Source organism: Minwuia thermotolerans (genome assembly GCF_002924445.1).
GTDB lineage: Bacteria > Pseudomonadota > Alphaproteobacteria > Minwuiales > Minwuiaceae > Minwuia > Minwuia thermotolerans.
The window spans coordinates 1-56,923 of the sequence record NZ_PIGG01000061.1 but is presented as its reverse complement, the minus strand read 5'-3'; the positions used below and the strand labels follow the sequence as shown (position 1 = coordinate 56,923).

Here is a 56,923-nt window from a genome sequence, read left to right as displayed (position 1 = left end):
CCCGGGATGACCGCCGACGACCTCCGCGCGGCCTTCGCCGCGCTGCGACGCCACGAGGCCGTCTTCGGTCCGGCGGCCGATGGCGGATTCTGGCTCGTGGGACTGAAAAGGGGCTTCCGCCCGGCGCGTCTGTTCCGCGGGGTGCGCTGGTCTTCGCCGGAGACCCTGGCCGACAGCCTCGCCGCGCTGCCCGCCCATGCGCGGGTGGCGCGCCTGCGCACCTTGAACGATGTCGACGATGTGGACGATTATGCTGCGCTCGGGTCCGGGAGCGGGGGTACATCATGAAGTTCGGCATCGGACAGGCGGTCACGCGCGTCGAGGACCGGCGGTTCACCACCGGCCTGGGCAATTATCTGGACGACGCGGCGCCCGAAGGCTGCCTGCACGGCTTCGTGGTGCGCGCGCCGGTCGCGCACGCCCGTCTCCGCTCGATCGACGTCGGGGCCGCCCGCGCGGCGCCCGGCGTCCGGGCCGTCTACGTGGGGCAGGACTGGCCCGACGCCGGGCTGAAGCCGATCCCGATCCGCGCCGCGCTGGAGAACGTGGACGGAACGCCGCTTGCCGTGCCGCCGCGCTGGCCGCTGGCGATCGGCCGCGTGCGCCACGCCGGCGAGGGCGTCGCCTTCATCGTCGCCGAGAGCCGGCGCGCCGCCGAGGACGCGACCGACCTGGTCGAGGCCGACTATGACGAACTCGACGTGGTGACGGATTCGGTCGCCGCGCTGGGCGACGGTGCGCCGCTGCTGCACGAGGAAGCGCGCGGCAACCGCGCCTTCCACTGGTCGAAGGGCGAGCGGGCGCCGGTGGAGAAGGCGCTGGCGGAGGCCGCCCACGTCGCCGAGCTCCGGCTGGTCAACAACCGCATCGTCATCAACCCGATGGAGCCGCGCGGCGCGCTCTGCCTCTATGACGCCGACAGCGGCGCGTTCACGCTCTCGGGCTCGATCCAGAACGTCTTCATGTTCCGCACCCTGCTCGCCGAGCAGATCTTCGGCATCGATCCGGCGAAGCTCAGGGTCGTCGCCTATGACGTTGGCGGCGGCTTCGGCGGCAAGAACCAGATCCAGCCCGAGCACGCCCTGGTGATGCACGCCGCCCGTGATCTCGCCGCGCCGGTGAAATGGGTCTCCGACCGGGCCGAAGGGTTCCTGACCGACGGGCAGGGCCGCGACCAGCAGACCCGTGTCCGCCTGGCGCTCGACAAGGATCACCGCTTTACCGGTCTTTACGTCGAGACCACGGCCAATCTGGGCGCCTATCTGTCCACCAACGGCCCCGTCGTGCCGACGGGCGCCACGGCCTCGGTGCTGGGCGGGGCCTATGACATACCTTCCGTCTATACCGAGGTGCGCGGCGCCTTCACCAACACGGTGCCCACGGATGCCTATCGCGGCGCCGGGCGGCCCGAGGCCTGCTACCTGCTGGAGCGCGTGGTGGAGATTGCCGCGGCCGATCTGGGCGTCGACTCGATCGAGCTCCGGCGCCGCAACCTGATCCGGCCGGAGAAGCTGCCCTACAGGGCGTCGCTGGGCCATCTGATCGATTCCGGCGGCTTCGAGGACCTGATGGATCGCGCCATCGCCAACGCGGACTGGGACGGGTTCGAGGCGCGCAAGGCGCAGTCCGCCGCCCGGGGCCGCATCCGGGGGCGGGGGCTGGCCTGTTACCTGGAGGCGACGCTGGGTGTGCCCAACGAATACGCCCGGATCGACTTCGACGCCGATGGCGGGGTTACGCTCTCGGTCGGCACCCAGTCCAATGGCCAGAGCCACGAAACCACCTTTGCGCAGATCGTCCACGAGAAGCTGGGTGTGGATTTTCACAGGATCCGCTTTCGCCAGTCGGACACGGCGGCGACGCCGCTCGGAAACGGTCATGGCGGCTCGCGTTCGCTGCAGCTCGCCGGCAGCGCCATTCTCGGCGCCTCGGACAAGGTAATCGAAAAGGCGAAGGCGCTGGCCGGCGAACTGCTGGAGGCGGCGGCCGCCGACATCGAACTGCGTGACGGCGCGTTCCGGGTCGTCGGCACCGACCGCAGCGTCGGCTGGGACGCGGTAGCGGAGGCTGCCTTCGCGGCGGGCCGCTCGGAATCCGACCGGGGCCTTTCCGGCGACGACGAGTACACCCGCGCCGGCAATGCGTATCCGAACGGCTGCCACATTGCCGAGGTGGAGATCGACCCGGAGACCGGCCTGATCGATGTCGTCGACTACACGGCGGTCGACGATTTCGGCCGCATCGTCAATCCGCTGGTGGTCCGCGGCCAGGTGATGGGCGGCATCGTTCAGGGGCTCGGCCAGGCGGTGCTGGAGCACACGGTCTACGATACGGAAACGGCGCAGCTCGTCTCCGGCACGTTCATGGACTACGCCATGCCGCGGGCCGATCATCTGCCCGCGACCCGGATCGACTTCTACGAAGACGCGCCGACCGAGACCTCGCCGATGGGTGTCAAGGGCTGCGGCGAGGCGGGCACCATCGCGGGCTCGCCCGCGATCGTCTCGGCGGTCTGCAACGCGCTGGGTCTGCGCCATATCGACATGCCGCTGACCCCGGAGAAGGTGTGGGCGGCGGCGCGCGGCCGCTGACCCCGAGACAATGTGTCGGCGGCGACAGTATTTGACGTAGCAACCGGCTACTTATTTCAGACAGAAGGCGAATTTCAGCGCCGAACGCCCTGAACGGGCGGAGGATGGGGTAGCCAATGTCCTTCGAAGGGGCGCCTATCGAGCCCGATGTCTGGCATGAATATGAGGAAGGCGGCGGCTTCATCCTCGACGAAACGCTGGCGTTCAGGCGCAGCCTGACGCGGCGCGGCTACGACTACTGGCGCGACCTTCGCGGTGACGCCGCCGGTCCGCGCAAGTCCGATCTCGATCCCGCCAGCATCGTGCCTCTGCTGCCCTATGTCGTGCTGATCGACATTATCCGGGACGCGAACGGCGCGCGCGACTACCGGGTCCGGCTGATGGGCACGGTGGCGGCCGCGAACCACGGCGACGGCACCGGGATGCTGGTTTCGAGGCACTTGAGCGGCAAGCCTCTCTACCGCATCCGCGGCGCGATAGACCACGTCGCCCGAAATGGCCGGCCCGTGCGGCTGGCGTCGGTTTCGGGCTACGAGAACCGGGAGTGGCTCCACGGCGAGGGCTTCTATGCGCCGCTGCTATCGGAGGCAGGCGGTCTGGATCACGTCTTCATCGTGGCCGACATCTGGTCCTCGGCGGCGCCGGTCAACGCCGCCCCGGACGAGGGCTGAACACCGTCCCCGCGCTCAGCCCTTCGGCGCGATCACCGCGTCGAGGGCGACCGCGCCATCGGGCCCGGCCAGGATCGGGTTGACGTCGATCGACTCGAAGCGGTCGGCATTGGCCGCGGCGAACACCGACAGCCGGGAGAGTATTTTCGCCAGCGCGTCCAGGTCGGCCGGCGCCGCGCCGCGCGCACCCTGCAGCAGGGGCAGGCCCTTCAGTTCCCCGATCATCCGCCGCGCCTCGGCCCGCCCGAACGGGGCGACGCGGAAGGTGACATCCTTCAGCACCTCGACGAAGACGCCGCCCAGGCCGAACATCACCGTCGGTCCGAAAACGGGGTCGTTCTGCACGCCGATGATGCATTCGACGCCGCCCTTCGCCATGGGCGCGACCAGAACGCCGTCGATAACGGCCTTCGGCGCATGCTCCCGCGCGCCGGCCATGATCGCCTCGAAGGCGGCTTCGGCCTCCTCCGGGCCGATGTTGAGCTTCACGCCGCCGATGTCGGACTTGTGCTGGATGTCGGCCGAGAGAATCTTCATCACCGTCCGCGTACCGAGCGCCTCGACCGCGGCCCTTGCCTCGACGGCGGAGGTCGCGACCTTCATTTCCGGATAGGGCACGCCGGCGGCGGCCAGAAGCTGAGCCGCCTCGTACTCGTTCGGCGTCGTTGCCGGGATCGCCCCGGTGACGGGCGCATCGGGCAGGGGGTCGTCGTCGCCGCCGCGGTCGAAGCCCTCCCGGATGCGCGCCAGCGCCTCGAGGATGCGCAGGCCGCGGTTCATGTCCTCCATGACCAGGTACTGGTTGGCCTCGAACTTCCGGCGGTTTTCGTCGTTGCAGAGCATGGAGACCGCCATGATCGCGTCCGGATACTTCTTCCGGATCGCGGGGAAGATCTCGTTCATGCCCACCATGATCCGGTCAGAGAAACCGACCGCGGACAGGAAGATCATGGTCATGTCGACCTTGCCGTGCTCCAGCATCGCCTCCAGTCCCTTGCCCAGCAGGTCGAACTGGTTCGTGGCCATGGCGGTGACGTCGACCGGGTTGCGTGCCGAGGCGTAGGGCATGGCCGCCTTGACCCCGTCCTGCGCAATGGCCGGCAGTTCCGGCACTTCCAGGCCGATCTTCTCGGCCTCGTCGGAGGCCATGACGCCTGCGCCGCCGGAGACGGTGACGATGCCCAGCCGCCGGCCCTTCGGCAGCGGGCTGGTCAGCGCCGCCGCGGCGACGTCCATCATCTCCTCCAGGCTGTGGGCGCGGTAGACGCCGTACTGGCGGAAGACGGCGTCGAAGACCGCATCCGCGCCGGCCAGCGAAGCCGTGTGGGTCGCGGCCGCCGCCGCGCCGACCTCGGATGCGCCGACCTTCATGGCGATCACGGGCTTGCGCGCCGCCCGCGCCAGCTTCAGCGCCGCGATCAGCCTGTCGGCGTTCTTGCAGCCCTCCATGTAGGCGGTGATGACCTTCGTCTCCGGGTCGCGCGCGCCGAAGGCGATGCAGTCGGCGACGTCGACGTCGACCTCGTTGCCGGTGGCGACCCAGGTGCGGATGCCGAGACCCAGCTCCCTGGCCTGCACCAGGATATGCGCGCCGACCGCGCCCGACTGGGTCATGATCGTCAGCCCGCCGGGCTTCGGCCAGCCATGGTCGAACATCGACGAGAAGGTGCCGATGGCCCAGGTCGCCGGCGTCAGCGTGCCGAGGCAGTTCGGCCCGCAGATCAGCATGCCCGACTGCGCGCTGATCTCGCGCAGGCGCTCCTGCCAGACCGCGCCTTCGCCGCCGACCTCGGCGAAGGAGGAGGAGAAGATGACGCAGGACTTCACGCCCGCTTCGGCCGCGGCCTCGACGACACTGACGACCGCTGGCGCGGGCACGGTGACGATCGCCATGTCGATCGGCTGCCCCACGTCGCGGATGTCGGCATAGGCCTTCAGGCCCTGGATCTCGCTCTCGCGGGGATTGATCGGGTAGATCGGCCCCTCGAAGGGCGCCTGGAGCATGTAGCGGATCGGCCGGCCGCCGAACTTGTAAGGCTCGTTCGAAGCGCCGATCACCGCAATGGACCGCGGTGTGATCAGCGCCGTGAGGTCACGGGGCTCGTTCATGGCTGTCCTTCCGGCGTCAGGCCGCAAGCTGCATCAGGTCGGCGACGGAGGGCTGATCCTCGATCGCCATCACGGCGGCCTTCAGCGCGCCGGCGCGGTTGCCGCCGATGACGGGCCCGGCAAGCATGTCGAACTTGTGGGCGATGCGGTGGCCCTGCGCAGCCACGTCATCCGCCGGAATGCCGGAATCGTGCTCCGCCGAAAGCCGCCTTCCGTCCCGGGTCTCGATGACGATCTCGGACCAGGTGGACGGGACGCCGGAGACGAGGTCGACGCCGACCTTCTCGCGGATGGCGTTGAGCCGGGCGTCGGTCGCGTTGGCTTCGTTGTAACTGGCCATGCCCGCCGTATCGATGCCGGCCAGCGCGAAGGCCGCGGTCATGCGCAGCGAGAACTTGGTCTCCAGTCCCGTCTTCGGTGCGGGAATGTTGCAGACCCGGTCGGCGCCCTTCTCGACACGGAGCGTCGCGGAGACGATGTCCGCCGGGTCCAGCGTCTCGCCGGTCCTGAGCCTGGTCCCGCACTCGATGCCCGCGTGAGTGAGGTAGCAGGCGGCGTGGTACTTGAAGAGGTTGTTGCGCACGTGGAAACCGCCGCCCGGCGCGGGGCCGGTCGCGGCCTCCGGATTGAAGTGCTTCGAGTGGGTATCGGCGAAGCCCTGGGCGCAGTCCAGGATGTCGCCGCGGGAGGAAAAGCCGCGGCTGGCCATGGTCGCGGCCAGCAGGCCCGCCTCGGTCGCCCGTCCCGCATGGAAGGGCTTGCAGTCGGTGCCGAACTGGCTCTTCAGGCCCGCCGCCATGGTGCCGGCGATGCCGAAGGCGCGGGCCATCCGCTCCTCGTCCAGCCCCAGCAGCCGTCCGCAGGCGGCGGCGGCCCCGAAGGTTCCCGCCGTCGCCGTCGAATGGAAGCCCATGGCGTAGTGCCCGGGCATGACCAGCGCGCCGACCCGGCAGGCGGTCTCATAGCCGGCGACGAAGGCGGTCAGCACCTCGGCGCCCGAGGCCCCGGTCTTCTCCGCCAGGGCCAGCAGGCCGCCGGCGACCGCCACCGTCGCGTGGCCGGAAAGGGTCATGTTGACGTCGTCATAGTCGTGGGCGTGGCTGGCGGTGCCGTTCACCAGCGCCGCCTGGCGGCTGGCCAGCTTGCGGCCCAGACCGACCAGGGTCGCCTGCGGATGGCCGCCCTGGTCCTCGGCCTCCTCGGCGACCAGGCGCGTGCAAGGCTCGGACGCCCCGGCGATGGTGACGCCGAACCAGTCCAGCAGGCACTGGCGGGCGACCGCCCGGGCGTCGTCGTCTATGTCATCGATCGCCAGCCCCGACGCCATCCGCGCCAGGGTGCGGGTCACCTCCGTATCGGCCATGGGCCAGCATCCTCCCTCAGCGCCCCTTGAAACGGGGTTCGCGTTTTTCGGCGAAGGCAAGCATAGCTTCCTTCGAATCCTCCGTCTTCCCCAGCTCCCACGTCATGGTCTGCTCGAAGCGGTAGCCGTCGCGCAGGCTCATTTCCTCGAAGGTGTTGGCCGAGTGCTTGGCGATCTCGACCGCCACGGGACTCTTGGAGGCGATCTCGGCGGCGATGGCGTGGGCCGCGGGGATCAGCTCGTCGCGGGGCACGCAGGCCTCGGCGACACCCAGCCGGTAGCATTCCTCGCCCGAGACGCGCATGCCGGTGAACATCATCCGCCGCGTGCGGCTGTGACCGAACAGCCGCATGCAGTGTCGCCCGCCGCCGGCGAGGCCGACATTGATCTCCGGCAGACCGATCGAGGCGTCGTCGGCGCAGACGATGATGTCGGCGGATGCGACCAGCGCCAGTCCCGCGCCCAGCGCCGCGCCACCGACGGCGGCGACGACCGGAATGCGGCATTCCATGATCGAGTGGAAGCATTCCCGGGCGCGGCGGCTGTGCTGCCAGTGGTCGCCCGGGCCGCGCTTCGACTTCGCCCGGTCCTTGATCTCGGCGCCGGCGGAGAAGTGCTTGAAGGCTGAGCAGAGCAGGATCGCGCGGGCTTCCGGCGCGTCCGAAAGCCGGTCGAAGACCAGCATCATCTGGTCGTGGAAGGGCTGCGACTGCGCGTTGACCGGGCCGGCGGCCATGGTCACGGTGGCTACGTGATCGTCGCCGATCTCGCAGCGGATGAGTTCGGTGCCGTAATCCATGATCAGGCGTAGGACAGGCTGATGAACTCGGCCACCATGGCCGGGCGCTCCTGACCTTCGATCTCCATGGAGACCTCGGCGATGAGCTGTACGCCGTCACCGGCGATGTCGTTCACTTCCTTGATCTTCTGGCGCAAGCGCACCCGGCTGCCCGCCGGCACCATGTTGGTGAAGCGGATCTTGTTGGTGCCGTAGTTGATGCCGCGGCTGCGCTTCCTGATTTCCAGGGTCTGCGCCGAGAGCATCGGTACCAGTGACAGCGTCAGGAAGCCGTGGGCGATGGTCTTGCCACCCGGCATCTCCTTCTTCGCCCGCTCGACATCGACATGGATCCACTGGTGATCGCCGGTGGCGTCGGCGAACTTGTCGATCATCTCCTGGTCCACGGTCACCCATTCGGAGACCCCGCAGTCCTCGCCCACGTGCTTCTTCAGGTCCTGTGGCGTTTCGACGGTCAGCATCTGGTTTCCCCTCCGGTACTTCGTTGTCAGTAGGATCGCGGCAGACCGAGCACGTTCTGCGCGACGTAGTTGAGGATCATGTTGGTGGAGATCGGCGCGGTCTGGAACAGGCGGCATTCGCGCCATTTGCGCTCGATGTGGTACTCGCGGGCGAAGGCGAAGCCGCCATGGGCGGTGAAGCAGGCTTCCGCCGCGTGCCAGGCCGCTTCCGAGGCCAGCATCTTGGCGATGTTCGCCGCCTCGCCGCAGTCGAGGCCCGCCTGGAACAGCGCCGCGCCCTGACGCACCATCATGTCGGCGGCCTGGATTTCCGCATAGGCGCGGGCGATCGGGTGCTGCACCGCCTGGTTGGAGCCGATGGCGCTGCCGAAGACCACGCGCTCATTGGAATAGGCCACGCCCTTCTCGATGAACCACTTGCCGTCGCCGATGGCCTCGGAAGCCACCAGCACGCGCTCGGCGTTCATGCCCGAGAGGATGTACTTGAAGCCGCGGCCCTCGTCGCCGATCAGCGCCGAGGCCGGGATGCGCATGTTGTCGAAGAAGACCTCGTTGGTGTTGTGGTTCACCATGGTCTTGATCGGCCGGATCTCGCAGCCCTTGCCGACGACCTCGCGCAGGTCGACGAGGAAGACTGACAGCCCGTCGGTGCGTTTCTTCACCTCGTCGGGCGATGTGGTGCGCGCCAGCAGCAGCATCAGGTCCGACTGGCGCGCCCGGCTGGTCCAGATCTTCTGGCCGTTGATCACGTACTCTTCGCCCTCGCGCACGGCGCGTGTCTTGAGCTGCGTGGTGTCGGAGCCGGTCGTCGGTTCGGTGACGCCGAAGGCCTGCAGGCGCAGTTCGCCGGTCGCGATCTTCGGCAGGTACTGCTGCTTCTGCGCCTCGGAACCGTGCCGGAGCAGGGTGCCCATGATGTACATCTGCGCATGGCAGGCGGCGGCCGAACAGCCGCTGGCGTGGATGGTTTCCAGGATCACGGAGGCGGCACGGAGCGGCAGGCCGGAGCCGCCATATTCCTCCGGGATCAGCGCGGCGAGATAACCGCTCTCGGTCAGCGCATTGACGAAGGCGTCCGGATATTCGGATTTCTCGTCCAGTTCGTGCCAGTACTCCTGCGGGAACTTCTCGCAGATCCGGCGCACCTGGTCGCGGAGATCAGGCCAGTCCGGGCCCAGCTCCATCCAGGCGCCGTCATTGGTCGTCATCGTCGTGTCGGCGTTCATGATTTCTCCTCCCCCGGATTCCCCGCGCCTACTCGGCCGCCACCGCGTGGGACGCCGGCCTGAAGCCCTTGGGCTGCCCGGCCTTCGCAACCATGCCGTGCAGGGGCTCGTCGGGCAGGTTCTCCGAGAGCAGGCCCCGGATTTCCAGCAGGCGGTCGAGATCGATGCCGGTCTTCACACCCATGGCCTCGAACATGAAGACCAGGTCGTCCATGACCACATTGCCCGTCGCCATCGGCGCGAAGGGGCAGCCGCCCAGCCCCGCCAGCGAGGCGTCGAATGCGCGGCAGCCGGCCTCGTAGGCGGCCAGCGCGTTGGCGAGGCCGAGGCCGCGCGTGTCATGGAAATGGGCGACGATGGTCGTGTCCTTGCCGAACCGGTCGATGGCCTGGCGGAAGACGTTCTTCACCTGCGCCGGGTTGGCGTAGCCGACGGTGTCGGCGATGGCGACCTCGGCGGCGCCGCGCTTGAGATACTCCTCGATCAGCCACATCACGCGGGCCGGCGGGATCTCGCCTTCCATGGTGCAGCCCAGCGCCGTGGAGACGCCGCCGCAGACCGCCGTGTTCGCGTAGTCCGGGTTCGAGCGCTGGACCTCCATCACCTGGTCGAAGCGGGCGAGCGATTCCTCGGTGGAGCACTTCACGTTCTTCTGGTTGTGGGTCTCGGAGGCCGAGAGCACGAAGTTCAGCTTGTGCACGCCGAGCTGGAAGCCGCGTTCCGCCCCCTTGGCGTTGGGGATCAGCGCGGAGACCGTCAGGTCCGGCTGCGCCAGCGCATGTTCGACGATCTCCTGATGATCCTGGAACTGCGGCACGACGTGCGCCGGCACGAAGGAGCAGACCTCGATCTCCGGCATGCCGGCCGAGACCGCGTCGGAGATCCATTTCTTCTTGGCTTCCGTCGGAAAGATCGACTTGACCATCTGCAGGCCGTCGCGAAGTCCGACCTCGCGCAGGATGACGTCACGTTCCATGGCATTTCCTCCCCGGAAAGACCCCACCGCCTGTCATCCCCGCTTTCGCGCGGCGAAACGCGGGGATCCGGTGGATGTCGCATTCTATTCTGGCCGCGGCCCCCGAGTCTCGCCAAGGCTCGATCGGGGATGACAACCATGCGCGGCCGCTACCGGCCCTTGAAATCCGCCTTCCGCTTCTCGTTGAAGGCGCGCACGCCCTCCAGGCGGTCCTCGGTCGGCACCATCCGATTATAGGCCTCGATCTCGTAGAGGTAACCGGTGTGGTAGCCGAGCTGGGTCGACATCGCGATCGACTTCTTGGCCTGGCGGACGGCGATCGGGCCGTTCGAGGCGATGCGCTCGGCGGTGGCGATCGCCTGGTCCATCAGTTCGTCGGCCGGGCAGACCTTGTTGACCAGACCCCATTCCAGGGCTTCCTCGGCGGTGAAGGGCGTGGCGGTCAGGATGATCTCCTTGGCGCGGCGCACACCGACGGCGCGCGGCAGATTCTGCGTGCCCATGGCGCCGGGCATGATTCCCAGCGAGGTCTCGGTCAGCGCGAAGCGGGCGTTGGGCGAGGCGTAGGCGAAGTCGGCGGCGCAGACGAACTCGCAGCCGCCGCCGAAGGCCGCGCCGTTGACCGCGGCGATCACCGGCACGGGGCAGTCCATCATTGCCATCATGCCGCGCTCGAAGAGCGCATGCTGCTGCTGCCACTGCTCGTCGGTCATGTTGTTGCGCTGTTTCAGGTCGCCGCCGGCGCAGAACGCCTTGTCGCCCTCGCCGGTCAGCACGATGCAGCGGGTGTCGCCGGGATCGACGTACATCTGCTCCCAGACCTGCTTGATGTCCGCGCCCATCTGCGTGTTCATCGCGTTGCGGGCTTCGGGGCGGTTGAACTTCACGACCAGGACGTGCTTCGCCGGGTTCTCCAGCTTCAGCGTCTCGAACTCCGCCTCCATCAGGCACTCTCCTTGTTCTCGCCGGGCGGCAGGATCTCGTCGGTGTCGGCGCCGAGGTCGGGGGCCTTCGAGCGCAGGCCCGGCCGCTCCCGGTCGAAGCTGAGCGGCATGCCCACCAGGCCGAAGGGCGCGCCGGCGATCTGCTGCACCATGCCGGCGGCGATGGTCTGGGGATGGTCCAGGACCTCGTCGATGGACTGGGTCGGCGCATTGGGCACGCCGGCCATGTCGAGGATGTTCTGCCAGTGCGCCCGGGGTTTCTGGATCAGCAGGTTGGAAAGCTGACGCTTCAGTTCCACGCGGTTGGCGTCGCGTTGCGGGTTGGTGGAGAAGCGCGGATCCTCCTTCCAGTCCGGGCGCCCCAGGGCATCCGCCAGCTTGAGGAACAGCCGGTCGTTGGAGGCGGCGACGATCAGATAGCCGTCCTCGCACTGGAAGGCCTCGTAGGGCGCGATGCCGCGTACGCCGGAGCCATGGCGCTTCGGCAGGTTGCCGGTGGTCTGGTAGTCGGCCGAATAGAAGGTCATCCACTGCACCGCCGTCTCGAACAGCGCGGCGTCGACCAGTCCGCCCTTGCCGTTGACGCCGCGGCGGAACAGCGCCGCCAGGATACCGATGGCGCACCACATGCCGGTACCCATGTCGATCACCGAGATGCCGCAGCGCACCGGCGCCTGGCCCTCCTCGCCGGTCACCGACATGATGCCGCCGAAGGCCTGCATCAGCGCGTCGTAGCCCGGCCGGTCCTTGAGCGGGCCGTCGGCGCCGAAGGCGTTGAGATTGCAGTAGACCAGCTTCGGGTTCAGCGCGCAGAGCGTGTCGGCATCCAGGCCGAGGCGCTTCATGGCGCCGGGCCGCATGTTCTGCACCACGATATCGGCCTCGGCGGCGATGCGCCGCCTGAGCGCCTCGACGCGTCCCGGGTCCTTCAGGTCGACGGTGACCGACTTCTTGTTGCGGTTCAGCGCATGGAAGATCGTCGCCGTGCCGTCCTCGGCGAAGGGCGGGCCCCAGGCCCGGGCGTCGTCGCCCTCGGGCCGTTCGATCTTGATCAGTGTCGCGCCCAGTTCGGCCAGGATCGAGCCGGCGAACGGCCCGGCCACGTTGGAGCCGAATTCATAGGCGACAAGCCCGTCCAGCGGTAGCGCCACGGCCATTCCTCCCCCGTCTGAAACCGTGGGGGCACACTAGGCGCGCGCGCGCCGTCCGGTCAATCGACCCCGCTCAGAACAGCGCCACGAGCACCATGACCAGCGTCGCCGCGAAGCCGACGAACCAGATCAGCGTCCGCCACGGCGACCAGCCCAGCGCGTAGGCCGGGATGTAGAGCAGCCGCGCGGCCAGGAAGACGCCGGCGCAGTACTGCGTCAGCTCGCTCGAGGCCTGGCCGAGCACGACGAGAACCACGGCGACGGCGAAAAGCAACAGTCCCTCGTTGTAGTTGGCCATCGCGCGCTTCAGCCGCGCGGCCGCGCCGGTGAGTTCCTTCTGCTCGTCGCGCGGGCCCAGCAGATAACCCATGCCGACCTGGCCGCTGGCGGCCATGGACGAAACAAGGAAATGCAGCACCCAGATCAGGGCCGCCCAGCCCAGGGCCTGAAGCTCGTAGGACATCTCGGTCATAGCCGTTCCCTCCCGGTCGTTGACAACCGGTATCCTGACCGAAACGGGAGCGAAAGAATAGCGGTATCGACAGCGTGTTCGGGACGGCGCTTCGTGGGCCTCAGGGCCGGCCCTGAGGCACATGCTCGACGGGGCAACTCGATCCTGTCGCCCTTGGACTCGATCCAAGGGCCCAGCGAACCGATGGACTGGATCCCGGGGTCAAGCCCCGGGACGCCACGTGCTTCTACTGTCCGGGGCTGGTCCAGGTTCCGCCAGACAGAGCCGCGCCGCGTGCCGGCCGATCCATCCCACGCGGCGCGGTTTCCGTTACTCCGCGGCGTTCTGGGCCGTTGGCAGCACGTAGTCCTTGAACTGCTCGCGCAGCGTGACCTTCTGGATCTTGCCGGTGGCCGTGTGCGGGATCTCGTCGACGAAGGCGACGTCGTCGGGCATCCACCACTTGGCGATCTTGCCCTCCAGCGACTGCAGGATGTCCTCCTTCGAAGGATCGCGGCCCTGCTTCTTCACGATGCAGAGCAGCGGGCGCTCGTCCCACTTGGGATGGAAGATGCCGATCACCGCGGCCTCGGCGACGTCCGGATGGGCCATGGCCGCGTTCTCCAGATCGATGGAGCTGATCCACTCGCCGCCCGACTTGATCACGTCCTTGGCCCGGTCGGTGATGGTCATGAAGCCGTCCTCGTCCAGGGTGGCGACGTCGCCGGTGTCGAACCAGTTGTCCTCGTCCAGCACCTGGCCGCCCTCGCCCTTGAAGTAGCCGGCGGTGATCCAGTAGCCGCGGGTCTTGAGATTGCCGTAGGCGACGCCGTCGCGCGGCAGTTCGTTGCCCTCGTCGTCGGTGATCTTCAGTTCGACGCCGTAGATCACTCGCCCCTGCTTCGCCTTGTAGGGCAGCTGTTCCTCGAAGGGCAGCTTCTCGATCTCCTTCGTCATGACGCCGGTGGTGCCCAGCGGGCTCATCTCGGTCATGCCCCAGGCGTGGATCACGGTGACGTCGTACTCTGTCTCGAACTTGCGGATCATGGATGCCGGCGCCGCCGAGCCGCCGATCACCGTGCGGTTCATGTGCGGCAGTTTAAGGCCGTTCTCCTCCATGTGGTTGAGCAGCATCAGCCACACGGTCGGCACGCCGGCCGACATGGTCACTTCCTCCTGGTCCATCAGCTCGTAGACCGACTGGCCGTCCAGATCCTTGCCGGGCAGCACCAGCTTGGCGCCGCACATGGGCGCCGAGTAGGCCAGGCCCCAGGCGTTGGCGTGGAACATCGGCACGACGGGCAGAATGGTGTCCTTCGACGACAGCGCCAGGCAGTCGCCCATGCAGGCGGCGAAGCTGTGCAGCACTGTGGTGCGGTGCTGGTAGAGCACGCCCTTCGGGTTGCCCGTGGTGCCGGAGGTGTAGCAGAGGCTGGAGGCCGTAGTCTCGTCGAACTCCGGCCATTCGAAGTCGCTCGACTCGGCGGCCAGCAGGTCCTCGTAGCACAGCGCGTTCTTCAGGCTGGTCTCGGGCATGTGCGCGGCGTCGGTCATGACGATGATCTTCTCGACCGTCTTCAGCTCGTCCTGCACCTTCTCCAGCAGCGGCACGAAGGTCAGGTCGGTGAAGATGACCCGGTCCTCGGCGTGGTTGGCGATGTAGACGATCTGCTCCGGAAACAGCCGCGGATTGATGGTGTGCAACACCGCGCCCAGGCCGGAAACGCCGTAATAGCATTCGAAGTGGCGGTGGGTGTTCCAGGCCAGCGTGCCGATGCGGTCGCCGAGCTCGACGCCGAGGCGCTTCAGCGCGTTGGCCACCTGCTTGGAGCGGGCCTGCGCGTCGCGGTAGGTATAGCGGTGGATCGGCCCTTCGACCGTGCGCGTCACGATCTCGGTCTTGCCGTGATACTGCGCGGCGTAGTCGATCAGGGTGTGGATCAGAAGCTGCTGGTTCTGCATCAGCCCTTGCATCGGAGGTCTCCCCAGGTCTTGGCGGTGTCTTGATGGGCGCGGACATTATGTTTTCCGCCTCCCGGGGGCAAGCGGGGCGCGCCGCGGCGGCGGCCGGGCGAAGTTTTGATCACGCGTCCCGCCCATGCGGGCTACCCTCGGCGCAGGCGACAGCGAAATGAGGTGACGACCGATGCGCGCGACTGCATTCCTCGGGGCCGCCGACGGCCATGGGGGCCGGATCGAGTTCACGTACTGAGCGCCGCGCCCGGGGAGGAGGCTGAATGAACGGACGGACTGCGGAGCGGCGCATGCTCTGGCCCGCACTGGCGGCGGCGCTGGGGCTGACCGTGCTGGCGGGGCTGTTCATGTACGGCGTCGCCCGCGCGCCCGACGACCACGAAGGCCGTATCCTGGTCTTTTTCAAGGAGCCGCTGACGGACCGGGAGGCCTATGCGCGGCTGGCCGCCAGCGGCGCGGAACCGCTCCGGCTGATGAGCGCCGCCGAAGGCTGGGTGGCCGAGGCCCGCGAACCGGGTGCGGTCGGCCGCCTGCGCCGGGAACTGGGCGCTGACTGGGTCTTCCGCGACGTGGGCGCGGGCCGCACTCTGGCCGGCTGTCTCGCCTTTGCCCGCGGCCCCGCCGAGCCCCGGCGCATGGCGCCATAGATAGCCACGCGAAGGGAGGCCGGTCATCCGGCCTCCCCCGGTCTCAGCGCCGCTTGATCTGCTTGGCCAGCGACCAGCGGTGCACTTCCGAAGGCCCGTCATAGATGCGGAAGCCGCGCAATTCGCGGAAGATGCGTTCGACCTCGGTGTCGCGGGTCATGCCCATGCCGCCCAGCACCTGCAGGCAGCGGTCGGCGACGCGGTAAAGCGCCTCCGAACAGATCACCTTGGCCATGGAGCTTTCCCGGCCGCCACGCTCGCCCTGGTCGAGCACCCAGGCGCAGTGCCAGACGGCCAGCCGCGACATGTGGATGTCCATCTCGTTGTCGGCCAGCATGAAGCCGACGCCCTCATGGTCGATCAGCTTCGTGCCGAAGCTCTCGCGCTCGCGGGCGTAGCCGCAGGCGATGTCGTGGGCGCGCTGCGCCGCGCCCAGCCAGCGCATGCAGTGGGTCAGCCGCGCCGGCGCCAAACGCACCTGGGCGTAGCGGAAGCCCTTGCCGACCTCGCCCAGAACCGCGTCGCCGTCCACCTTCAGGCCATCCAGTTCGACCTCGGCATGGCCGCCGGTGAAGCTGGAATCCATGGTGTCGAGCACCCGGCTGACCCGGAGCCCTTCGGCCGGCAGCGGCGTCATGAACATGGACGCGCCGATGTCCTCGCCCGCCTCGTCGAAGGTGCGCGCCATGACGATGCCGATCTTCGCGCCCTCGGCGCCGGTGATCAGCCACTTGCGGCCCGAGATCGTCCAGCCGTTGCCGTCGGGCCGGGCCTCGGTCAGCATCGCGCCGGGGTCGGAGCCGGCGCCGGGCGAGGGCTCCGTCATCAGGAAGACCGAGCGCGCCTCGCCGGCGGCCAGAGGCTTCAGATAGCGTTCCTTCTGCGCCTCTGTCGCCACTTCGTCGAGCAGGTGCATGTTGCCCTCGTCGGGCGCGGCGATGTTCATGGTGATCGGGCCCAGCATGGAATAGCCCGAGGCCTCGAACATCACCGCCTTGGTCATGTGGCCGGCTCCCATGCCGCCCCAGCCTTCGGAGACGTGCGGGCTCAGCAGCCCTTCCGCCTTCGCCAGCGCGACCAGTTCGTCGCGCAGGTCGTCGGTCGGTCCGTGCGCGGTGCGACGCGGATCGCTTTCGAAGGGAATCACCTTGTCGCGGACGAAGGACTCCACCCGCGCCTTGAGTTCCTGTTGCTCGGCCGTCGGCTCGAAATCGATCATGTGCTTTCCTCCCCCGCGCATATCCGGTCAAATGCGGCGGCCAACATAATCAGGGGGGCCACCATGATCTACGACGTTCGCGTCTATACCTGCAAACCGGGCACCGTGCCGGCGCAGCTCAAGCTCTATGAGGAACACGGCCTCGCGCCGCAGACGAAGCATCTGGGTCAGCCGGTGATGTACGGCTTCTCCGAGGTCGGCGAACTGAACACCTACACCCATGTCTGGGCCTATGAGAGCCAGGCCGACCGGGAGAAGAAGCGGGCCGCCATGCAGGCCGACCCCGACTGGCATGTCTTCCTCAAGAAGTCGCGCGAGGCCGGCAACCTCGTCGCCCAGCGCAATCAGGTGATGGTCGCTGCGCCCTTCATGAAATAGCCGTCCGGGACTCGGCGGGGATCATGGCCGCGTAGGCGTCGGCCGCCAGCACGGCGACGCTGCGAAGCCCGAGCGCTTCGCGGATTCCGGGTTCGGTCGCGAGGGCGTCGTGCAGCGCGGTCCGGAGTGCGGCGACGGTCTCGTCATCAGCCGGCCCGGCGGTGACGAAAGGTGGCGCGGGCCGCGATTCGGTCCAGCCGATGACCTGCAGATGGCCGGCGAGTTCGGGCAGATGGTTCCTTGCCAGGCCGAGGGCGATGGCGTCGATCGCGGCGACGTCCGCCTGTCCCTCGGCGACCGCCTGCATCGACCGGAGATGCCCGCCGCTGACCAGATGCGGCGCCGGCATCGGTGTGCCGCCGGCGGCGAACCAGCGCTTCACGACCTCGTAGCCGGACCAGGAATCCGTGCCGTTGACGGCGAGCCGCAAGCCGCGGAGCGCTTCGGGCGTTCGCCGGTCCGGATCGAAGCCCCGGCGGGTGACGATGGCGCTCGAATAGCGTGCCTCGCGGCAGCCTTCCATCGCGTGGACCGGCGTCGCGACGTAGCGCACGCGGTCCTTCAGCCGGGTATTGAAGGGCAGGCCGCAGGTCTGGGCGAGCAGCAGGTCGTCCCGCCCCCGGAGCGCCGCATGATTGTCGTGCCGGTTCAGTTCCCCGGGCGCGTCGATGCCGGCGTCCCGAAGGCGTTCCACGAGGGTCCGCCAGAAGCGGTCATTGGCCGGCTGCAGCACCGGCCAGTCGTACATGGGCAGCGCGGCGATCACCGGCCTAGCCGCGCCAGCGGGTCCGCCACGGGCTCGCGCACGCGGAAAGCGTAGCGCCGGAATATCTCGCCATAACTGCGGAAACGGTCGCCCGTAATCATGCCCTGATCCTGCATCCGCCGGCAGAGCGCCGGCAAGCGGTACCAGGGCGCAAAGGGAAAGCGGTGATGCGCCGCGTGCAGGTGGTTGTTGAGAAAGATCAGCCCGAGCCAACCGCCGCGTTCAACCACAGCAGTGCGCCCCGCCCGGTCTGCCACCCGGCGGTGCTCGGCGAAGGTGCGCACCGACAGCACCGCCATGCCCGGCCAGGCCGCCAGCAGGGCGTAGAGCCAGAGCGGCACGCCGCTGAACCAGAGCCAGATCAGCACCGGCGCAAGCGCCGGCAGGTGCAGCATCCAGTCGCGGGCGATGTCCCCGCGGCCGGTACGCCAGGCCGCCAGGTCGTCGGCGACGAGCCGCACGAGCGACAGCGGCGGCCCCAGCACGAGCCGGCCTGCGAGGGTGTTGTTGACGGTCAGCAGCACGCGCCGCCAGCGGGGCAGGGCGGCCCATCGGTCCGGCGTCACATAGGGGCTTTCGGGATCGCCCAGCGGTTCGGTCAGGTCCGGCGCGCGATGGTGGCGCAGATGCAGGGCGCGAAACCGCCGATAGGGCAGGAACAGCCCGACGGCGGGAAAGACCAGCGCCTCGTTGATACCGCGGCTCCGTGTCGGGTGGCCGTGAATCGCCTCGTGCTGCAGCGACGAATGCAGCGCGACCGGCAACGCCAGCAAGGGCAGCAGCCACCACGTCTCCCAATGTCCGATGGCCCAGACGCCGGCCGCCCAGGCCGACGTGCACAGAATGATCAGTCCGACCGTGGGCCATTCCGGTCGGAGCGTCGTCCATCTCGATGTCGTCATGGCGCGATGGAACACCAGCGCGTGCGTCGTGAATAGCGCGCCTATGCATCACAAATGTTGATTCTGCGCTGCAAATCTCCTTTTGTTGTGAATTATCACCGAATGGAGGCGTCGAGTGCGCGACAAGCGGGAACTGGGTGCGATCTTCCGCGAACGGCTGGAGCAGGTGCTGAGCCGTTTCCAGGGCTCCAACGCCAGGTTCGCCCAGTCGGTCGGGCTCGACCGCTCGGCGCTCAGCCAGCTGCTGTCGGGCCGTTCGACGCGCCTGCCGCGGGCGGAGACGCTAACCAGCATCGCCCAGCAGCATCATGTCAGTCTCGACTGGCTGCTGGGCCTGAGCCAGGACGACCGGACGGCCGCGGAGGTGGCGCCGACGCTGGAGATCGAGGAACGGGCCGCCAGCGCCGACGACACGCGTCTGGCCGAATGGCACCGGGAGGCCGCCGGCTACAAGATCCGTTATGTGCCCGCTTCCCTGCCGGACCTGTTGCGTACTGACGACGTGATCCGGTTCGAACATGGCCGTGACGGCGGACCGCGGCCCTCGACCCTGATCCGGGAGGCGGGGCGCCGGCTCGCCTACAGCCGCCTTCCCGAGACGGACATGGAAGCGTGCATGCCGCTGCAGCGGCTGGAATCCTTCGCCCTGGGGGAGGGGCGCTGGCGGCAGCTGCCGCCAGCACAGCGTCTGGAGCAGGTGCGGCAGATGGCGGATCTGCTGGCCGAACTCTATCCGACCTTCCGCCTGTTCCTCTATGACGAGCAGCAGGCCTTCTCCGCCCCCTACACGGTATTCGGCCCGCAGCGGGCGGCGGTCTATGTGGGCGACATGTACCTGGTGCTCTACGGCACCGACCAGATTCAGGCCCTGACCCAGCATTTCGACCGCCTGATCCGCCGCGCCACCGTCAATCCGCATGAAGCCGCCGCCTGGGTCGCGGCGCTGGCGCCGCGGGTGGCCTGAGCGCTCTCCGCCGCCTATCATGGGACCAGCCCATGCCCAGGATCGGAGAGAGACCGTGAGCGAGGAAGAGTCCGAAGCCCCCGCCGACACCCTGACCCAGCGCATCGGCGTGCTGACGCGGCGCGAGACCGAGGCCCGCATCGTCGCGCCGCTGATCGAGGCGCTGGCCGAGGAATTCGGCCGCGAACGGGTGCTGGAGGTGGTTCGCGACACGGTGGTGCGACTGGCGAAGGCGCAGGGCGGCGAGCTGGCCGAGGCCATGGGCGGCGACGATCCGGCGACCTTCCTGGAATCGATGAAGTACTGGCGTCAGGACGGCGCGCTGGAGATCGAAGTCCTCGAACAGACGCCGGAGAAGCTCGACTTCAACGTCACGCGCTGCCGCTACGCCGAACTCTACCGCGCCCTGGGCATCCCCGAACTCGGCGCGATCCTGTCTTGCAACCGCGACTTCGCTTTCGCCGAGGGATTCAACGCCGAAGCGAGCCTGACGCGCAGCCAGACGATCCTTTCCGGCGCCGGCCATTGCGATTTCCGCTTTCGCTTTCCGCCGCCAGCCAAGGATTGATTAACCAATTCGCGGTAGTTCGAACGGGCTGGCGGAACGCTTTCCGAGGCACTAGTTTGCGCCGCTGGAATTCGCCAGGGGAGGGAGCCGGATGGCTGAGATCGAGATCAAATCGGAAATCGCGGGCAAGGTCTGGCAGATCGAGGCCGAAGTGGGCCAGTCGGTCGACGAGGACGATCCTGTGGTGATCCTGGAATCCATGAAGATGGAGATCCCGGTGGGTGCGCCGGCGGCCGGCAAGGTCACCGAGATCCTGGTCGCCAAGGACGAAGCCGTCGCCGAAGGACAGACCATCGCCAGGATGGAAACCTGACGAGGAGCCACTTGCATAGCATTCGTCTGACGCTGCGGGCGCTTGCCGCGCTGGCGCTTCTCACTGTCGCTCATGCCTGCGCCGCCGAACAGTCCGCGGCCCAGCAGGACGTCAGCCAGACCCTGGTCTCGCGCGCCAGACCGGCGCTTGCCGATGGCTACCCGCCGACGCTGTCGCTCGGCGTCAAGCGCAAGCTGGCGCGATACCGGGAGGAACCCTGGCCGCTGGCCTTCGTGGTCGCCCCCGATGGGGGCTACGCCACCTACTGGCGCTGCAGCGGACCCGGCTGCGACGGCACGGACCGCGAATACGTCGCCCAGGTGCAGGAGGTCTGCCGCCGCTTCGGCCACAAGGGCGACTGCCTGGTGCACTCGATCCGCGACCGCAAGATCTGGCCGGGGCCGGAGGTCTTCGAGACCGGAGTCCGTTCCCGCCTGATCGTGCCATGGAAGCACGACAACATCGGACCGGAACGCGCCAGAGGCGTGATCGTCCACATCCCCGGGTTCGGCGGCGACCGTTATCCCCCCTCCCTCGACCATGAGCGCGCACCCTTTTTCCTGCGCCAGACGAACAAGGAGGGCTGGGACACCTATCGTCTCAACATCGCGCACTACGACTACGGCATCGACAACGAGGCCGAGATCAACGCCCGGATCGCCGAGACGGTCCGCGAGATGCGCCGCCGCGGCTACGCCCGGGTCTATCTCAACGGTCAGTCCCGAGGCGCCTGGCAGATCCTGGGCGCGGCCCAGGCCAGCGATCTCGCCATCGACGGCGCCTTCATCATGGTGCCGGCCGCCCACGGCCGCGCTGAAACCTGGGACGGCCGAACCAATCCGCGCTACGCGGACAGCGACGCCGACTTCAGGGAACTGATCGCGCCGCTCGGCCGCTACCGCCTGTTCTTCGGCTTCTTCCGGGGCGATCAGTACGATCCCGGCGGCCGTGCCGAGGCGATCGGCGAACTGCATGGCGACCGGGTCGGAGAGAGCATCTTCGTGCTCGACCGGCCGCCCGACCTGGCCGGCCACGGCGCCACCTGGCACCGCGCTTTCGACGGTCTCTATGCGCGCTGCGTGCGGGACTTTCTGGAGGGCATCCCGGTCGCCTTCGAGAGCTGCACCGATCCGCTGTCGCTCGAGAACGATGGCATGGTCGCCACCCGCGAGCACGTCATCGCCCGCGGTGGCGAGCGCATGGAGGACGCCGAACTGCGGCGGTTCTTCGACGGCCGCGCCGCCTTTCCCGCCGCGGGCCCGCGCGGCTGGTGGGGTCTGCTGGCGGAACCCGGCGGTGGCCTGCTGCAATGGTTCCCGGGCAGCTACCTGACCGGCAACACGATCCGCTCCGAATGGCGCGTCGAGGATGACGGCTTCTGCATCATCGGCTCGCCCCGGCTGAACGCCAACCGATACTGCTACGACGTCTACCGGCTGGACGACGGTAGGGTGGCGATGGTTGCGCCGGACGGCCTGGCCTTTGTCGGCGCGACCCAGCCAGCCGACGACGTCGCCGCGCTGGGTTTCACGCCGGGCGACTGGCGCGGCGAGGAAGGTTCCTGAAGGACTCGGCGGCCGTCTCCGCTCAGGCGCCGGCTTCTTCGCTGCCGCCCACGCGGTGAGCCAGGGCGGCCTCCATGAAGCGGTCGAGCTTGCCGTTGAGCACGCCCTGGGTGTCGCCCGTCTCCTCGCCGGTCCGGAGGTCCTTGACCATCTGGTAGGGGTGCAGGACGTAGGACCGGATCTGGTGGCCCCAGCCGATATCCGACTGGGCGTCGCGCATCGCCTGCTCTTCGGCCTCGCGCATCTGCAGTTCCCGCTCGTACAGCCTGGCCTTGAGCATCTTCATCGCCGCTTCGCGGTTCTTGTGCTGGCTGCGGTCGCTCTGGCACTGCACCACGATGCCGGTCGGCTCGTGGGTGATGCGCACCGCCGAGTCCGTGCGGTTGACGTGCTGACCGCCGGCGCCGGAGGCGCGGTAGGTGTCGACCCGCAGGTCCTTGTCCTCGATCTCGATCTCGATCTCGTCGTCGATCACCGGAAAGGCGCCGACGGAGGCGAAGCTGGTATGGCGGCGGCTCTGGCTGTCGAAGGGGGAGATACGCACCAGGCGGTGCACGCCGCTCTCCGATTTCAGCCAGCCATAGGCGTTGTGGCCGGAAACCCGGACCGTGGCCGACTTGATGCCGGCCTCCTCGCCGCCGCTCTCCTCGATCCACTCGACCTTGTAGCCATGCGCCTCGGCCCAGCGGACATACATGCGCAGAAGCATCTCGGCCCAGTCCTGGCTTTCCGTGCCGCCGGCGCCGGCATGGACTTCCAGATAGCTGTCATTGGCGTCGGCCTCGCCCGAGAGAAGAGCCTCCAGCTCGCGCTTGTCGACCTTCTCCTTCAGCCGCTGGAGCGCAGCTTCGCCTTCTTCCACCGTGGCGGCGTCATCTTCTTCCTCACCCAGCAGGATCAGTTCGGAGGTATCCTCCAGTTCCTGCTCCATGCCGCGCTGGGACGTGATGCCCTGTTCCAGCGCCGTGCGTTCGCGCATCAGCTTCTGGGCGCGGTCGGGGTCGTTCCAGAGGTCGGGATCCTCGGAAAGGGCGTTCAGTTCATCCAGTCGGCGAAGGGCGTCTTCCCAGTCAAAGACGCCTCCTCAGCAGTTCCAGCGACTGCTTGATTTCCTGGATGAGATTTTCGGTTTCGGCGCGCATGTTCGTCCCGCGATTCGTTGCCGTTGGATCGGAAGGAGGCGCAAACTAGAGCAAAAGGACGGTGGATGAAAACCACCCGTTTTGCGCGGCAGATTCGCCGGCGTCCGACGGCGCGTCAGTAGACGCCGTCGACCAGGTCCTTGGCCTTGTCGCGCTTGACCGGCAGCTTGTCCGGCGTCGGATCCGCCCCGTTCGGCGCGCGGTCGGCGGCAGGCTGGACCGCGCCATCGGCGCCGATGCCGTCCAGCACGCCCTCGCCGCGGGCCTCCATGCCGGTGTCGGCGCGCACGGTGGCGACCGCGCGCTGTTCCGCCTCCGTCTTGAAGGCTTCCAGGATCACGTCGCTGCCGGAACCGGACACCGGCGTGCCGGAGCGCGCATCGATCCGCACCAGACGGATGTCCGGCGGCACCCGGAATGGCGTCGACGGCTTGTCCTTCAGCCAGGCATCCATGATGTCGCGGAAGATCGGCGCGGCCACGCTGGAGCCGGTTTCGCCGTCACCCAGCGGCGCCGGTTCGTCGAATCCGGCGAAGACGCCGAGGGCCAGATCGGGCGAGAAGCCGACGAACCATGTATCGCGGCTTTCGTTGGTGGTTCCGGTCTTGCCGGCGAGCGGCTTGCCGACGGCCGAAACGCGCACGCCCGTGCCGCGCTTCACGACGCCCTCCAGCAGGGAGACCATCTGATAGGCGGTGCTGCGGCGGATCACCTGTTCGCGCCGGTCGACCAGCTGCGGCTCCGCCTCATCGGTCCAGTTGTCGATGCCGCAATCGCCGCAGTTCAGCGCGTCGTGGCTGTAGACCGTGGCGCCGCGGCGGTCCTGTACGCGGTCGATCAGGGTCGGCTCGATCTGCCGCCCGCCATTGACCAGCATGGCGTAGGCGGTGGTCAGCCTGAGCAGCGTGGTCTCGCCGGCGCCAAGCGCGTAGGACAGGGCCTCCGGCATGTCGTCGTAGATCTCGAAGCGCTCGGCATAGTCCGCCACCGTCGCCATGCCGAGTGTCTGGGCCAGGCGCACGGTCATCAGGTTGCGTGATTTCTCGATGCCCAGCCTGAGGGTCGACGGACCGTAGAAGCGGTTGGAGTAGTTCGACGGCTTCCACTTGCCCTGTCCCGCACCCTGGTCGATGACGAAAGGCGCGTCGAGAATGATACTGGCCGGCGTGAAGCCGCTCTCCAGCGCGGCGGCGTAGACGAAGGGCTTGAAGGCGGAGCCGGGCTGGCGCGCCGCCTGGGTGGCGCGGTTGAACTCGGAGCGTTCGCTGGAAAAGCCGCCGACCAGCGCCAGCACGCGGCCGGTGTGCGGATCCATCGCCACGACCGCGCCGTTGATCTTCGGGATCTGGCGGAGCTGCGGCTTGTCGGGCTCCTCGGTATCCGGGCCGATCAGCACCAGGTCGCCGCGGCCGAAAATGTCGGAGGTCCGCGACGGCGTCGGGCCGGTCTTGCCCTCGGACAGAGGCTCGCGCGCCCATTGCAGCCGCTCCAGCGGCATGACGATGCTTTCGCCGCCCATGAGGCCGAGGCGCGCTTCGTTCGCCCCCGCCTCCAGCACGACCGCGATCTCCCAGTGATCCGGCGCGCCGACCGGCCGTTCCGTGGCGGCCAGCGATCCGGCCCAGTCGGCCATCTCCGTTTCGCTCAGCCGGCCGAAGGGGCCGCGATAGCCATGGCGGCGGTCATAGGCGACCAGGCCTTCGCGCAGGGCGTGCCGGGCGATGCGCTGCAGCGCCGGCTCGACGGTGGCCTGCACCGAAAGGCCGCCGGAGTAGAGCCCGGAATCGCCGTAGCGGTTCTTCAGTTCGCGGCGCACCTCCTCGGCGAACCAGCTCGCCTCCACCAGTTCCACCTCGCGCTGGCGGGTGGCCTGCAGCGGCTGCGCCCTGGCCTCGTCGGCGGTGCGCGGATCGATCATGTTCTCGACCGCCATCCGGTCGATCACCCAGTCGCGCCGGGCCCGCGCCCGCTCGTTGTGGCGGAACGGATTGTAGTTGTTCGGCGCCTTGGGCAGGGCCGCGAGAAAGGCCGCCTCGTCGACCGTCAGCTCGTCCAGCGGCTTGTCGAAATAGGTGAGAGACGCCGAGGCTACGCCATAGGCGCCCTGACCGAGATAGATCTCGTTCAGATAGAGTTCGAGGATATGGTCCTTGGAATAGGCCTGCTCGATGCGCAGCGCCAGGATCGCTTCCTTGATCTTGCGCGTGATCGAGACCTCGTTGGTCAGCAGGAAGTTCTTGGCAACCTGCTGGGTGATCGTGGAAGCGCCGACCGGCCGGCGGTCCTTGCCGTAGTTGCGGATGTTCTGGACCACGGCGCGGGCGATCGCCTTCAGGTCGACGCCGGGGTGTTGATAGAATTCCGCGTCCTCGGCAGCCAGGAAGGCGTGGATGACCCGCGGCGGCACCGCCTCGATCGGCACGAACAGGCGATGTTCGCGCGCGTATTCCGCCATCAGCCGGCCGTCGCCGGCATAGACGCGTGTCGCCACCGGAGGCTCGTAACTGGCGAGTTGGTCGTGCTCGGGCAGGTCGCGGCCGAAATGCCAATAGACGTAGTAGCCGGCCCCCGCCGCCGTGATCAGTCCGATCACCCCGAGGACCGACAGCCAGGCAAGGATCCTGAACAGGATTCTCATGTTCGCGGTCCAACTCCGTTCTTCGGTCCCGACGCTTTCTCGGCTCCCCGGTTCGTCCGCGACCGGTTCGGGTCAGGTTCTAACCCTGAAATGTGGTGCCGGGTAGGCAAGGGCAACACTACTTTTGTCGCAGGCGGAAATACGCGTCGATCGCTTCCGTCAGCGCCCGGGCGACGCGATCCTGCCAGTCGCGGGAGATCAGCTTGCGCTCCTCGTCGGGATTGGAGAGGAAACCCAGCTCCACAAGCACGGAGGGCACGTCAGGCGCCTTCAGCACCCGGAAGCCCGCGAAACGGTGCGGGTTGCTGCGCAGTTCTATGGTGCGGCCGATCTCGTCCACGGCCACCCGGGCGAAGCGCGCCGAGTTGTTCATGGTCTCGCGCTGGACCAGATCGATCAGGATCAGGTTGGTGACCTCGTCCGCGCTGCCGGCGATGTCCATGCCGGCCAGCAGATCGGACTGGTTCTCGCGCCGCGCCAGCGCCTCCGTTTCCTTGTCCGAGGCGGTTTCCGAAAGCGTGTAGACGCCTGCGCCGCCCACCGACCGCCGCGGCGCCGCGTCGGCGTGCAGCGAGACGAACAGGTCGGCCCGCGCGCGCCGGGCGATCTCGACGCGATCGCGCAGTGAAATGAACCGGTCGTCCTCCCGCGTCATCACAACGCGGTAGCGTCCCGTCGCGACCAGGACGTCCCGCAGCCGGCGGCCCACATCCAGTACGACCTGCTTCTCGTGCGTGCCGCGAACGCCCAGCGCTCCGGGATCGACGCCGCCATGGCCCGGGTCGACGACGACGGTCATCCGGGTGGCCGGCCGGGGCGGCGGCAGCGGCGGGACGCCGGCGCCAAGGTCGCGGACGGCGGGTCTCGCCGGCGGCGGGCTGGTGAGGCGGGCGACCGCCTCATTCCGGGCGCTCCGGAACTCGGTGTCGCTGGCGGGACGAAGGTCGATCACCAGCCGGTGCCCCTGGCCGGCCGCGGGCGCCAGCATGAACTGGCGTTCGGCCAGGACCGGCAGCTCCGTCTCCAGCACCAGCCGCCCGGTATTTGCGGCGAAGCGGCCATAGCGCATGTCGCGGATCAGGCCACGCGGCGGATCGGGCCGGGCCTCCAGCTGCCAGGCCGCGTCCTCGATGTCGATCACCACGCGGAAGGGGTCGTCGAGCACGAACAGGTTCCACTCGGCCTCCCCCGAAAGGTCGACGACAACACGCGTCAGACCGACATGCTCACCGGTGCGGACACCCTTGATGAGGCTGGCGGCGCCGGCGGGCGCGGCCGTGAGCACGACGGCGGCGAGGATCGCGAGCAGGCGAATCATCGGGGCCAATATAGCGGCGAATCGCGGCCGCATCGTGGAGGGTGCGGCAATTGTCACAAGGGGCGTCGAGGAGGCTTGCTGAATGGACTCGCAATTTGCTAGTGTCCGATCCGCGAGTTTCAATCGCCCGTACTGCAGCCGCCGGTTTGGCGGGGCGGGACGTTGGTGAAGGATGAACCCCTACGGATAGTCAGCTCGGGTGGCCGGAGAGATTTCCACGATCGAAACGCCTGATTCGGATAGCGTGAATACGGTCGTTCGCTGCCCAAGGTCCAGACGCGGAAGGGCTCTTCCTGTCGAGGCGTTTCTTCGACAGCCACCGGTCGGTGATTGAATCTTAAGTGAAACTGCGAGGCTTCCCGGCCGCCTAGTGGCGGCGGGTCGCACGGCAAGGGACCACGCCCTGGCGCAGCCGATTCATGCGGCGCGACCGTTCGGTGAATGGCGCCCGGCCCTGCAAGCTCCGCGACAACATATGACGGCCGCCGTCCCGTTGCTCGCCCGGACGCGCGCCGCCTAGGAGATTTGGCTTATGGCCACGCGCATGCTGATCGATGCGGCCCATCCTGAGGAAACCCGGGTCGTCATCGTCAAGGGCAACCGACTCGAGGAATTCGATTTCGAGGTCGGCAGCCGCAAGCCCCTGAAGGGCAACATCTATCTCGCCAAGGTTACTCGCGTCGAACCGTCCCTGCAGGCGGCGTTCGTGGAGTTCGGCGGCAACCGCCATGGTTTCCTGGCGTTCAACGAGATCCATCCCGACTACTACCAGATCCCGATCGCCGACCGCGAAGCGTTGCTGGCCGAGCAGCGCAAGGAGGTCGCCCGCGTCGCCGAGCAGGAAGAGGCGGAGATCGCCGAAACCGACGACGACGAGGATGACGGCGGCGATCAGCCGAAGCGCCGCGGCCGTGGCCGCGGCCGGGGCCGCCGCCGTGGCGGCCGCGCCCCTGCATCCGAGAACGGCAATGGCGAGGATGACGCCGAGGGTCCGGTCGAGAGCGTCGGCGGCGACGAGGTCGACGAGGAAGTCTCGCCAAGGCGCATCTCCTCCTCCCGCCCCTACAAGATCCAGGAAGTGATCAAGCGCCGCCAGATCATCCTGGTGCAGGTCGTCAAGGAGGAGCGCGGCAACAAGGGCGCCGCGCTGACCACCTATCTTTCGCTGGCCGGCCGCTACTGCGTCCTGATGCCCAACACCGCCCGCGGCGGCGGCATCAGCCGCAAGATCACCAACGCCCAGGACCGGCGCAAGCTGAAGAGCGTCGTCGGCGAGCTGGAGGTGCCGGAGGGTACGGGCGTCATCGTGCGCACCGCCGGCGCCGCGCGCACGAAATCCGAGATCCGGCGTGACTTCGAGTTCCTGCTCAAGCTTTGGGACGATATCCGGGATCTGACGCTGCAATCGACGGCGCCGGCGCTGGTCTACGAGGAAGCCTCGCTGATCACGCGCGCCATCCGCGACTTCTATTCCAAGGAGATCGAGGAAGTGCTGGTGGCGGGCGAAGAGGGCTACCGCGTCGCCAAGGACTTCATGAAGCGGATCATGCCGTCGCACGCCAAGCGGGTGCAGCCCTATCGCGACCGCATTCCGCTGCTGCACCGCTACCAGGTCGAGCCGCAGCTCGACACCATGTACTCCAAGGAAGTCACCCTGCCGTCTGGCGGCTACATTGTGATCGATTCCGCCGAGGCGCTGGTGGCCGTCGACGTCAACTCCGGCAAGTCGACGCGCGGCCGCTCCGTCGAGGAGACGGCCTACAAGACGAACCTGGAGGCGGCCGAGGAAGTCGCCCGCCAGCTCCGCCTGCGCGATCTGGCCGGGCTGATCGTCATCGACTTCATCGACATGGAGGACCAGCGCAACAACCGCTCGGTCGAGCGCAAGCTCAAGGAATGCCTGAAGGTCGACCGGGCGCGCATCCAGGTCGGACGCATCAGTCATTTCGGCCTGCTCGAGATGTCGCGCCAGCGGCTCCGTCCGGGCGTGCAGGACGTCAACATGGAGACCTGCCCCCATTGCGGCGGCAGCGGGCGCGTGCGCTCGATCGATTCGGCCTCGCTGCACATCCTGCGGGCCATCGAGGAGGAGGGCATCCGCGACCGCTCCGCCGAGATCCTGGTGAACATGCCGACGGCGATCGCGATCTATGTGATCAACAACAAGCGCCACGCCCTGGCGGAGATCGAGCAGCGCTACGGCTTCCGCGTCGAGATCGCTGCCGACGAGGAGCTGCTTGCGCCCGATTTCCGCATCGAGCGGGTGACCGCCAAGGAGCCTGGCGCCGAGGCGCTGGACGAAAGCTGGCGTCAGCCCATCGAGCCCGAGGAGGCCGAAGAAGCGGACGAAGCCGAGGAGGCCGAAGAGGCCGACGAGGCGGAGGAGCGTGACGGGGACGACGCGCAGGACGGCGACGAGGAGCGCGGCGGACGCCGCCGGCGGTCCTCCCGCCGTCGCCGCCGTGGCGGCGGCCAGCAGCCTGAAGAGAGCGGCGACAAGGACGGCGAGAGCAGAGACAAGGACGGCGAGAGCACCCGCGCCGAGGAATCGCAGCCGAAGTCCGGAGCCGACGAAGGCGGCGCCTCCGACGATGACGAGGACGAGGATGGCAAGCGCCGTCGCCGGGGCCGCCGTGGCGGCCGCCGCCGGCGGGGCCGCAGGAGCGATGGCGAGGATTCGCCCTTCGTGATGGCCGCCGCGGTGCCGAATGACGAGGACGCCGAGGAAATCCAGCCCACGGGCGGCGAGGAACCGGCGGCCGACGACAACGAGGCCGAGCCGGCCGCGACTGCCGAGGAGCCGGTGAACGAGGAAGCGCCGGCGGAAGAGGCGGTGAACGAGGAGGTTCCGGCCGCCGCCGAGGCTGCCGAACCGGCGCCGCGTCCGGCCACCGGGTCCGAGCCCGAAGCCGTTCAGACCGACGCTCGGGCGGACGCGGACCAGGAACCCGCCGCGCCGGCGGACGGGACCCCGGCCGAAGCCGGGGAGACAGCCGGTGCCGAGCCCGTTACCGAGGCCGAGCCGGAACCGGCGCAGGCCGCGGAAGAGAAGACCGAAGAAAGCGTCGATGCCGCCCGGCCCGTGGAAGTGGCGCAACCCGCCAACGAGGACGAGCCGGAGCCGGCCGAGGAAGTGGCCGACGCCGGACCGCCCAAGCGCGGCTGGTGGCGGCGGCGCCCGCGGAACTGAACCGCAGAACCAGACCGAAGAAAGGCCCCGGCGTCGCCGCCGGGGCCTTTTTCTTTCCGGGCAGTCGGTCCGCGGCGCGCAGGCCCGTCCCCCACCTCCGGGCAGTCGGTCCGCGGCGCGCAGGCCCGTCCCCCACCCCGGCCCTCCCCCTTCCCGAAGGGGGAAGGTGGCCCGCTTCAGCGGGACGGGCGGGGGATCATTCGGCGCATGACCGTGACCGGCCGGAACGCCGGTTGAAGCAGCTCAACGTGTGAAGTCCTTGAAGCCCTTGCCCTGGGCCACGAGATCCTCGATCAGCTTCGCCGGCTTCCACTCGTCCTCGCCGGAGATCTCGTGGAAATGGCGGATGCGCGCCAGAACCTTGTCCAGGCCGACATGGTCGGCGTAGTGCATCGGCCCGCCGCGATGTTTCGGGAAGGCGTAGCCGTAGACATAGGTGATGTCGATGTCGACCGGCCGGATGGCGATGCCCTCCTCCAGGATCTTCGCGCCCTCGTTGACCAGGGCGTAGATGCAGCGTTCCAGGATTTCCTCGTCGCTGACCGCGCGGCGCTTGAGCCCGGCTTCGGCCGCATGCTTCTCGATCAGTTCCTTGATGACCGGATCCGGCTTCGGCGTGCGGTCGCCCTCTTCGTAGAGGAACCAGCCGGCGCCGGTCTTCTGGCCGTGACGGCCCATCTCGACGATCTTGTCGCCCAGAGAGGAGTAGCGCTTGCCCTGCGGCCAGGTCTTGAGCTGGTGCTGGCGCACGCGGTAGCCGACGTCCAGTCCGGCCAGGTCGCCCATGGCGAACGGGCCCATGGCGAAGCCGAAGTCGTAGATGACGCGGTCGATGTCCTCGGGCTGCGCCCCTTCCTCGACCAGGAACTCGGCCTGGCGGCGATAGGGATGCAGCATGCGGTTGCCGATGAAGCCGTGGCAGTTGCCGGCCAGCACGGCGACCTTGCCGATCTTCTTGCCCATGTCCATGACGGTCTGGATGGTCTCCGGGCTCGACTTCTCGCCGCGGACATTCTCCAGCAGCCGCATGACGTTGGCCGGGCTGAAGAAGTGGGTGCCGATGACGTCCTCCGGCCGCTTCGTGGCGGATGCGATCTCGTCGATGTCCAGCGTCGAGGTGTTGGTGGCCAGCACCGCGCCGGGCTTCATCACCTGGTCCAGCTTCGCGAAGATTTCCTTCTTCAGGCCCATTTCCTCGAAGACGGCCTCGATGACGATGTCGGCGTCGGCGATGTCGTCATAGCTGGTGGTGGGCGTCAGCCGGCCCATGCGCTTCTCGACTTCGTCCATGGGGAAGCGGCCGCGCTTCGCCGAGTTCTCGTAGTTCTTCCGGATGATGCCGAAGCCCCGGTCCAGCGCCGCCTGCTCGTTTTCGACGATGGTCACGGGGATGCCGACATTGGCGAAGTTCATGGCGATGCCGCCACCCATGGTGCCGCAGCCGATGATGGCGACCTTGCCGATCTTCTTTGCCTCGGTGCCTTTGGGCAGATCCGGAATCTTGGCGACCTCGCGCTCGCCGAAGAAGATGTGGATCTGGGCGGCGCGCTGCGGGCTCTCCATCAGCTCGGCGAACAGCTCCCGCTCGCGCTTCAGCCCGTCCTCGAAACTCGAGGCCTTCACCGCGGCCTCGACCGCGGCGATGCAGTTCTGCGGCGCCAGCACGCCGCGCGCCTTCTTCGCCACCTGGGCGCGGTATTCGTCGAAGATGGCCGGGTCGGCCTCGTCCAGCTTGCCGCGGCCGGCGGAAATCACCTTCAGCGGCGCGCCCTCGGCGACCAGCTTCTCGGCGAACGCGACCGCGCCGGGGATCAGGTCGTCGACGATCTCGTCGACGATGCCGGCTTCCCTGGCCTTCGGCGCGGGAACCATGTCGCCGGAGGTGATCATGTCGAGGGCGGTCTTCACACCTGCCACGCGCGGCAGGCGCTGGGTGCCGCCGGCGCCGGGCAGCAGGCCCAGCTTGACCTCGGGCAGGCCGACGAAGGACTTCGCCACCGCGACGCGGTAGTGGGCGGCGAAGGCCGTCTCCAGGCCGCCGCCCAGCGCCGTGCCGTGGATCGCGGCGACGACCGGCTTGGGGCTCTCCTCGTAGGCGCGGATGACGCTGTTGAGATCGGGGGCCTGCATCGGCTTGCCGAACTCGCGGATGTCCGCCCCGGCGATGAAGGTGCGGCCGTCGCCGGCCAGCACCACGCCCTTGATGTCATCGTCGGCGATGGCCTCGGCCAGCCGGTCGGCAAGCCCCTGGCGCACAGCCTGGCTCAGCGCGTTGACCGGCGGATTCTGCACCAGGATGACCCCGATCGATCCGTGTTTCTCCAGCACCACCGGTGACGACATGGCGGCTCCCTCCCTCTCGATCCGATTTGCGGCTGGCGTCCCTGGCGGGACCGCCCTTGCCGCATGGATTAGACGAGGCGGGGGAGGGCGTCAAAGACTAAGCCGCCGCCCGTCCCAGCGCCGGAGCAGGATCAGTGCGGCGACGGTCGAGACTGCCGACAGCGCGGCCATCGCCAGATAGGCCTGGCCGCCGAAGACGCCGTAGAGCTGACCCGCGGCGATGGCGCCGAAGCCCATGAACAGCCCCATGCCGAAGGCGGCGAAGAGGCCCTGCGCTGTGGCCGACATGCCGTCCGGCGCGGCCCGCTGAATGAAGTGCATGGCCCCCAGATGGGCCGCGCCGAAGGTGAAGGCGTGCAGCACCTGCAGCCCGAACAGCGGCCAGAACGTTTCGGCCCAGGCGGTGAGCGTCCAGCGCACCAGGCCCGAGGCGCAGCCGATCAGCAGAAGGGCGAGGGGGCCGATCCGACCGATCACCCGCCGAGACAGGGCGAAGAGCACGATCTCGGCGACCACGCCCACGGCCCAGAGCACGCCGATCTCGGCCTCCGAAAGGCCGATGCTCTTCCAGTGCAGCGAGCCGAAGCCGTAGAGGACTGCGTGGGCGGCCGAGTTGAAACCGGTCGCCAGCAGGAAGATGGCGAACATCGGATGGCCGAGGAGCGCGAAGGGGTTGCGCCGGCGCTGTTCGGGCCGGGAGAAGCGGATGTCGGGCAGGCCCGCGGAAGCCAGGGCGGTCAGCACGAAGCCGCCCACAACCAGCCAGAGGATGACGTCCGCGTCGCGGCCCTCCAGCAGCCAGCCCGCGCCATAGGCTGCGCCGATGAAGGTGATCGAGCCCCATAGACGGACACGCCCGTAGTCGATGCCGCGCTCCGCGGCCGCCGTCATGGTGACGTTGTCGGCGAGCGGCAGCACCGGCGAGTTGAACGCCTGCATCAGCAGGGCGATGGCGAGGAAGAGCGCGAAATGGTCGGCCTGCGAATAGAGCGCAAAGGCGGCGCCGGCGCAGATGACCAGAAGCACGATCGGCCGCCGCCGCTCCCCGCTCAGGTCCGCCCAGCGGCTGCCCAGCGGATTCGCCAGCGGCTTGATCCAGAAGCCGACAGCGAGCAGCAGGCCGATCTGGTCCGCCGTCAGTCCGCGGGCGTCGAGATAGACCGGGAACCAGGGCATCATCACGCCGGCGGTCAGGAAGAAACAGCCGTAGAACAGCGAAAGGCGGACCGACCAGCCCGTCGGCCCGCCGCCGGCGCGCGAAAGGTCGGGGGCGGTCATGGACACAGCCCGCGTGAACCTTGGTCGTGGAGCACGTCAACTCGTCTGGTTCTTCGTCAGCGACTCGTTGGCGATGGCGGCGGCATAGTCGGCCTTGATCGCCTGGTGGCGCATGCCGATCACCGGCTCCATCACCGCGTGGCTGAAGATATAGAGCCGGTTGTCCTGGACGCACTGCGTCACCCAGTCGGCCAGCACCTCCGGCGGCATGCCGTGGGCGATCAGGTCGGTGACGGTCGAGGAGTCGTTGCCGCCCACCGCTTCGGCTCCCGACAGGACGCTCGCACCCGCGGGCGGGCCGGACGGCCGCCGCTTGCCGCTGTCGGTGATCGCCGTCTTCACCCAGCCGGGGCAGAGGACCGAGACGCCGATGCCTTCGGGCGCAAGCGCCTGGCGGAGACATTCGGAATAGCCGACGACGGCGAATTTGGTGGCGCAGTAGGGGCCCATCATCGGATTCGCCCAGTGGCCGGCCATGGAGGCGGTATTGACGATGTGGCCGCCCTCGCCGTGCCCGCGGATCAGGGGCAGGAAGGTCTCGACGCCGTGGACCACGCCCATCAGGTTGATGTCCACGATCCAGCGCCAGTCCTTCAGGCTGACCTCGCCCGGCTTGCCGCCCAGGCCGACGCCGGCGTTGTTGAAGACCATATGCACCTTGCCGAAGGCGTCGATGGTCGCCTGCGCGGCCTCTTCGACGCTCTGCGCGCTGGCCACGTCGCAGACGACGCCCTCCGCCGCCTGGCCGATCTCCGCCTTCGCCAGCGCCAGCGCGTCGGCGTCGATGTCCGCCAGCATGACCCGCGCGCCACGGTTCACCAGGGCCTTCGCCACCGCCAGGCCGATGCCGCTGGCGCCGCCGGTGACGAACGCGATCCTGTCCTCGATCTCCCTCATCCCGATCCGCCTCCTTGTTCGCGTTTGCCGTCAATGACCACAATTGCGGCGGGTTTGGGAAGGCACTAAACCAAAAGCGTCAGCGCAGGGGAGGGAAAGATGATCCTGGCCGAACGGATGAGCCATCTGGGTACCGAGACAGCCTTCGAGGTGCTGGCCCGCGCCAACGCCCTGGCCGCGCAGGGCCGCTCGGTGATCAATCTCGGGATCGGCCAGCCCGACTTCCCGACGCCGGCGAACGTGGTCGAGGCCGGACGCAAGGCGCTGGCCGACGGACATCACGGCTACACGCCGGCCAACGGCATCCCGGCGCTGCGCGAGGCGGTGGCCGCGGACATCCACCGCCGCTACGGCCACGATGTCGACCCGGACCTGATCGTCTGCGTGCCCGGCGGCAAGGTGACCATGGCCTTCGCGATGCTGATCTTCGGTCAGCCGGGGACGGAGATCCTCTATCCCGATCCGGGCTTTCCGATCTACCGCTCCATGATCCAGTTCTCCGGTGCGAAGGCGGTGCCGATACGTCTCTACGAGAAGACCGGGTTTTCCTTCTCCGCCGATGAAGTGCTGGGCCAGATCAACGAGCGCACGCGGCTGATCATCCTGAACTCGCCGGCCAATCCGACGGGCGGCGTCGTTCCGCGCGCCGAGATCGAGAAGCTGGTCACGGGGCTGGAGAAGCATCCCGACGTCGCCATCATGTCGGACGAGATCTATTCCTGCATGACCTATGACGGCCTGGATCACGTCACCCTGATGGACTACCCGTCGATCCGCGACCGGCTGATCGTGCTCGACGGCTGGTCGAAGACCTATGCCATGACGGGCTGGCGGCTGGGCTGGGGACTCTGGCCGAAGCAGCTTGCGCCGCTGGCGGCCAAGCTGGCGGTCAATACCCACTCCTGCGTCAACGCCGCCACCCAGTATGCCGGTATCGAGGCGCTGCAGGGGCCCCAGGACGCCGTGGCGGAGATGGTCGCGGCCTTCGACCGGCGCCGGAAGCGGATCGTCGAACGGCTGAACGAACTGACGGGCGTCTCCTGCGTCACGCCGAAGGGGGCGTTCTACGCCTTCCCCAACATCACCGCGACGGGGCTGGATTCCGGTACGTTGCAGGATCGCCTGCTGCAGGAAACCGGGGTCGCCGCCATCGCCGGCACCAGCTTCGGCGTGCTGGGCGAGGGCTATCTCAGGTTCTCCTACGCCAGCTCGATCGAGAACATCGAGGAAGCCATGGACCGCATCGCCGGCTGGCTGAAGGCGAATCTCTAGGGCCTCTCCGGCATCGGGCCGGCCAGGAGCGCCGGATCGAGGCGCTCTCCGAACCAGTTCACGCGCCAGTCCAGATGCGGCCCCGTGGAGCGGCCGGTAGAGCCGACCTCGGCGATCTTCTCGCCTTGCGCCACGCGCTGACCGACCTCGACGCCGATCGAAGAGAGGTGGGAGTAGACGCTGGTGACGCCGTGGCCATGGTCCAGCATCACCGTGCCGCCGGTGAAATAGAGGTCGGGCGCTGCCAGGCGCACGATGGCGTCGGTGGGCGCGTGAACCGCCGTTCCCGTGTCGGCGGCGATATCGATGCCGAAATGCGGCCGGCGGGGTTCCCCGTTGAGAACCCGCTGGCTGCCGAAGACGCCGGAGACGATACCCACCGTCGGCCAGCGCCAGGCTTGTGCGAAAAAGGTCTCGGGCGTGTCGATCGCGCGGACCTCCGCGATATCTGCAGCCTCGCGGCGGATGCGCTCCAGCGCCTCGGCGTCCGGCGTCACCATCTTCTCCGGCAGGCCATCTATCCGCTGGATGTCGTAATTGCGCTTGCCGACCACCAGCGTGGCCACGCTGTCACCGACCCTGAGCTCGACGGTCCCGCCGTGGTCGCGGCCGAAGCCCAGCACGAACCGCCCGTCGGGCGAGACCCGGATCGGCTCGCCGTTCAACAGCACTTCGGTTCCCGGTTCGGTGCGGCCCGTCAGCATCCCGCCCTGCACGGCGTTGCCGGAAATCTCGTAGGCGGCGGCGGGCAGGGCGAAGCAGAGAACGAGGAACGCGAGAACGCTACGCATCAGAACAGGTCTCCTTGCTCGGGCCTCTTCGCCGCGTCCTTCGCCCGGCGCACGGCGGGTTTGCCGTCGCCCGCGGCGACCGCGTTGCGGCGGCCGTCGGCGAACTCGATCTCGAGCGCGGCACCCGCCTGCACTGCCGCGGCGCGGGTCAGCGGCTGGCCGGCATCGTCGCGAATGACGGCGAAACCACGCTGCAGCGTCGCCTTGTAGGAAAAGACTTCAAGCAGCCGCGCCGTCCCGTCGAGGCGCTGGCGGCGGTCGCGCTGCAGTCGGCCGAAGTCGCGCTCCAGCGCCAGCGCAGCGCGGCCCAGCCCCTCACGGCCATCGCGGATCGGCTGGCGAAGCAGTTGCGGCCGCAAGCCCCCGGCGCTCTCGGTCAGGCGCTGCCGGCCCCGGGCCGTGCCGATGCGGAGCGCGCGGCCCAGCGCGTCGCCCAGGTCGTCGAGGCGCTGGCCATGCTGCTGCAGCAGCCGGCGCGGGTCGACAATGCCGCGCGCCAGGCCGGTGAGCGCGTTGCGTCGCTCCACCTGCAGTCGCCGGAGCGCGCCCAGGCTGCGGCGCGACAGATCGCCGACCTGCATGGCGATCTCGGCGCGGACCGGTACGGCCATCTCGGCGGCGGCGGTGGGCGTCGGCGCGCGCCGGTCGGCGGCATGGTCGATCAGCGTGGTGTCGGTCTCGTGCCCGACCGCCGAGATCACGGGGATTTCGCTCTCCGCGACGGCGCGGACGGCGACTTCCTCGTTGAAGGCCCAGAGGTCCTCGATCGAGCCGCCGCCCCGGGCGACGATGAGCAGATCCGGCCGGTCCGGTGCGGTGAAGCGGTTGAAGCCCTCGACGGCGCGGGCGACCTGCTCGGCAGCGGTCTCGCCTTGCACCAGCACGGGCCAGAGAATGACCCGGCGCGGAAACCGGTCCTGCAGGCGGTGGAGGATGTCGCGGATCACCGCGCCCGTCGGGCTGGTGACCACGCCGATGATTTCGGGCAGCCAGGGCAGGGGACGCTTGCGCTCGGGCGCGAACAGTCCCTCCGCCTGCAGCTTGCGCCGGCGCTGTTCCAGCAGCGCCATCAGCGCGCCCTCGCCGGCGGGCTCCATGCTCTCGACCACGATCTGGTACTTGGACCGCGCCGGATAGCTGGTCACCCGACCCCGGCAGAGCACTTCCAGCCCGTCTTCGGGGCGGAAGTTCAGCTTCGCCGCCTGGCCGCGCCAGACGATCCCGTCGATGACCGCCTTGTCATCCTTAAGGCCGAAATAGAGATGGCCCGAGGCGGCGCGCTTGAAGCCGGAAATCTCGCCGCGCAGGACGACATGGCCGAAGGCGTCCTCCAGCGTCCGCTTCAGCTTCATCGACAGCTCGCTGACGGTGAAGGCGGGGATGTTGGAGCCTGATTCGTTCGGTGCGCCTGACATGGCCCGACCATACACCGACAAGGGGGGCGGCTGTCAGGCCCGTCCGCGCATCAGGTCCGACATGCGCTCGGCGATCATGATGGTCGGCGCGTTGGTGTTGCCGCCGATCAGGCTGGGCATCACCGAGGCGTCGATCACCCTCAGTCTCTCGACGCCGCGGACGCGGCATTCCGGGTCGACCACCGATTCCCGGTCGGAGCCCATGCGGCAGGTGCCGACGGGATGGTAGATCGTCTCCGCCTTGCGGCGGATGAAGGCGTCGATATCCGCCTCCGATTCGACGCCGGGACCGGGATAGATCTCCGCCCCCACATGCTCGCCGAGCGGCGCGGCCGACAGCATCCGCCGGCCGATCGCGACGCCGCGCCTTTGCGCCGCCAGGTCGTCCTCGTGGTCCAGGTAGTTCGGGTCGATCAGCGGCGGCGCCAGCGGATCGGGCGACTGCAGCCCGACCCGCCCGCGGCTCTTCGGGCGCAGGTCGCAGCAGTGCAGGGTGACGCCGTGCGCCTTGATGCGGTTCTGGCCATGGCTGTCGCTGACCACCGGAAGGAAGTGATACTGCAGGTCGGGCAGCTCCTTCTCCGGCGTCGAGCGCACGAAGGCGCCGGCCTCGGCGAAGTTGCTGGTCAGCATGCCGGTACGGCCGCGGCGGTATTCGCGCAGCGCCCGGAGGCCCATCCACAACCCCTTCATGGTGAAGGCGAAGCCCAGCGCGGTCGTGGTGCGGGCGACCACCGAGACGTCGAGATGGTCCTGCAGGTTCTGCCCCACCGATGGCCGGTCGGCCTTCACGGGGATCTCGAAGGCCTTCAGCTCCTCGCCCGGCCCGACGCCCGACAGCATGAGCAGTTGCGGGCTGTGCACCGCGCCGCCGGCCAGCAACACTTCGCGGTTCGCCCTGACCTCGACGACCTCGTTGCCGCGGTTGTAGGCGACGCCGACGGCGCGGCCCTCCTCGATCAGCACCCGGTTGGCATGGGCCAGGTCGACGATCTCCAGATTGGGCCGCGCCACGCCCTCCAGATAGGCGTGAAAGGCGCTGCAGCGGCTGCCGTCCTTCTGGGTGAGCTGGTAGAGGCCGGCGCCCTCCTGGCGGTCGCCGTTGAAGTCCTCGTTCTCGGCGATCTGCTGGGCGGCGCAGCTTTCGACGTACATCCGTGACATCGGATTGGGCGAGCGGGGGTCGGCGACGTTGAGCGGCCCGCCGATGCCATGCAGGTCGTCGGTCAGACGCTCGTTGTGCTCGGAGCGGCGGAAATAGGGCAGCACCGTCCGCCAGTCCCAGCCCGTGCAGCCTTCCTCGTTGGCCCAGCGGTCGTAGTCGTCGCGGTGGCCGCGGATATAGACCATGCCGTTGATGGCGCTGGAGCCGCCCATCACCTTGCCGCGGGGCCAGAACAGTTCGCGGTTGTCCAGGTTTCTCTGTGGCGCGGTCCTGAGCAGCCAGTTGCTGTTCGGATCCTTCATCGTCTTGATGAGCCCGGCGGGCACGCGCACCGACCAGTCCTGCTTCGCCGGCCCCGCCTCCAGCAGGCAGACCGTCACGTCCGGGTCTTCGGAGAGCCGGCTGGCCAGCACGCAGCCGGCGGAACCGCCGCCGACGATCACGTAATCGAATGACGCCACCGCGTCCCCCTCCCTCTGTCTCTTTCGCCGGACTGCAACGCATAAATGACCGGCGGTCAATATTGCGCCGCGCTTGCGCGCCGCGGCGGACCGGATTATTTTAAGCTTAAAGTAATTTCGGTGAAGGCGGCGGAAACATGAGCGAGAGCGGCAAGGCCCATGTCCTGGTGACCGGCGGCGCGCAGGGCGTCGGCCGCGCGGTGGCGGAGCGGTTTATGGCTGCCGGCCACCCGGTCACCATCACCGGCCGCAAGGCCGAGGCGCTGGCGAAGGCGGCCGGCGAAATGGGCGGCGCGGTCCACGCAATCGCGGCGGATGTCTCGGTCGAGGACGATGTGGCCCGCCTGTTTGAGCAGGCGGCGGAAGCGGGCGGCCCCATAGGCGTGCTGGTCAACAATGCCGGCATGTCGGGTTCGGCGCCGCTGTCGCGCATGTCGGTCGATCATTTCGACCGGATGATGGCGGCGAACGCCCGCGGCGTCTTTCTCTGCTGCCGCGCGGCGGCGAAGCCCATGGCCGACATGGGCGGCGGGCGCATCGTCAACATCGCCTCCACCGCCGGCCTGAAGGGCTATGCCTATGTGGCCGGCTATGTCGCCTCCAAGCACGCCGCGGTGGGGCTCACCCGCGCGCTGGCGCTGGAACTTGCGGGGAAGAACATCACCGTCAACGCCATCTGCCCGGGCTTCATCGAGACACCGATGACGGCGCAGACCATCGCCAACATCGTGGAGAAGACCGGCCGCTCCGAGGAGGAGGCCCGCGCGGAGCTGGTGAAATTCAATCCGCAGAAGCGCCTGATCGAGACCGACGAGATCGCCGATCTGGCGCTCTGGCTGGCGGGGCCCGGCGCGCGCTCGGTCAACGGCCAGGTCATCGCCATCGACGGCGGCGAGAGCGCCTGATGTCCGCGGCCGGCCAGCTCCGTCCCGATCCCAAGCTGGAACTCCGGCTCTGGCTGCGCATGCTGGCCTGCACGGGCGAGATCGAGCGGACCATCCGCAGCCGCCTGCGCGAGGAATTCGACACCACCCTGCCGCGCTTCGACGTCCTGGCGCAGCTCGACCGCGCCGCCGACGGGCTGACCATGGGCGCGCTTTCGGGCCGGCTGATGGTTTCGGCCGGAAACGTCACCGGGCTGGTCAACCGCCTGGCCGAGGAGGGGCTGGTGGAGACGGCGCGCCTGCCGGAGGACCGCCGCACCCAGGTCGTCCGCATGACCGAGGCCGGCAAGCGGGCCTTCGACCGCATGACCCCGGCACATGAAAGCTGGATCGATTCGATGCTTTCGACCCTGACGCCGGGTGAGGCGGAGGCGCTCTATGGCCTGCTGGGCAAGGTGCGCGCCGGCCTGCAACAGGAGGCGGCGCCGTGAAACTGCTCGAACCTCTCGACATAAACGGCATGGTCCTGCCCAACCGGATCGCGGTGCCGGCCATGGTCACGCGCCTCTCGGGCGAGGACGGCTTCGTCAATGACGACATCGTCGACCGCTACCGCCGCTATGCCGAGGGCGAGGTCGGCCTGATCGTGGTCGAGGCGATGGCGATCCACCGCTCCAAGTCGGGCCCGCTGCTGCGCATTTCCCATGACGACTTCATCGAGGGGCACCGGCGCCTGGCGGCTGCCGTCCACGAGGCCTCGGATTCGAAGGTGGTGCCGCAGATCATCCACTTCATGAAGGTGGCGCGCTCCGGCTGGCGGCAGCGGATCGAGGATCTGAGCGCCGGGGACATCGAGAGCATCATCGAGGACTTCGGCCTCGCCGCGCTGCGCGCCCGGGAGGCGGGCTATGACGGCGTCGAGCTGCACTCGGCCCACGCCTACACGCTGTCGTCGTTCCTCAGCCGCCGCAACCGCCGCAAGGACGCCTATTCGGGCCGCACCCTGGAGGGCCGGCTGGCCATGTTCGGTCGGGTGATGGCGGAGGTGCGCCGCCGCGTCGGCGACGACTTCCCTGTCGGCATCCGCTTTCTGGCCGAGGAAGCGATCAAGGACGGCTACACGGTCGACGAGGCGAAGCGCATCGCGCTGCGCATGGCCCAGGCGGGCGTCGACTACATCTCGCTGTCGGTGGGCGGCAAGTTCGAGGATGCGGTCCACCGCGAGGGCCAGCCGCTCTATCCCTATACCGGCTATTCGGGCGACCGCTGCATGCCGGGGAACTGGTATCCCGGCCTGCCGCACGCCCATCTGGCCGCCGAGATCAAGGGCTTCATCAACGCAAAGGGTTACCATCCCCCGGTCATCTCGGTGGGCAAGATCGCCGACCCGGTGGACGCCGAGCGCCTGCTGGCCGAGGGCAAGGCCGACATCATCGGCATGGCGCGCCAGCTGCTGGCCGACCCGGACTGGCCGAAGAAGGTGCGCCAGGACCGCGCCGACCGGATCGTGCGCTGCATCTACTGCAATGTCTGCAAGCAGCTCGACGAGAACTTCAGGGAGGTGCACTGCTTCCTCTGGCCGAAGGGCGCGCGACAGGCGCCGGCTGACGATCCGGATGGCGCCGCGCCGCAATGGCCGGAAGACGGCGCGGCGCTGGCCGCCGCGGTCGACGGCGGCCAGGTTCGGCTCGCCTGGAAGGCGGCCGACGGCGTGATCGGCTATGACGTCTACCGCTCCGAGGACGGCGGGCCGGCGACGGTCGCCGAGGCGGTGAAGTCCACCAGGCACGTCGACCGCACGGTCCTGGGCGGTCTGACCTACACCTATTACGTCCGCGCCTTCGACGCCCACGGCAATGCCGGGCCGCCGTCGGAAGCCGTGACCGTGGAGATGCCCCTGCCGGAGGGGCTGCCGTTCCGGGAGGCGGCCGATGTCCGCTGAGCCCTTCCAGCCGACGGGCCGCTCGGCCCATGTCGACAGCTTTGCGCGCGACCGGCTGCCGCCGAGGGACCAGTGGCCGACGGTGTCCTTCGATGGCCTGCCCGAACTCCGCGCCTATCCCGGTCAGATCAACTGCGGGGCCGCCCTGCTCGACCGCGCGGCGGAACGGTTTCCCGACCGGCCGGCCTATCTCTATCGCGACCGTGTCTGGAGCTATGCCGAACTGAAGGCCCGCGCGGACCGCATCGCCCATGTCCTGGTCGACGATTGCGGCATCCGGCCCGGCAACCGGGTGCTGATCCGTGGCGCCAACACGCCAATGTTCGTGGCCATCTGGTTCGCGGTCATGAAGGCCGGCGCCATCGCGGTGGCGACCATGCCGCTGCTGCGCGCCAGGGAACTGGTCTACATCGCCGGGAAGGCGGAGGTGGCGCTGGCGCTCTGCGACCGGCGGCTGGAGGAGGACATGGCGAAGGCGGTGGCGGCCAGCGATCACCTGCAGCGCGTGGTTCACTTCGCCGGGGATCTCGCTTCCGAGGACGAACTGGAGCGGGCCATGGCCGGGAAGCCGGAGAGCTTCGCCGCGGCCGACACCGCGGCCGACGACGTCTGCCTGATCGCCTTCACCTCCGGCACCACGGGCCAGCCCAAGGGCTGCATGCACTTCCACCGCGACGTCATGGCGATCAACGACACCTTCTGCCGCCATGTGCTCCGGCCCGACGAGACCGACGTCTTCACCGGCAGCCCGCCGATCGCCTTCACCTTCGGTCTCGGCGCCCTGGTGACCTTTCCCGTTTCGGTCGGCGCGGCGACCCTTCTGAGCGAACAGTTCACCCCGGAGACCACGCTACAGGCGATCCAGGATCACCGCGTGACGACACTGTTCAGCGCACCCACCGCCTTCCGCGCCATGACCGCCCTGGCCGCGGACTATGACCTTTCCTCGCTGACCAGGTGCGTCAGCGCCGGCGAGACGCTGCCCGGCCCGGTCTGGGAGGGCTGGCGCAAGGCCACCGGGGTGCGAATCATCGACGGCCTCGGCTCGACGGAGATGCTTCACATCTTCATCGCCGAGCGGCCCGAGAACATGCGCGCCGGGCTGACGGGCCGCGCCATTCCCGGCTACGAGGCGCGGGTGGTGGGCGAAGACGGCCGCGACTGTGCGCCCGGCGAGATCGGCCTCCTGGCGGTGCGGGGCCCGACGGGCGTGCGCTATCTGGACAACCCGGAGCGGCAGGCGGACTACGCCCGGGGGGGCTGGAACTTCACCGGCGACAGCTACGCCATGGAGGCCGACGGCTGGTTCCGCTACGCCGCGCGCTCCGACGACATGATCATCTCCTCGGGCTACAACATCGCCGGCCCGGAGGTGGAGGCGGCGCTGCTGACCCATCCGGACGTCGCCGAGTGCGCCGTGGTCGGCGCGCCCGACGAGGAGCGCGGGCAGGTGGTGAAAGCGTTCGTGGTGCTGCGCCGGGGCGTGGCGAACGGGCCGGCGACCGCGAAGGCGTTGCAGGATCACGTCAAGGCGGAGATCGCCCCCTACAAGTATCCGCGGCAGGTCGCGTTCGTCGACGAACTGCCGAAGACGCAGACCGGCAAGGTGCAGCGCTTCGTGCTGCGCGAAGGAGAGGAAGGCTGATGGTCGAGAAGGTCGATATCAGGGCGGCGCTGGCGGACCGGCCGTTCTTCAGGGGCCGGGCGCCGGACAACGAGGCGGAAGCCGGCGCGGCCTTCGCCAGGCTGGGCCGGATCAACAACGGCGAGATCTTCGCCGGCAGCTACTCGGGAGACACGCCCTGGGAGCGTCACCGCAAAGGCGACGAATTGGTGCAGGTGCTGGATGGCGCCACCACCATCACGATCCTGACGGCCGAAGGCGCGGAGCGCCATGAACTGAGGGGCGGACAGTTCGTCGTCGTGCCGGCCGGGTGCTGGCACCGCTTCGAGACGCCGGACGGGGTCACCGTGATGACGGCGACACCCCTTCCGACGGACCACTCCAGCGCCGCCGATCCGAGAATGGAGGAGAACTAGACGGAATTATTCTGCAGCCGCTGGCATTCCGGGCGCATCGGATGCATCATAATGCAGTTATCCGGGTCCGCTGCGCGGGTCGGGCAAGAGACGAGAGGGGCAGGCCGCCGTCGCATTCGTTTGCGATCCGGTCTAATCTCCCCCGTGACAGGTTGAGGCGAAAGCAATCAGGGAGGCTTCGCAAATGCTGAAGAAGACACTGACCATGGCGGCCGGGCTCGCCATGCTGGGATCGGCCGTGCAGGCCGACGACCAGACGGTCGACATCGGCTTCGTCACCACGCTGACCGTGGGGCCGGCGGTCATCGGCCGCGACATGCAGGACGCAGTCGATCTCGCCGTCGAACATCTCGGCGGCGCCATGGCCGGCAAGAAGATCAACGTCATCTACGAGGATGACGGCTTCAAGCCGGAGATCGGCAAGCAGAAGACCGAGAAGCTGGTCAACTCCGACAATGTCGATTTCGTTGCCGGCTACATCTGGTCGAACGTGCTGCTGGCGTCCTACAAGTCGGTGGTCGGCAACGGCCCGTTCCTGATCTCGTCGAACGCCGGCCCGTCCCAGATCGCCGGCAAGCTCTGCCACGAGGACTTCTTCTCGACGTCCTGGCAGAACGACCAGACGCCGATGGCCATGGGCGAGGTGCTGAATCAGCGGGGCGTGAAGTCGCTCTACATCATGGCGCCGAACTACGCCGCCGGCAAGAACATGGTCGAGGGCGTGGAGCGGACCTACAAGGGCGAGATCGTCGGCAAGGACATGACCAAATGGCCGGGCCAGCTCGACTTCTCGGCCGAGCTCGCCAAGGCCCGCGCGTCGGGCGCCGAGGCCGTGTTCGTCTTCTATCCGGGCAAGGCGGGCGTGCAGTTCTTCAAGCAGTACGAACAGGCGGGCCTGAAGAGCGAAATCCCGCTCTACTCGGTGTTCACCGTGGATTCCATCAGCCTGCCGCTGCTCAAGGATCTGGCGGTCGGCAGCCTGAACACCCAGACCTGGAGTCCGGATCTGGACAACGCGACGAACAAGAAGTTCGTCGCCGACTACAAGGCGAAGACGGGCCGCTACCCCTCGTTCTACGCCGCGCAGTCCTACGACACGATCCTGCTGATCAATTCGGCGGTCGAGGCGGTGAACGGCGACCTCTCCGACAAGGCGGGCATGCGCGCGGCGATGAAGAAGGCCGACTTCGAATCCACCCGCGGCCGCTACAGCTACGGCAACAACCACTTCCCGATCCAGAATTTCTATCTGCGGGAGGCCTACAAGAACGAGGCCGGCGAATACACCGTGAAGACGGTGCAGACCGTCTTCGAGAACCACCAGGACTCCTACGCGTCCGAGTGCGGCATGTAGCATTCCGGTCCTGAACACGACACGCGCGGCTCCGGGCGCCTGCCCGGGGCCGTCTGTGTTCACAGGCGAAATCGGACAATGAACTGGATCCTACTCGTCGAGCAGGTGCTGAACGGCGTGCAGCTCGGGCTGCTGCTGTTCCTGCTCGCCGCCGGCCTGACCCTGGTCTTCGGAATCATGGACCTGGTCAATCTGGCCCATGGCTCGCTGTACATGATCGGCGCCTTCATCGCGGCGTCGCTGACCCAGCTCACGGGCTCCTTCGTGATCGCGGCGATCCTGACCCTGCCGGCGACCATGCTGGTCGGCATGGCGGTGGAGGTGCTCTGCCTGCGCACGCTCTATGACCGCGACCACCTGGACCAGGTGCTGGCCACCTTCGGACTGATCCTGTTCGCCGACGACTTCGTCCAGCTCGTCTGGGGCCCGGCGGGCATGGACATTCGCCTGCCGGAGTTCCTGCGCACCAGCTTCGAGATCCTGCCCGGGGTGGTCTATCCGACCTACCGCGTGGCGATCATCGTCGTCGGCCTCGCCGTGGCCGCATTCCTCTACTTCCTCGTCGCCAGGACCCGCATCGGCATGCTGATCCGGGCCGGCGCCTCGAATCGCGAGATGGTCGGCGCGCTGGGCGTCAACATCCGCCTGCTGTTCACCCTGATCTTCGGTCTCGGCGCAATGATGGCGGGCCTGGCCGGACTGATGGCCGGCCCGATCCTGACGGTGCAGATCGGCATGGGGAACGACATCCTGATCCTGGCCTTCGTCGTCATCGTCATCGGCGGCATCGGCTCGATCCGCGGCGCCTTCGTGGCGGCGCTGATCGTCGGCCTGATAGACACCGTCGGCCGCGCCTTCCTGCCGGAGATCCTGGGCCTTTTCGTCGGCCAGCTGGCCGCCGACACCGCCGCGCCTTCGATCTCGTCGATGATGAGCTATCTGCTGATGGCCGTGATTCTCGCCTTCCGGCCCGAGGGCCTGTTCCCGCCGAGGAGCGGCTGATGAGCCGTTACGAATGGATCGTCGGCTTCGCCGTGATGGCGGTGCTGCTGGCCCTGCCGAGCATCGCCGACATGGCCGACGAGCCCTTCTGGGTGACCCTGGTGGCGCGGACGCTGGTGGTCGGCATCGGCGCCATCGGGCTCAATCTGGTGCTGGGCTATGGCGGCATGGTCAGCTTCGGCCACGCCGCCTATGTCGGCATCGGCGCCTATGTGGTCGGCATCGGGTTCCACCACTATTTCGAGGACGGCTACGAGTGGATGAACAATGGCTGGATCCAGCTGGTGGCCGCGCTCGGCATCTCGGGTCTGGCGGCCCTGGTGATCGGCGCCATCTGCCTGCGCACCCGCGGCGTCTACTTCATCATGATCACGCTCGCCTTCGCGCAGATGGTCTACTTCGTCTTCGTCGGCCTCGACATCTACGGCGGTGACGACGGGCTCTCGCTCTACGAGATGCCGACCTTCGGCGGCGGTGCGACGCTGGGCGACGACCGCGATCTCTACTACGTCGCCTGGGTCGCCATGGCCGGTTCGCTCTTCCTGGTGCACCGCCTGATCAACGCCCGCTTCGGCATGGTGATCCGGGGGGCGAAGTCCAATGACCGCCGCATGAAGGCGATCGGCTTTCCGACCTACCGCTACCGGCTCACGGCCTTCGCCCTTTCGGGCATGATCTGCGGGCTGTCGGGCTTTCTGACGGCCAACCTGACCGAGTTCGTCAGCCCCGACATGATGCACTGGACCCGCTCCGGCGACCTCATCATCATGGTGGTCCTGGGCGGCATGGGCACACTGTTCGGCCCGGTCTACGGGGCGCTGGCGTTCCTGCTGGTGGAGGAGCTGCTGTCGGCCTTCTTCCAGCTCTGGCGGCTGTGGTTCGGGCCGTTGCTGATCCTGGTGGTGCTGTTCGCGCGCGGCGGCATCGTGGGCCTGCTGAAGGGCCGGGTGGGACGCAATGGCTGAACCGGTGCTGAAGATCGAGAATCTGGTCAAGCGCTTCGGCGGGCTGACCGCGACCGACCATGTCTCCATGGATATCCGCGCCGGCGAGGTGCACGCGGTCATCGGCCCGAACGGCGCGGGCAAGACCACGCTGATCGGACAGCTGACCGGCGAAATCCGGCCCGACGGGGGGCGCGTCCTCTTCGACGGGCGCGACATCACCGGCCTGCCGGTGCACCGCCGCTCCGCCATCGGCCTGGCGCGATCGTTCCAGATCACCAATATCCTGGCGGATTTCACGGCGCTGGAAAACGTCGCCCTGGCGGTGCAGGCCCATGCGGGCCACAGCTTCCGCTTCTGGAAACCGGCGGCGCGCGACGCGACCCTGACGGAACCGGCCCGCGCGGTGCTGGAGAAGGTGGGTCTGGGCGCACGCGCCGACATCCCCGCCGCCAGCCTCGCCCATGGCGAACAGCGCCAGCTCGAGATCGCCATGGCGCTGGCCACCGGGCCCAGGGTGCTGCTGCTGGACGAGCCCATGGCCGGCATGGGCCCGGAGGACAGCCAGCACATGGTCGCCATTCTCGCCGGGCTGAAGGGCGATGTCACCATTCTGCTCATCGAGCATGACATGGACGCTGTCTTCGCCCTGGCGGACCGAATCACCGTGCTGGTTTACGGTCGCGCCATCGCCACGGACGCGCCGGAAGCGATCCGCAGCAACCCGGAAGTCCGCGCCGCCTATCTGGGGGAGGATCAGGATGCTTGAGGTCGAGGCGCTGGAGACCGCCTATGGCCGCAGCCAGGTGCTCTTCGGCATGGCGCTGAAGGTCGGCGCGGGCGAGGTCGTGACCCTGATGGGCCGCAACGGCATGGGCAAGACCACGACCATCCGCTCCATCATGGGCATGACGAAGGCGTATGCCGGCTCGATCCGTTTCGAGGGCCGCGAGATCCGCGGTCTGCCCTCCTACGCCGTGGCCAAGCTGGGTCTCGGCCTGGTGCCGGAGGGACGCCAGATCTTTCCCAACCTGTCGGTGCGCGAGAATCTGGTGGCCACCGCCGGCAACCGGTCGGAGGGCCCGCGGCGCTGGACCCTGGAGAATGTGCTCGAAGCCTTCCCCCGCCTCGCCGAGCGCAAACGCAACATGGGCAACCAGCTCTCGGGCGGCGAACAGCAGATGCTGGCCATTGCGCGGGCGCTGATGACCAATCCGAAGCTGTTGCTGCTCGACGAGGCGACCGAGGGGCTGGCGCCGCTGATCCGCGCGGAGATCTGGGACATTCTCGCTCGGCTCAAGGCCGAGGGGCAGGCCATCCTGGTGATCGACAAGAACATCGCCGCACTGACGCGGCTGGCCGACCGCCATACCATCATCGAGAAGGGCGCCGTCGCCTGGTCCGGCGGATCGGCGGAACTCCGGGCCGATCCCGGGATCGTCCAGCGCTATATCGGCGTCTGATGCGCCGGCCGGCTTAAGATCGGCTTAACGGATTTTCAATGGCTGGCCCGGATAGTCGGCGCAGGGCGCGGAAGCGCCGGCATTCCGCAAGGCCGAAAGACGCCATGATGTACGAACTCGATAATCCGCAGGACGCCCGGCGGTATTCCGAAACGGCGATGCAACTGATCGAGAGCTACGACATCCACGCCACCCCGGACTATTTCCGCCTTCTTTACGACTATGCCTCCGAACGCGATCCCGTGGTCGCGAAGAAGCTGCGCGACGTCAGTGATGAAACGCCCGAAGTCTTCCGCAGAGCGGCCGAAGACCTGGTCACCAGCCACTATGGCGTCGACCGCAGCGTGCGCCTGGTGACCGAAACCGGCGACGCCATGCAGGACCAGATCCGCGAGGTCGTCCGCCAGGTCAACGACGCCGGCGACGACGTCCACGACTTCGGCGACGCCCTGGACGGCCTGGCCGACAATCTCGGCAATCTCGACGGCGGCGGTACCATGAAGACCCTGGTCTCCCAGATGATCATGGTGACCCGCCGCATGCGGGCGAAGTCGGACCAGCTGGAACAGGATCTGAAGCAGTCGGCGAACGAGATCCGGAACCTGCAGGACCGGCTGGAGGAATCGCGGCGCGAGGCCCTGACCGATCTGCTGACCGGCATCACCAACCGGGCCGGATTCGACCGGGCGCTGCGCCGCCAGACCGAGTGGGCGACCGAGGAAGGCTCCCACCTCTCGCTGGTGATGTGCGACATCGACCACTTCAAGAACTTCAACGACACCTATGGCCATCAGCTGGGCGACCAGGTGCTGAAGCTCGTCGGCGGCGTGCTGCACGGCAGCCTCAAGGGCCGCGACGTGCCCTGCCGCTATGGCGGCGAGGAGTTCGCGCTGATCCTGCCCGAAACGCCGGTGGACGGGGCGCAGAAGGTAGCCGACAACATCCGCAACACGATTGCCGCCAAGCGCATCGTGCGCAAGAGCACGGGCGAGACCATCTCCCGCGTGACCATGTCCTTCGGCGTCGCCGAGTACCGTCTGGGCGAAGCGCCGGCGGCGCTGGTCGGCCGCGCCGACGCCGCGCTCTACCGCGCCAAGTCCGAGGGCCGCAACCGTGTCTGCCGCGAGGAGACCCCGGCCGCCGTCATTGCCGCCGAGTAACCGGCCGACGCCTGCGGCCTCGCCCTCTCTTGGGGCTTTATCCCGCTCCGCCTTTGTATCATAAGGGGATGGGGAGGGTGCGCATGACTGAAGACATCCCGCTGCTGCGCCAAGACCGGGACGGCGTCGCCTGGCTGACCATGAACCGGCCGAAGGCGCTGAACGCGCTCGATCGGCCGCTCGTCGGCGCCATGCACGGCGCCTTTCTGGACGTGGAGCGCGATCCGGCTGTGCGCGCGGTCGTGCTCACAGGCGCGGGCCGGGCCTTCAATGCCGGCGCGGACATGTCCCTGCTCGACGGTATCGCCGGGGCCGACGACCCCGGCGGGCGCGTCGCGACGGCGATGGAAACCTCGTTCAATCCGATGATGCGGGCGCTGTTCGCCATCTCCAAGCCGGTGATCGCCGCGGTGAACGGTCCGGCGGCGGGGGGCGGGGCCTCGATCGCACTGGCCTGCGATATCGTCGTGGCCGCGCGCTCGGCCTATTTCCAGCTCACTTTCGGGCCGAACCTGGGCATCGTGCCCGATATTGGCGGCTCGTGGCTGTTCCCGAATACCGCCGGCCGGGCAAGGGGCCTCGGCGCGGCGCTGACCGCTGACCGCATCTCCGCCCCCGACGCCGCCGCCGGCGGCCTGATCTGGCTCTGCGTGCCCGACGACCTGCTGGCTGACAAGGCCGGCGAACTGGCCGGGCGGTTCGCCAAAGGGCCGACGGTGGCCTATGGCCTGATCAAGGAAGCCTTCCGCCGCTCGCCCACCGCGGATCTGGACGAGCAGCTCGCCCTGGAAGCCCGGCTGCAGCGGCGAGCCGGCGCGACCAATGACTTCGCCGAAGGCGTCAGCGCCTTCCTGGAAGGACGCCAACCGGCCTATCGGGGCCGCTAGGGGCACGAAATGGATCTCGACTTCGAGCACATTCTCTATGAAGCGAAGGACGGCGTGGGCTGGATCACGCTGAACCGGCCCGACCGGCTCAACGCCTTCGCGCCTTCCATGCCGCTGGAGATCATGGCCGCCGTGCGGGCCGCCGGCGGCGACGCCGCCGTCCGGGCGCTCGCCATTACCGGCGCCGGGCGCGGCTTCTGCGCGGGCGCCGATCTCGCCGGCGGCGCGGCCAGGCCGGCCGAGGGCGAACGGGATGCAGGCCGCCTGCTGGAGATCGCCTACAACCCGATGATCAGGGCCATGCGCGACTGCCCCAAACCCATCGTGGCGCTGGTCAACGGTCCCTGCGCCGGCGCAGGAATGAGCCTCGCGCTCGCCTGCGACATCGTTATCGCCGCGAAATCGGCGGTCTTCCTGCAGGCGTTCTGCAATATCGGTCTGGTCCCCGACGCCGGGAGCACCTGGTACCTGCCGCGCTCGGCCGGCCGGGCGCGAGCGCTGGGCATGGCGCTGCTGGGCGACAAGGTCACGGCCGAGGAGGCCGCCGACTGGGGCATGATCTGGCGCGCGGTCGACGATGACGCGCTGATGGGCGAGGGCGGCGAAGTGCTGCGCAAGCTGGCCAACGGGCCGACCCGGGGGCTGGGCCTGATCCGCCGCGCGGTGCACGAATCCTTCGAACAGGGCCTCGACCGGCAGCTCGACCTGGAGCGCGACAGCCAGCGCATCGCCGGCTCCACGAAGGATTTCGCCGAGGGCGTCACCGCCTTCCTGGAGAAGCGCCCGCCGCGCTTCACCGGCGGCTGATCCATGAGCCACGATCCTGAACACGTCGCGCGGGCCGCGGCGAAACGGATGTATGCGACCGACCATGCGGCCCGTTCGCTGGGCATCCACGTGATCGATGTCGGTCCCGGACGTTCGGTGCTCGGGATGACCGTGCGCAGCACCATGGTCAATGGCCACGACATCGGCCACGGCGGGATGACCTTCACCCTGGCCGACACGGCCATGGCCTATGCCTGCAACTCCTACAATCAGATCTCGGTCGCCCATACGACCCAGATCACCTTTCTGGCGCCGACCTATGCGGGCGACGTGCTGAGGGCCACCGCCTCGGAGACGGCGGTGCGCGGGCGGACGGGGATCTACGACGTCCGGGTACAAAACCAGAAGGGTGAGACGGTGGCCGTCTTCCGCGGCCAGACCCAGAACCTCAAGGGCAAGCTGGTCGAGGACCTGCCCATCACCCGCGAGATCTGAGAGGAGGCCGATCTTGAGCAGCGATCCCAGAGCCGAGCTTGAGCCGATCGAGACCGCGAGCCGCGACGAGCTGCAGGCTCTGCAGCTCGAACGGATGCGCTGGTCGCTTGCGCGGGCCTACGGGAACGTGGCCCACTACCGCCGCGCCTTCGATGCCGCCGGCGTCCATCCCGACGACCTGAAGGACGTCGCCGACCTGGCCAGGTTCCCCTTCACCACCAAGGCCGATCTTCGCGACAACTACCCCTTCGGCATGTTCGCCGTGCCCCGGGAACAGGTGGTGCGCATCCATGCGTCATCCGGCACCACGGGCAAGCCGACCGTGGTCGGTTACACGGACAAGGACATCGACACCTGGTCGAACGTGATGGCGCGCTCCATCCGCGCCGCCGGCGGCCGGCCCGGCGACATCGTTCACGTGGCCTATGGCTACGGCCTGTTCACCGGCGGGCTCGGCGCCCATTACGGCGCGGAGCGGCTGGGCTGCACCGTCGTGCCCATGTCGGGCGGCCAGACCGAGAAGCAGGTCCAGCTGATCCACGATTTCGGCGCGCGCATCATCATGGTCACGCCCAGCTACATGCTGGCCATCGCCGACGAGATGAAGCGCCAGGGCCTCGATCCCGCGAAGTCGCCGCTGGAAATCGGTATCTTCGGCGCCGAGCCCTGGACGGACGAAATGCGTCGCGCCGTCGAGGGCACGCTGGACATGCAGGCGATCGACATCTTCGGCATTTCCGAGATCATCGGGCCCGGCGTCGCCCAGGAATGCATCGAGACGAAGGATGGTCTGCATATCTGGGAGGATCACTTCTACCCGGAGGTCATCGACCCGCAGACCGGCGAGGTGCTGCCCGAGGGCGAACTGGGCGAACTGGTCATCACCACGCTGACCAAGGAAGCCCTGCCCATGGTCCGCTACCGCACGCGCGACCTGACGCGGCTGAAGCCGGGCACGGCGCGCACGCACCGGCGGATCGAGAAGATCACCGGGCGTTCCGACGACATGCTGATCATCCGCGGCGTCAACCTCTTTCCCACCCAGATCGAGGAACTGCTGCTGCAGGATCGCCGCCTCAGCCCCCATTATCAGCTGGTGATCGCGCGGCCGGGCCACATGGACGAGCTGACGGTCCGCGTCGAGCCCGCCGTCGAGACCGCCGGCGACGCGGATGCCGTCCAGGCGGCGGCGAAGGACCTGCAGCATCGCATCAAGACCATGTGCGGCGTCTCGGCGAAGATCGACATGCGCGACGTCGGCGGCGTCGACCGCTCCATGGGCAAGGCGCAGCGCATAGTGGACAACCGTCCGAAGTAGTAGGATCGGCGCGATGCGCACCTACACCAATCCCGTCTTTGACTATGCCCGTCCGGCGGAACTGGACGGCGACGTCCCGCGCCGGCCCGTGGCGATCGCCGGCGGCGGGCTGGTGGGGCTGACCATGGCGCTGGACCTGGCGCGGCGCGGCGTGCCGGCGATCCTGTTCGACGAGGATGACACCGTCTCCTACGGCAGCCGCTCGGTCTGCCAGGCCAGGCGCACGCTGGAGATCTGGGACCGCCTCGGTGTTGCGCAGCCCATGATGGAGAAGGGCGTGACCTGGAACGAGGGCCATGTGTTCTACGGCGAGGAGCGCATCTACACCTTCAACCTGCAGGACCATCCGGCGGCCAGGTTCCCCGCCTTCATCAACCTGCAGCAATACTACTGCGAGGAGTTCATGGTCCGCCGCGCCGCGGCCGAGCCGCTGATCGACCTGCGCTGGCGTCACCGCGTCACCGCGCTGGAACAGGACGGGGGCGGCGTGCGGCTGACCGTGGAGACGCCCGACGGGACCTTCGTCCAGCCCTGCGACTGGCTCATCGCCGCCGATGGCGTGCGCTCGACCGTGCGGCAACTGATGGGACTGGACTTCGAAGGCCAGGTCTTCGCCGACCACTTCCTGATCGCCGATATCGTCATGGAGCGCGACTGGCCGGCCATCCGCCGCTTCTACTTCGACCCGCCCTGGGGGCCGGAGGACTCGGCGCTGATGCACAAGCAGGCCGACAATGTCTGGCGGCTGGACTTCCAGCTCGGCCCCGATATCGACCGCGACGAGGAACTGAAGGACGAGAACGTCATCCCGCGCGTCAGGCGCATGATCGGCCCCGACACGCCCTTCGAGATCGAGTGGACGTCGATCTACACCTTCCAGTGCCGCAGCCTGGAGCGCTACCGCCACGGGCGGGTGCTGTTCGTCGGCGACGCCGCCCATCAGGTCAGCCCCTTCGGCGCGCGCGGGGGAAATGGCGGCGTGCAGGACGCCGACAATCTCGGCTGGAAGCTGGCGCTGGTGATCGGCGGCGCGGCGGGCCCGGCGCTGCTCGACAGCTATGACGCCGAGCGCCGCGCGGCGGCGGCCGAGAACATCCTGAATTCCACCCGGGCGACGGACTTCATCACGCCGAAGTCGCCGGCCTCGAAGGTCTACCGGGACGCGGTGCTGCAGCTCGCGGGCGCATTCCCCTTCGCCCGGACCCTGGTCAATTCCGGCCGGCTCTCCCTGCCGAAGCGGCTGCTCGACAGCCCGCTCAACGGCCCGGCGGAACTGGACGGGGCGATCCGCCCCGGCGATCCGGTCCCCGCCCTGCCGGTGCGTTGCGCCGCCCGGCCCGAGGCCACGCATCTGATCGACCTGCTGGGGGGCGGCTTCGTGCTGCTGGCCTTCGGCGAGGCGCCGGCGCTGGACGGGATGCCGGCGCCGGTCGAGGTGCTGCGCGCGCCCGGCGACGTCGCGGACGCCGACGGCGCGCTGGCCGCGGCCTTCGGCGCGCAGAACGGCGGCCATGTCCTCGTCCGGCCCGATCAGCACGTGCTGGCGAGCTGGCGCCGGGCGACGGCGGCGGACGTGCGCGCGGTCCTCGAACCTGTACTCGACCCGGAGGCGAAGGCGGCATGAGCAGACTCTTGCGCGAGCCCAACATTCCCGACCCGGACGGCTTCTATCAGGCGCTGATCGAGGCGGTGCAGGGTCTTTCGCCCGACGAGGCGCTGGCCTTCTCCGCCCGGCTCAACCTGCTGCTCGCCAATCATGTCGGCGACCGCGAGGTGCTGGCCGAAGCCATCGCCGCCGCCCGGAAGCCGGACTGACATGGCCCTTCCCTCGAAACCGGAAATCGCGGCAGGCCTGGTCGGCGCGCTGATGCTGGCGAAGCTGGACCGGGGCGGCATAGGCCTGTTCGACGACACCGTCAGCGGCTTCTGGAAATCCTTCTTCGCCGCCGTGCTGCTGGCGCCCTTCTCGGCGCTGCTGCTCTGGGTGGTGCACTATTCCCGGGCGCCCGAGGGGACCGACCTGGGCGCCATCGCGGTGATCGAACTGGTCGGCTATGCCGGGGCCTGGCTGGTCTGGCCGGTCGCGGCCTTCGAACTGACCCGGCTGGCCGGGGTGCAGGACCGCTGCCGGCGCTACATCGTCGCCTGCAACTGGTCCGAGGTCTGGATCATGGCGCTGCAATTGCCCGTGGCCGTGATCTTCGCCAGCGGCGCGCTGGGCGACGACGGCAAGGCCCTGATATACATGGTCATGCTGATGGCGATCCTGTCCTACCGCTTCGTCATCGCCCGCGACGTGCTGGAGATCCCGCCGGTCGCGGCCGCCGGCTTTGCCTTCGCCGACCTGATGGTCGCGGTGATCTGGCAGTTGCTGGTCGACGCGCCCATCCAGCCCTATCTCGCAGCCTCCGGCGCGGGGGCGTGAGGGCCAGCCTCTCCTCCGATTCCTTCAAGAATCCCGGCACGCTTAAGGTCGAGCCGGTATAAATACCTCTGTCATGTGCGATGCCCAGCCAGGGAGCATGACAGATGCCGGCCATCCCCACCCCGCCGAGGCCCACCTTCACCCGCCCTTTTCGCCCCGCTCACTGGGTTTCGGCGAAGACGCCGATGCGGGATGGCGACATCGTGGGCGCGCAGCGGGCGCTGGCGGATCTGGGTCATTACCGGCCCTGGCCGGATCTCGGCTTCCAGCCGGTCGCCGAGCGGCGGCTGTTC

Annotated in this window: 51 protein-coding genes (1 of these 51 cut by a window edge); 29 read left to right on the top strand and 22 right to left on the bottom strand. The window is 68.4% G+C overall.

Features of this window, described 5'->3' with window-relative positions; genetic code table 11:
* From CWC60_RS17050 to CWC60_RS17040, 3 genes are all read left to right on the top strand, one after another.
* Positions 1–288, top strand: partial view of a TIGR04282 family arsenosugar biosynthesis glycosyltransferase gene (locus CWC60_RS17050; protein ID WP_109795127.1) — the end only. Its footprint begins 312 nt before the window's first position; 288 of the gene's 600 nt are visible here — the last part of the coding sequence; its start codon lies off the left edge, out of view; it ends in the stop codon at positions 286–288.
* Positions 285–2,591 (top strand): xanthine dehydrogenase family protein molybdopterin-binding subunit, encoded by a 2,307-nt coding sequence (locus tag CWC60_RS17045; protein WP_206419990.1) that lies wholly within the window; start codon positions 285–287, stop codon positions 2,589–2,591. The genes CWC60_RS17050 and CWC60_RS17045 overlap by 4 nt, the downstream gene beginning before the upstream one ends.
* A gap of 116 nt (positions 2,592–2,707) precedes the next feature.
* The gene (locus tag CWC60_RS17040; protein ID WP_109795125.1) at positions 2,708–3,262 is read left to right on the top strand and encodes a PAS domain-containing protein; all 555 of its coding nucleotides are present in this window, start codon (positions 2,708–2,710) and stop codon (positions 3,260–3,262) included.
* Between the two features lie 15 nt (positions 3,263–3,277).
* Here the strand turns inward: CWC60_RS17040 and CWC60_RS17035 are convergent, their stop codons facing one another.
* From CWC60_RS17035 to CWC60_RS16990, 10 genes are all read right to left on the bottom strand, one after another.
* The gene (locus CWC60_RS17035) at positions 3,278–5,371 is read right to left on the bottom strand and encodes an acetate--CoA ligase family protein (protein WP_109795124.1); all 2,094 of its coding nucleotides are present in this window, start codon (positions 5,369–5,371) and stop codon (positions 3,278–3,280) included.
* Positions 5,372–5,387: 16 nt separating this feature from the next.
* Positions 5,388–6,734 carry an MmgE/PrpD family protein gene (locus CWC60_RS17030; protein ID WP_109795123.1) on the bottom strand — a complete coding sequence of 449 codons (1,347 nt, stop codon included), beginning with the start codon at positions 6,732–6,734 and terminating at the stop codon, positions 5,388–5,390.
* A 16-nt stretch (positions 6,735–6,750) separates the two neighbouring features.
* Entirely contained in the window at positions 6,751–7,533 is a 783-nt protein-coding gene (locus CWC60_RS17025; RefSeq protein ID WP_109795122.1) for an enoyl-CoA hydratase/isomerase family protein, read from the bottom strand.
* A 2-nt stretch (positions 7,534–7,535) separates the two neighbouring features.
* Positions 7,536–7,994: a MaoC family dehydratase gene (locus CWC60_RS17020; RefSeq protein WP_109795121.1), complete on the bottom strand. Its 459-nt coding sequence runs from the start codon at positions 7,992–7,994 to the stop codon at positions 7,536–7,538.
* 26 nt (positions 7,995–8,020) lie between these two features.
* Positions 8,021–9,178: an acyl-CoA dehydrogenase family protein gene (locus CWC60_RS17015; protein ID WP_420891169.1), complete on the bottom strand. Its 1,158-nt coding sequence runs from the start codon at positions 9,176–9,178 to the stop codon at positions 8,021–8,023.
* Between the two features lie 70 nt (positions 9,179–9,248).
* Entirely contained in the window at positions 9,249–10,196 is a 948-nt protein-coding gene (locus tag CWC60_RS17010) for a hydroxymethylglutaryl-CoA lyase (RefSeq protein WP_109795120.1), read from the bottom strand.
* Between the two features lie 149 nt (positions 10,197–10,345).
* Positions 10,346–11,140: an enoyl-CoA hydratase/isomerase family protein gene (locus CWC60_RS17005; RefSeq protein ID WP_109795119.1), complete on the bottom strand. Its 795-nt coding sequence runs from the start codon at positions 11,138–11,140 to the stop codon at positions 10,346–10,348.
* Positions 11,140–12,297 (bottom strand): CaiB/BaiF CoA transferase family protein, encoded by a 1,158-nt coding sequence (locus CWC60_RS17000; protein WP_109795118.1) that lies wholly within the window; start codon positions 12,295–12,297, stop codon positions 11,140–11,142. The genes CWC60_RS17005 and CWC60_RS17000 overlap by 1 nt, the downstream gene beginning before the upstream one ends.
* A gap of 67 nt (positions 12,298–12,364) precedes the next feature.
* The gene (locus CWC60_RS16995; protein WP_206419987.1) at positions 12,365–12,763 is read right to left on the bottom strand and encodes an MAPEG family protein; all 399 of its coding nucleotides are present in this window, start codon (positions 12,761–12,763) and stop codon (positions 12,365–12,367) included.
* Between the two features lie 309 nt (positions 12,764–13,072).
* A complete protein-coding gene (locus tag CWC60_RS16990) occupies positions 13,073–14,716 on the bottom strand; it encodes a 3-(methylthio)propionyl-CoA ligase (protein WP_109795117.1) in 1,644 nt (547 codons plus the stop codon).
* A 263-nt stretch (positions 14,717–14,979) separates the two neighbouring features.
* Here CWC60_RS16990 and CWC60_RS16985 point away from each other — a divergent pair, with 263 nt between their 5' ends.
* The gene (locus CWC60_RS16985) at positions 14,980–15,363 is read left to right on the top strand and encodes a hypothetical protein (RefSeq protein WP_109795116.1); all 384 of its coding nucleotides are present in this window, start codon (positions 14,980–14,982) and stop codon (positions 15,361–15,363) included.
* A 43-nt stretch (positions 15,364–15,406) separates the two neighbouring features.
* Here the strand turns inward: CWC60_RS16985 and CWC60_RS16980 are convergent, their stop codons facing one another.
* Positions 15,407–16,579: an acyl-CoA dehydrogenase family protein gene (locus CWC60_RS16980; RefSeq protein WP_420891168.1), complete on the bottom strand. Its 1,173-nt coding sequence runs from the start codon at positions 16,577–16,579 to the stop codon at positions 15,407–15,409.
* A gap of 66 nt (positions 16,580–16,645) precedes the next feature.
* On the opposite strand from CWC60_RS16980, the gene CWC60_RS16975 reads away from it, so the two are divergent.
* Positions 16,646–16,960 (top strand): NIPSNAP family protein, encoded by a 315-nt coding sequence (locus CWC60_RS16975; protein ID WP_109795114.1) that lies wholly within the window; start codon positions 16,646–16,648, stop codon positions 16,958–16,960.
* On the opposite strand, the gene CWC60_RS16970 is transcribed toward CWC60_RS16975, so the two are convergent.
* Positions 16,950–17,726, bottom strand: a complete 777-nt coding sequence (locus tag CWC60_RS16970; RefSeq protein ID WP_109796344.1) for a phosphate/phosphite/phosphonate ABC transporter substrate-binding protein — start codon at positions 17,724–17,726, stop codon at positions 16,950–16,952. The two genes, CWC60_RS16975 and CWC60_RS16970, sit on opposite strands and share 11 nt — an antisense overlap.
* A complete protein-coding gene (locus tag CWC60_RS16965) occupies positions 17,723–18,628 on the bottom strand; it encodes a fatty acid desaturase (protein WP_109795112.1) in 906 nt (301 codons plus the stop codon). Before CWC60_RS16965 ends, CWC60_RS16970 begins: the two co-directional genes overlap by 4 nt.
* Positions 18,629–18,743: 115 nt before the next feature.
* Between CWC60_RS16965 and CWC60_RS16960 the strand changes: the two genes are divergently transcribed.
* The 4 genes from CWC60_RS16960 to CWC60_RS16945 all read left to right on the top strand — a co-directional run bounded on the left by CWC60_RS16960 (position 18,744) and on the right by CWC60_RS16945 (position 22,038).
* The gene (locus CWC60_RS16960; protein WP_109795111.1) at positions 18,744–19,592 is read left to right on the top strand and encodes a helix-turn-helix domain-containing protein; all 849 of its coding nucleotides are present in this window, start codon (positions 18,744–18,746) and stop codon (positions 19,590–19,592) included.
* 55 nt (positions 19,593–19,647) lie between these two features.
* Entirely contained in the window at positions 19,648–20,160 is a 513-nt protein-coding gene (locus CWC60_RS16955; protein WP_206419986.1) for an L-2-amino-thiazoline-4-carboxylic acid hydrolase, read from the top strand.
* Between the two features lie 91 nt (positions 20,161–20,251).
* Positions 20,252–20,473: an acyl-CoA carboxylase biotin carboxyl carrier protein subunit gene (locus CWC60_RS16950; RefSeq protein WP_109795110.1), complete on the top strand. Its 222-nt coding sequence runs from the start codon at positions 20,252–20,254 to the stop codon at positions 20,471–20,473.
* Positions 20,474–20,484: 11 nt separating this feature from the next.
* Positions 20,485–22,038 (top strand): hypothetical protein, encoded by a 1,554-nt coding sequence (locus CWC60_RS16945; RefSeq protein ID WP_109795109.1) that lies wholly within the window; start codon positions 20,485–20,487, stop codon positions 22,036–22,038.
* A gap of 22 nt (positions 22,039–22,060) precedes the next feature.
* Here CWC60_RS16945 and prfB read toward each other — a convergent pair.
* From prfB to CWC60_RS16930, 3 genes are all read right to left on the bottom strand, one after another.
* Positions 22,061–23,180 (bottom strand): peptide chain release factor 2 gene (gene prfB / locus CWC60_RS16940; RefSeq protein ID WP_109795108.1). Its coding sequence is split into 2 segments (ribosomal slippage): positions 22,061–23,110 and positions 23,112–23,180, totalling 1,119 coding nucleotides; the frame shifts between segments, so codons are not numbered across the junction.
* A gap of 115 nt (positions 23,181–23,295) precedes the next feature.
* Complete coding sequence (locus CWC60_RS16935) at positions 23,296–25,818, bottom strand: penicillin-binding protein 1A (RefSeq protein ID WP_109795107.1); 2,523 nt, start codon at positions 25,816–25,818, stop codon at positions 23,296–23,298.
* Between the two features lie 118 nt (positions 25,819–25,936).
* The gene (locus CWC60_RS16930; RefSeq protein WP_109795106.1) at positions 25,937–27,136 is read right to left on the bottom strand and encodes an N-acetylmuramoyl-L-alanine amidase; all 1,200 of its coding nucleotides are present in this window, start codon (positions 27,134–27,136) and stop codon (positions 25,937–25,939) included.
* A gap of 532 nt (positions 27,137–27,668) precedes the next feature.
* On the opposite strand from CWC60_RS16930, the gene CWC60_RS16925 reads away from it, so the two are divergent.
* Positions 27,669–30,326, top strand: a complete 2,658-nt coding sequence (locus CWC60_RS16925) for a ribonuclease E/G (protein WP_109795105.1) — start codon at positions 27,669–27,671, stop codon at positions 30,324–30,326.
* Between the two features lie 243 nt (positions 30,327–30,569).
* Here the strand turns inward: CWC60_RS16925 and CWC60_RS16920 are convergent, their stop codons facing one another.
* From CWC60_RS16920 to CWC60_RS16910, 3 genes are all read right to left on the bottom strand, one after another.
* Positions 30,570–32,669, bottom strand: coding sequence for a 3-hydroxyacyl-CoA dehydrogenase NAD-binding domain-containing protein (locus tag CWC60_RS16920; protein WP_109795104.1), 2,100 nt, complete (start codon positions 32,667–32,669; stop codon positions 30,570–30,572).
* A 90-nt stretch (positions 32,670–32,759) separates the two neighbouring features.
* Entirely contained in the window at positions 32,760–33,947 is a 1,188-nt protein-coding gene (locus tag CWC60_RS16915) for an MFS transporter (RefSeq protein ID WP_109795103.1), read from the bottom strand.
* A 36-nt stretch (positions 33,948–33,983) separates the two neighbouring features.
* Positions 33,984–34,844 (bottom strand): SDR family NAD(P)-dependent oxidoreductase, encoded by an 861-nt coding sequence (locus CWC60_RS16910; protein ID WP_109795102.1) that lies wholly within the window; start codon positions 34,842–34,844, stop codon positions 33,984–33,986.
* 99 nt (positions 34,845–34,943) lie between these two features.
* On the opposite strand from CWC60_RS16910, the gene CWC60_RS16905 reads away from it, so the two are divergent.
* The gene (locus CWC60_RS16905) at positions 34,944–36,116 is read left to right on the top strand and encodes a pyridoxal phosphate-dependent aminotransferase (RefSeq protein WP_109795101.1); all 1,173 of its coding nucleotides are present in this window, start codon (positions 34,944–34,946) and stop codon (positions 36,114–36,116) included.
* On the opposite strand, the gene CWC60_RS16900 is transcribed toward CWC60_RS16905, so the two are convergent.
* From CWC60_RS16900 to CWC60_RS16890, 3 genes are read right to left on the bottom strand one after another with little or no spacing between them, the layout of a single operon-like run.
* A complete protein-coding gene (locus tag CWC60_RS16900; protein WP_109795100.1) occupies positions 36,113–36,907 on the bottom strand; it encodes a M23 family metallopeptidase in 795 nt (264 codons plus the stop codon). The two genes, CWC60_RS16905 and CWC60_RS16900, sit on opposite strands and share 4 nt — an antisense overlap.
* Complete coding sequence (gene xseA, locus CWC60_RS16895) at positions 36,907–38,322, bottom strand: exodeoxyribonuclease VII large subunit (RefSeq protein WP_109795099.1); 1,416 nt, start codon at positions 38,320–38,322, stop codon at positions 36,907–36,909. The genes CWC60_RS16900 and xseA overlap by 1 nt, the downstream gene beginning before the upstream one ends.
* Positions 38,323–38,355: 33 nt before the next feature.
* Positions 38,356–39,948 carry a GMC family oxidoreductase gene (locus CWC60_RS16890; RefSeq protein WP_109795098.1) on the bottom strand — a complete coding sequence of 531 codons (1,593 nt, stop codon included), beginning with the start codon at positions 39,946–39,948 and terminating at the stop codon, positions 38,356–38,358.
* A 137-nt stretch (positions 39,949–40,085) separates the two neighbouring features.
* Between CWC60_RS16890 and CWC60_RS16885 the strand changes: the two genes are divergently transcribed.
* The 18 genes from CWC60_RS16885 to CWC60_RS16800 all read left to right on the top strand — a co-directional run bounded on the left by CWC60_RS16885 (position 40,086) and on the right by CWC60_RS16800 (position 56,630).
* Positions 40,086–40,853 (top strand): SDR family NAD(P)-dependent oxidoreductase, encoded by a 768-nt coding sequence (locus CWC60_RS16885; protein WP_109795097.1) that lies wholly within the window; start codon positions 40,086–40,088, stop codon positions 40,851–40,853.
* The gene (locus CWC60_RS16880; protein ID WP_109795096.1) at positions 40,853–41,323 is read left to right on the top strand and encodes a MarR family winged helix-turn-helix transcriptional regulator; all 471 of its coding nucleotides are present in this window, start codon (positions 40,853–40,855) and stop codon (positions 41,321–41,323) included. Before CWC60_RS16885 ends, CWC60_RS16880 begins: the two co-directional genes overlap by 1 nt.
* A complete protein-coding gene (locus CWC60_RS16875; RefSeq protein ID WP_109795095.1) occupies positions 41,320–42,774 on the top strand; it encodes an oxidoreductase in 1,455 nt (484 codons plus the stop codon). The genes CWC60_RS16880 and CWC60_RS16875 overlap by 4 nt, the downstream gene beginning before the upstream one ends.
* The gene (locus CWC60_RS16870; protein WP_109795094.1) at positions 42,764–44,419 is read left to right on the top strand and encodes a benzoate-CoA ligase family protein; all 1,656 of its coding nucleotides are present in this window, start codon (positions 42,764–42,766) and stop codon (positions 44,417–44,419) included. The genes CWC60_RS16875 and CWC60_RS16870 overlap by 11 nt, the downstream gene beginning before the upstream one ends.
* Positions 44,419–44,814, top strand: a complete 396-nt coding sequence (locus CWC60_RS16865) for a cupin domain-containing protein (RefSeq protein ID WP_109795093.1) — start codon at positions 44,419–44,421, stop codon at positions 44,812–44,814. The genes CWC60_RS16870 and CWC60_RS16865 overlap by 1 nt, the downstream gene beginning before the upstream one ends.
* A gap of 184 nt (positions 44,815–44,998) precedes the next feature.
* Positions 44,999–46,168, top strand: a complete 1,170-nt coding sequence (locus tag CWC60_RS16860; RefSeq protein WP_206419985.1) for an ABC transporter substrate-binding protein — start codon at positions 44,999–45,001, stop codon at positions 46,166–46,168.
* Between the two features lie 78 nt (positions 46,169–46,246).
* Positions 46,247–47,170, top strand: a complete 924-nt coding sequence (locus CWC60_RS16855) for a branched-chain amino acid ABC transporter permease (protein WP_109795092.1) — start codon at positions 46,247–46,249, stop codon at positions 47,168–47,170.
* Complete coding sequence (locus CWC60_RS16850) at positions 47,170–48,135, top strand: branched-chain amino acid ABC transporter permease (RefSeq protein WP_109795091.1); 966 nt, start codon at positions 47,170–47,172, stop codon at positions 48,133–48,135. Before CWC60_RS16855 ends, CWC60_RS16850 begins: the two co-directional genes overlap by 1 nt.
* Positions 48,128–48,883 carry an ABC transporter ATP-binding protein gene (locus CWC60_RS16845; RefSeq protein WP_109795090.1) on the top strand — a complete coding sequence of 252 codons (756 nt, stop codon included), beginning with the start codon at positions 48,128–48,130 and terminating at the stop codon, positions 48,881–48,883. The genes CWC60_RS16850 and CWC60_RS16845 overlap by 8 nt, the downstream gene beginning before the upstream one ends.
* On the top strand, positions 48,876–49,577 hold the full coding sequence (locus CWC60_RS16840) for an ABC transporter ATP-binding protein (protein ID WP_109795089.1): 702 nt from the start codon (positions 48,876–48,878) through the stop codon (positions 49,575–49,577). Before CWC60_RS16845 ends, CWC60_RS16840 begins: the two co-directional genes overlap by 8 nt.
* 107 nt (positions 49,578–49,684) lie before the next feature.
* Positions 49,685–50,737: a GGDEF domain-containing protein gene (locus CWC60_RS16835; protein ID WP_164516609.1), complete on the top strand. Its 1,053-nt coding sequence runs from the start codon at positions 49,685–49,687 to the stop codon at positions 50,735–50,737.
* Between the two features lie 83 nt (positions 50,738–50,820).
* A complete protein-coding gene (locus tag CWC60_RS16830) occupies positions 50,821–51,624 on the top strand; it encodes an enoyl-CoA hydratase-related protein (protein ID WP_109795087.1) in 804 nt (267 codons plus the stop codon).
* Positions 51,625–51,633: 9 nt separating this feature from the next.
* The gene (locus CWC60_RS16825) at positions 51,634–52,431 is read left to right on the top strand and encodes an enoyl-CoA hydratase-related protein (protein WP_109795086.1); all 798 of its coding nucleotides are present in this window, start codon (positions 51,634–51,636) and stop codon (positions 52,429–52,431) included.
* 3 nt (positions 52,432–52,434) lie between these two features.
* The gene (gene paaI, locus CWC60_RS16820; RefSeq protein ID WP_109795085.1) at positions 52,435–52,887 is read left to right on the top strand and encodes a hydroxyphenylacetyl-CoA thioesterase PaaI; all 453 of its coding nucleotides are present in this window, start codon (positions 52,435–52,437) and stop codon (positions 52,885–52,887) included.
* A gap of 10 nt (positions 52,888–52,897) precedes the next feature.
* Positions 52,898–54,205: a phenylacetate--CoA ligase PaaK gene (gene paaK, locus CWC60_RS16815; RefSeq protein ID WP_420891167.1), complete on the top strand. Its 1,308-nt coding sequence runs from the start codon at positions 52,898–52,900 to the stop codon at positions 54,203–54,205.
* Positions 54,206–54,218: 13 nt separating this feature from the next.
* Positions 54,219–55,829 carry an FAD-dependent oxidoreductase gene (locus tag CWC60_RS16810; RefSeq protein WP_109795083.1) on the top strand — a complete coding sequence of 537 codons (1,611 nt, stop codon included), beginning with the start codon at positions 54,219–54,221 and terminating at the stop codon, positions 55,827–55,829.
* Positions 55,826–56,020: a DUF2783 domain-containing protein gene (locus tag CWC60_RS16805; RefSeq protein ID WP_109795082.1), complete on the top strand. Its 195-nt coding sequence runs from the start codon at positions 55,826–55,828 to the stop codon at positions 56,018–56,020. Before CWC60_RS16810 ends, CWC60_RS16805 begins: the two co-directional genes overlap by 4 nt.
* Before the next feature lies 1 nt (position 56,021).
* Entirely contained in the window at positions 56,022–56,630 is a 609-nt protein-coding gene (locus tag CWC60_RS16800; RefSeq protein ID WP_109795081.1) for a hypothetical protein, read from the top strand.
* Positions 56,631–56,923: the final 293 nt, after the last annotated feature.

Bases quoted from the DNA above. Each gene is read 5' to 3' on its own strand.
- CWC60_RS16865 (WP_109795093.1), top strand. From the start codon at position 44,419: ATGGTCGAGAAGGTCGATATCAGGGCGGCGCTGGCGGACCGGCCGTTC.
- CWC60_RS16920 (WP_109795104.1), bottom strand. From the start codon at position 32,669: ATGTCGTCACCGGTGGTGCTGGAGAAACACGGATCGATCGGGGTCATC.
- CWC60_RS16840 (WP_109795089.1), top strand. From the start codon at position 48,876: ATGCTTGAGGTCGAGGCGCTGGAGACCGCCTATGGCCGCAGCCAGGTG.
- CWC60_RS16855 (WP_109795092.1), top strand. From the start codon at position 46,247: ATGAACTGGATCCTACTCGTCGAGCAGGTGCTGAACGGCGTGCAGCTC.
- CWC60_RS16965 (WP_109795112.1), bottom strand. From the start codon at position 18,628: ATGACGACATCGAGATGGACGACGCTCCGACCGGAATGGCCCACGGTC.
- paaI (WP_109795085.1), top strand. From the start codon at position 52,435: ATGAGCCACGATCCTGAACACGTCGCGCGGGCCGCGGCGAAACGGATG.
- CWC60_RS17015 (WP_420891169.1), bottom strand. From the start codon at position 9,178: ATGGAGCTGGGCCCGGACTGGCCTGATCTCCGCGACCAGGTGCGCCGG.
- CWC60_RS16900 (WP_109795100.1), bottom strand. From the start codon at position 36,907: ATGCGTAGCGTTCTCGCGTTCCTCGTTCTCTGCTTCGCCCTGCCCGCC.
- CWC60_RS16930 (WP_109795106.1), bottom strand. From the start codon at position 27,136: ATGATTCGCCTGCTCGCGATCCTCGCCGCCGTCGTGCTCACGGCCGCG.
- CWC60_RS17005 (WP_109795119.1), bottom strand. From the start codon at position 11,140: ATGGAGGCGGAGTTCGAGACGCTGAAGCTGGAGAACCCGGCGAAGCAC.
- CWC60_RS16800 (WP_109795081.1), top strand. From the start codon at position 56,022: ATGGCCCTTCCCTCGAAACCGGAAATCGCGGCAGGCCTGGTCGGCGCG.
- CWC60_RS16990 (WP_109795117.1), bottom strand. From the start codon at position 14,716: ATGCAAGGGCTGATGCAGAACCAGCAGCTTCTGATCCACACCCTGATC.
- CWC60_RS16805 (WP_109795082.1), top strand. From the start codon at position 55,826: ATGAGCAGACTCTTGCGCGAGCCCAACATTCCCGACCCGGACGGCTTC.
- CWC60_RS17030 (WP_109795123.1), bottom strand. From the start codon at position 6,734: ATGGCCGATACGGAGGTGACCCGCACCCTGGCGCGGATGGCGTCGGGG.
- CWC60_RS16950 (WP_109795110.1), top strand. From the start codon at position 20,252: ATGGCTGAGATCGAGATCAAATCGGAAATCGCGGGCAAGGTCTGGCAG.
- CWC60_RS17040 (WP_109795125.1), top strand. From the start codon at position 2,708: ATGTCCTTCGAAGGGGCGCCTATCGAGCCCGATGTCTGGCATGAATAT.
- CWC60_RS16860 (WP_206419985.1), top strand. From the start codon at position 44,999: ATGCTGAAGAAGACACTGACCATGGCGGCCGGGCTCGCCATGCTGGGA.
- CWC60_RS16910 (WP_109795102.1), bottom strand. From the start codon at position 34,844: ATGAGGGAGATCGAGGACAGGATCGCGTTCGTCACCGGCGGCGCCAGC.
- CWC60_RS16835 (WP_164516609.1), top strand. From the start codon at position 49,685: ATGTACGAACTCGATAATCCGCAGGACGCCCGGCGGTATTCCGAAACG.
- CWC60_RS16885 (WP_109795097.1), top strand. From the start codon at position 40,086: ATGAGCGAGAGCGGCAAGGCCCATGTCCTGGTGACCGGCGGCGCGCAG.
- CWC60_RS16985 (WP_109795116.1), top strand. From the start codon at position 14,980: ATGAACGGACGGACTGCGGAGCGGCGCATGCTCTGGCCCGCACTGGCG.
- CWC60_RS16870 (WP_109795094.1), top strand. From the start codon at position 42,764: ATGTCCGCTGAGCCCTTCCAGCCGACGGGCCGCTCGGCCCATGTCGAC.
- CWC60_RS16905 (WP_109795101.1), top strand. From the start codon at position 34,944: ATGATCCTGGCCGAACGGATGAGCCATCTGGGTACCGAGACAGCCTTC.
- xseA (WP_109795099.1), bottom strand. From the start codon at position 38,322: ATGTCAGGCGCACCGAACGAATCAGGCTCCAACATCCCCGCCTTCACC.
- CWC60_RS16850 (WP_109795091.1), top strand. From the start codon at position 47,170: ATGAGCCGTTACGAATGGATCGTCGGCTTCGCCGTGATGGCGGTGCTG.
- CWC60_RS17025 (WP_109795122.1), bottom strand. From the start codon at position 7,533: ATGGATTACGGCACCGAACTCATCCGCTGCGAGATCGGCGACGATCAC.
- CWC60_RS16995 (WP_206419987.1), bottom strand. From the start codon at position 12,763: ATGACCGAGATGTCCTACGAGCTTCAGGCCCTGGGCTGGGCGGCCCTG.
- CWC60_RS16915 (WP_109795103.1), bottom strand. From the start codon at position 33,947: ATGACCGCCCCCGACCTTTCGCGCGCCGGCGGCGGGCCGACGGGCTGG.
- CWC60_RS17020 (WP_109795121.1), bottom strand. From the start codon at position 7,994: ATGCTGACCGTCGAAACGCCACAGGACCTGAAGAAGCACGTGGGCGAG.
- CWC60_RS16975 (WP_109795114.1), top strand. From the start codon at position 16,646: ATGATCTACGACGTTCGCGTCTATACCTGCAAACCGGGCACCGTGCCG.
- CWC60_RS16845 (WP_109795090.1), top strand. From the start codon at position 48,128: ATGGCTGAACCGGTGCTGAAGATCGAGAATCTGGTCAAGCGCTTCGGC.
- CWC60_RS16925 (WP_109795105.1), top strand. From the start codon at position 27,669: ATGGCCACGCGCATGCTGATCGATGCGGCCCATCCTGAGGAAACCCGG.
- CWC60_RS17045 (WP_206419990.1), top strand. From the start codon at position 285: ATGAAGTTCGGCATCGGACAGGCGGTCACGCGCGTCGAGGACCGGCGG.
- CWC60_RS16880 (WP_109795096.1), top strand. From the start codon at position 40,853: ATGTCCGCGGCCGGCCAGCTCCGTCCCGATCCCAAGCTGGAACTCCGG.
- CWC60_RS16935 (WP_109795107.1), bottom strand. From the start codon at position 25,818: ATGAGAATCCTGTTCAGGATCCTTGCCTGGCTGTCGGTCCTCGGGGTG.
- CWC60_RS16830 (WP_109795087.1), top strand. From the start codon at position 50,821: ATGACTGAAGACATCCCGCTGCTGCGCCAAGACCGGGACGGCGTCGCC.
- CWC60_RS17010 (WP_109795120.1), bottom strand. From the start codon at position 10,196: ATGGAACGTGACGTCATCCTGCGCGAGGTCGGACTTCGCGACGGCCTG.
- CWC60_RS16810 (WP_109795083.1), top strand. From the start codon at position 54,219: ATGCGCACCTACACCAATCCCGTCTTTGACTATGCCCGTCCGGCGGAA.
- CWC60_RS16825 (WP_109795086.1), top strand. From the start codon at position 51,634: ATGGATCTCGACTTCGAGCACATTCTCTATGAAGCGAAGGACGGCGTG.
- CWC60_RS17000 (WP_109795118.1), bottom strand. From the start codon at position 12,297: ATGGCCGTGGCGCTACCGCTGGACGGGCTTGTCGCCTATGAATTCGGC.
- CWC60_RS17035 (WP_109795124.1), bottom strand. From the start codon at position 5,371: ATGAACGAGCCCCGTGACCTCACGGCGCTGATCACACCGCGGTCCATT.